Source organism: Vampirovibrio sp. (assembly GCF_041737375.1).
Classification (GTDB): Bacteria; Cyanobacteriota; Vampirovibrionia; order Vampirovibrionales; family Vampirovibrionaceae; genus Vampirovibrio.
The window spans coordinates 1-56,654 of the sequence record NZ_JBGSRV010000008.1; the positions used below are offsets into that span (position 1 = coordinate 1).

54 protein-coding genes (1 of these 54 running past the window's edge) are annotated in these 56,654 nt (G+C 50.8%); 30 read left to right on the plus strand and 24 right to left on the minus strand.

Going from position 1 to position 56,654, the window contains the following annotated elements; all coding sequences use genetic code 11:
* Positions 1–215 precede the first annotated feature (215 nt).
* On the plus strand, positions 216–1,211 hold the full coding sequence (locus ACEW81_RS03725) for a hypothetical protein (protein WP_373531626.1): 996 nt from the start codon (positions 216–218) through the stop codon (positions 1,209–1,211).
* Between the two features lie 176 nt (positions 1,212–1,387).
* Positions 1,388–2,149 (plus strand): SIMPL domain-containing protein, encoded by a 762-nt coding sequence (locus ACEW81_RS03730; RefSeq protein WP_373531627.1) that lies wholly within the window; start codon positions 1,388–1,390, stop codon positions 2,147–2,149.
* 57 nt (positions 2,150–2,206) lie between these two features.
* Here the strand turns inward: ACEW81_RS03730 and ACEW81_RS03735 are convergent, their stop codons facing one another.
* Positions 2,207–2,710, minus strand: a complete 504-nt coding sequence (locus ACEW81_RS03735) for a CBS domain-containing protein (RefSeq protein WP_373531628.1) — start codon at positions 2,708–2,710, stop codon at positions 2,207–2,209.
* Positions 2,711–3,385: 675 nt separating this feature from the next.
* Between ACEW81_RS03735 and ACEW81_RS03740 the strand changes: the two genes are divergently transcribed.
* Complete coding sequence (locus ACEW81_RS03740; RefSeq protein ID WP_373531629.1) at positions 3,386–4,759, plus strand: hypothetical protein; 1,374 nt, start codon at positions 3,386–3,388, stop codon at positions 4,757–4,759.
* Between the two features lie 32 nt (positions 4,760–4,791).
* Here the strand turns inward: ACEW81_RS03740 and ACEW81_RS03745 are convergent, their stop codons facing one another.
* The 8 genes from ACEW81_RS03745 to ACEW81_RS03780 all read right to left on the minus strand — a co-directional run bounded on the left by ACEW81_RS03745 (position 4,792) and on the right by ACEW81_RS03780 (position 12,926).
* The gene (locus tag ACEW81_RS03745) at positions 4,792–6,000 is read right to left on the minus strand and encodes an ABC transporter permease (protein ID WP_373531630.1); all 1,209 of its coding nucleotides are present in this window, start codon (positions 5,998–6,000) and stop codon (positions 4,792–4,794) included.
* Between the two features lie 2 nt (positions 6,001–6,002).
* A complete protein-coding gene (locus tag ACEW81_RS03750; protein ID WP_373531631.1) occupies positions 6,003–6,707 on the minus strand; it encodes an ABC transporter ATP-binding protein in 705 nt (234 codons plus the stop codon).
* On the minus strand, positions 6,704–8,104 hold the full coding sequence (locus ACEW81_RS03755) for an efflux RND transporter periplasmic adaptor subunit (protein ID WP_373531632.1): 1,401 nt from the start codon (positions 8,102–8,104) through the stop codon (positions 6,704–6,706). The genes ACEW81_RS03750 and ACEW81_RS03755 overlap by 4 nt, the downstream gene beginning before the upstream one ends.
* Complete coding sequence (locus tag ACEW81_RS03760; RefSeq protein WP_373531633.1) at positions 8,079–9,629, minus strand: TolC family protein; 1,551 nt, start codon at positions 9,627–9,629, stop codon at positions 8,079–8,081. Before ACEW81_RS03760 ends, ACEW81_RS03755 begins: the two co-directional genes overlap by 26 nt.
* A gap of 95 nt (positions 9,630–9,724) precedes the next feature.
* Positions 9,725–11,134 (minus strand): ArnT family glycosyltransferase, encoded by a 1,410-nt coding sequence (locus ACEW81_RS03765; protein ID WP_373531634.1) that lies wholly within the window; start codon positions 11,132–11,134, stop codon positions 9,725–9,727.
* A 2-nt stretch (positions 11,135–11,136) separates the two neighbouring features.
* Complete coding sequence (locus ACEW81_RS03770) at positions 11,137–11,310, minus strand: hypothetical protein (RefSeq protein WP_373531635.1); 174 nt, start codon at positions 11,308–11,310, stop codon at positions 11,137–11,139.
* A gap of 43 nt (positions 11,311–11,353) precedes the next feature.
* Positions 11,354–11,926 carry a glycosyltransferase family 2 protein gene (locus ACEW81_RS03775; protein ID WP_373531636.1) on the minus strand — a complete coding sequence of 191 codons (573 nt, stop codon included), beginning with the start codon at positions 11,924–11,926 and terminating at the stop codon, positions 11,354–11,356.
* Positions 11,927–12,068: 142 nt separating this feature from the next.
* Positions 12,069–12,926, minus strand: coding sequence for a HEAT repeat domain-containing protein (locus tag ACEW81_RS03780; RefSeq protein ID WP_373531637.1), 858 nt, complete (start codon positions 12,924–12,926; stop codon positions 12,069–12,071).
* Between the two features lie 677 nt (positions 12,927–13,603).
* Here ACEW81_RS03780 and ACEW81_RS03785 point away from each other — a divergent pair.
* The 5 genes from ACEW81_RS03785 to ACEW81_RS03805 all read left to right on the plus strand — a co-directional run bounded on the left by ACEW81_RS03785 (position 13,604) and on the right by ACEW81_RS03805 (position 18,513).
* Entirely contained in the window at positions 13,604–14,146 is a 543-nt protein-coding gene (locus tag ACEW81_RS03785) for a TlpA family protein disulfide reductase (RefSeq protein WP_373531638.1), read from the plus strand.
* A gap of 37 nt (positions 14,147–14,183) precedes the next feature.
* Positions 14,184–14,900, plus strand: coding sequence for a cytochrome c biogenesis CcdA family protein (locus ACEW81_RS03790; RefSeq protein ID WP_373531639.1), 717 nt, complete (start codon positions 14,184–14,186; stop codon positions 14,898–14,900).
* Between the two features lie 52 nt (positions 14,901–14,952).
* Positions 14,953–15,513: a 16S rRNA (guanine(966)-N(2))-methyltransferase RsmD gene (gene rsmD / locus ACEW81_RS03795; protein ID WP_373531640.1), complete on the plus strand. Its 561-nt coding sequence runs from the start codon at positions 14,953–14,955 to the stop codon at positions 15,511–15,513.
* A gap of 241 nt (positions 15,514–15,754) precedes the next feature.
* The gene (locus tag ACEW81_RS03800) at positions 15,755–17,128 is read left to right on the plus strand and encodes a phenylacetate--CoA ligase family protein (RefSeq protein ID WP_373531641.1); all 1,374 of its coding nucleotides are present in this window, start codon (positions 15,755–15,757) and stop codon (positions 17,126–17,128) included.
* A 41-nt stretch (positions 17,129–17,169) separates the two neighbouring features.
* Entirely contained in the window at positions 17,170–18,513 is a 1,344-nt protein-coding gene (locus tag ACEW81_RS03805) for a hypothetical protein (protein ID WP_373531642.1), read from the plus strand.
* A 17-nt stretch (positions 18,514–18,530) separates the two neighbouring features.
* On the opposite strand, the gene carA is transcribed toward ACEW81_RS03805, so the two are convergent.
* Entirely contained in the window at positions 18,531–19,694 is a 1,164-nt protein-coding gene (carA, locus tag ACEW81_RS03810) for a glutamine-hydrolyzing carbamoyl-phosphate synthase small subunit (protein ID WP_373531643.1), read from the minus strand.
* A 295-nt stretch (positions 19,695–19,989) separates the two neighbouring features.
* Between carA and carB the strand changes: the two genes are divergently transcribed.
* Positions 19,990–23,232, plus strand: coding sequence for a carbamoyl-phosphate synthase large subunit (carB, locus tag ACEW81_RS03815; RefSeq protein ID WP_373531644.1), 3,243 nt, complete (start codon positions 19,990–19,992; stop codon positions 23,230–23,232).
* A 55-nt stretch (positions 23,233–23,287) separates the two neighbouring features.
* Here the strand turns inward: carB and ACEW81_RS03820 are convergent, their stop codons facing one another.
* Complete coding sequence (locus ACEW81_RS03820; RefSeq protein ID WP_373531645.1) at positions 23,288–24,286, minus strand: hypothetical protein; 999 nt, start codon at positions 24,284–24,286, stop codon at positions 23,288–23,290.
* Between the two features lie 228 nt (positions 24,287–24,514).
* Here ACEW81_RS03820 and ACEW81_RS03825 point away from each other — a divergent pair, with 228 nt between their 5' ends.
* From ACEW81_RS03825 to ACEW81_RS03840, 4 genes are all read left to right on the plus strand, one after another.
* On the plus strand, positions 24,515–25,399 hold the full coding sequence (locus ACEW81_RS03825) for a glycosyltransferase family 2 protein (RefSeq protein ID WP_373531646.1): 885 nt from the start codon (positions 24,515–24,517) through the stop codon (positions 25,397–25,399).
* Between the two features lie 232 nt (positions 25,400–25,631).
* Positions 25,632–26,468, plus strand: coding sequence for an electron transfer flavoprotein subunit beta/FixA family protein (locus ACEW81_RS03830; protein ID WP_373531647.1), 837 nt, complete (start codon positions 25,632–25,634; stop codon positions 26,466–26,468).
* Complete coding sequence (locus tag ACEW81_RS03835; protein ID WP_373531648.1) at positions 26,465–27,679, plus strand: electron transfer flavoprotein subunit alpha/FixB family protein; 1,215 nt, start codon at positions 26,465–26,467, stop codon at positions 27,677–27,679. Before ACEW81_RS03830 ends, ACEW81_RS03835 begins: the two co-directional genes overlap by 4 nt.
* Positions 27,680–27,733: 54 nt before the next feature.
* On the plus strand, positions 27,734–29,467 hold the full coding sequence (locus ACEW81_RS03840) for a 4Fe-4S dicluster domain-containing protein (protein ID WP_373531649.1): 1,734 nt from the start codon (positions 27,734–27,736) through the stop codon (positions 29,465–29,467).
* Positions 29,468–29,556: 89 nt separating this feature from the next.
* Here the strand turns inward: ACEW81_RS03840 and ACEW81_RS03845 are convergent, their stop codons facing one another.
* From ACEW81_RS03845 to ACEW81_RS03865, 5 genes are all read right to left on the minus strand, one after another.
* Positions 29,557–30,348 carry a TPM domain-containing protein gene (locus tag ACEW81_RS03845; protein WP_373531650.1) on the minus strand — a complete coding sequence of 264 codons (792 nt, stop codon included), beginning with the start codon at positions 30,346–30,348 and terminating at the stop codon, positions 29,557–29,559.
* A 165-nt stretch (positions 30,349–30,513) separates the two neighbouring features.
* Entirely contained in the window at positions 30,514–31,119 is a 606-nt protein-coding gene (locus ACEW81_RS03850) for a LemA family protein (protein WP_373531651.1), read from the minus strand.
* A gap of 164 nt (positions 31,120–31,283) precedes the next feature.
* Positions 31,284–31,739, minus strand: coding sequence for a hypothetical protein (locus ACEW81_RS03855; protein ID WP_373531652.1), 456 nt, complete (start codon positions 31,737–31,739; stop codon positions 31,284–31,286).
* A gap of 231 nt (positions 31,740–31,970) precedes the next feature.
* Positions 31,971–32,387, minus strand: coding sequence for a CBS domain-containing protein (locus ACEW81_RS03860; RefSeq protein ID WP_373531653.1), 417 nt, complete (start codon positions 32,385–32,387; stop codon positions 31,971–31,973).
* An 88-nt stretch (positions 32,388–32,475) separates the two neighbouring features.
* Positions 32,476–33,396 (minus strand): SRPBCC family protein, encoded by a 921-nt coding sequence (locus tag ACEW81_RS03865; RefSeq protein WP_373531654.1) that lies wholly within the window; start codon positions 33,394–33,396, stop codon positions 32,476–32,478.
* A gap of 389 nt (positions 33,397–33,785) precedes the next feature.
* Between ACEW81_RS03865 and ACEW81_RS03870 the strand changes: the two genes are divergently transcribed.
* On the plus strand, positions 33,786–34,460 hold the full coding sequence (locus ACEW81_RS03870; RefSeq protein WP_373531655.1) for a MarC family NAAT transporter: 675 nt from the start codon (positions 33,786–33,788) through the stop codon (positions 34,458–34,460).
* Between the two features lie 41 nt (positions 34,461–34,501).
* Here the strand turns inward: ACEW81_RS03870 and ACEW81_RS03875 are convergent, their stop codons facing one another.
* From ACEW81_RS03875 to ACEW81_RS03890, 4 genes are all read right to left on the minus strand, one after another.
* On the minus strand, positions 34,502–35,164 hold the full coding sequence (locus ACEW81_RS03875; RefSeq protein WP_373531656.1) for a hypothetical protein: 663 nt from the start codon (positions 35,162–35,164) through the stop codon (positions 34,502–34,504).
* A 125-nt stretch (positions 35,165–35,289) separates the two neighbouring features.
* Entirely contained in the window at positions 35,290–37,212 is a 1,923-nt protein-coding gene (locus ACEW81_RS03880) for a hypothetical protein (RefSeq protein ID WP_373531657.1), read from the minus strand.
* A 462-nt stretch (positions 37,213–37,674) separates the two neighbouring features.
* Positions 37,675–38,496 carry a Dam family site-specific DNA-(adenine-N6)-methyltransferase gene (locus ACEW81_RS03885; RefSeq protein ID WP_373531658.1) on the minus strand — a complete coding sequence of 274 codons (822 nt, stop codon included), beginning with the start codon at positions 38,494–38,496 and terminating at the stop codon, positions 37,675–37,677.
* 869 nt (positions 38,497–39,365) lie between these two features.
* Positions 39,366–40,955, minus strand: a complete 1,590-nt coding sequence (locus ACEW81_RS03890; RefSeq protein ID WP_373531659.1) for an aldehyde dehydrogenase family protein — start codon at positions 40,953–40,955, stop codon at positions 39,366–39,368.
* A 187-nt stretch (positions 40,956–41,142) separates the two neighbouring features.
* Here ACEW81_RS03890 and ACEW81_RS03895 point away from each other — a divergent pair, with 187 nt between their 5' ends.
* From ACEW81_RS03895 to ACEW81_RS03915, 5 genes are all read left to right on the plus strand, one after another.
* Positions 41,143–41,550 (plus strand): hypothetical protein, encoded by a 408-nt coding sequence (locus tag ACEW81_RS03895; protein ID WP_373531660.1) that lies wholly within the window; start codon positions 41,143–41,145, stop codon positions 41,548–41,550.
* A gap of 174 nt (positions 41,551–41,724) precedes the next feature.
* Positions 41,725–42,270 carry a hypothetical protein gene (locus tag ACEW81_RS03900; protein WP_373531661.1) on the plus strand — a complete coding sequence of 182 codons (546 nt, stop codon included), beginning with the start codon at positions 41,725–41,727 and terminating at the stop codon, positions 42,268–42,270.
* A 264-nt stretch (positions 42,271–42,534) separates the two neighbouring features.
* Positions 42,535–43,002, plus strand: a complete 468-nt coding sequence (locus ACEW81_RS03905; RefSeq protein WP_373531662.1) for a type II secretion system protein — start codon at positions 42,535–42,537, stop codon at positions 43,000–43,002.
* A gap of 180 nt (positions 43,003–43,182) precedes the next feature.
* A complete protein-coding gene (locus tag ACEW81_RS03910) occupies positions 43,183–43,857 on the plus strand; it encodes a response regulator transcription factor (RefSeq protein WP_373531663.1) in 675 nt (224 codons plus the stop codon).
* Between the two features lie 231 nt (positions 43,858–44,088).
* The gene (locus ACEW81_RS03915) at positions 44,089–44,421 is read left to right on the plus strand and encodes a hypothetical protein (RefSeq protein WP_373531664.1); all 333 of its coding nucleotides are present in this window, start codon (positions 44,089–44,091) and stop codon (positions 44,419–44,421) included.
* Between the two features lie 37 nt (positions 44,422–44,458).
* On the opposite strand, the gene hemB is transcribed toward ACEW81_RS03915, so the two are convergent.
* Entirely contained in the window at positions 44,459–45,442 is a 984-nt protein-coding gene (hemB, locus tag ACEW81_RS03920; RefSeq protein WP_373531665.1) for a porphobilinogen synthase, read from the minus strand.
* Between the two features lie 338 nt (positions 45,443–45,780).
* On the opposite strand from hemB, the gene ACEW81_RS03925 reads away from it, so the two are divergent.
* The 6 genes from ACEW81_RS03925 to ACEW81_RS03950 all read left to right on the plus strand — a co-directional run bounded on the left by ACEW81_RS03925 (position 45,781) and on the right by ACEW81_RS03950 (position 49,570).
* On the plus strand, positions 45,781–46,008 hold the full coding sequence (locus ACEW81_RS03925) for a hypothetical protein (RefSeq protein ID WP_373531666.1): 228 nt from the start codon (positions 45,781–45,783) through the stop codon (positions 46,006–46,008).
* A 63-nt stretch (positions 46,009–46,071) separates the two neighbouring features.
* Positions 46,072–46,923 (plus strand): hypothetical protein, encoded by an 852-nt coding sequence (locus ACEW81_RS03930; RefSeq protein WP_373531667.1) that lies wholly within the window; start codon positions 46,072–46,074, stop codon positions 46,921–46,923.
* A 6-nt stretch (positions 46,924–46,929) separates the two neighbouring features.
* Complete coding sequence (locus tag ACEW81_RS03935; RefSeq protein WP_373531668.1) at positions 46,930–47,631, plus strand: non-canonical purine NTP pyrophosphatase; 702 nt, start codon at positions 46,930–46,932, stop codon at positions 47,629–47,631.
* A gap of 426 nt (positions 47,632–48,057) precedes the next feature.
* A complete protein-coding gene (locus ACEW81_RS03940) occupies positions 48,058–48,393 on the plus strand; it encodes a CxxC-x17-CxxC domain-containing protein (RefSeq protein ID WP_373531669.1) in 336 nt (111 codons plus the stop codon).
* A 32-nt stretch (positions 48,394–48,425) separates the two neighbouring features.
* Positions 48,426–48,620 (plus strand): hypothetical protein, encoded by a 195-nt coding sequence (locus tag ACEW81_RS03945; RefSeq protein WP_373531670.1) that lies wholly within the window; start codon positions 48,426–48,428, stop codon positions 48,618–48,620.
* Positions 48,621–48,664: 44 nt separating this feature from the next.
* A complete protein-coding gene (locus ACEW81_RS03950; RefSeq protein ID WP_373531671.1) occupies positions 48,665–49,570 on the plus strand; it encodes an acyl-CoA desaturase in 906 nt (301 codons plus the stop codon).
* A 161-nt stretch (positions 49,571–49,731) separates the two neighbouring features.
* Here ACEW81_RS03950 and ACEW81_RS03955 read toward each other — a convergent pair whose 3' ends face one another.
* Both ACEW81_RS03955 and ACEW81_RS03960 read right to left on the minus strand, forming a co-directional pair.
* Complete coding sequence (locus tag ACEW81_RS03955) at positions 49,732–50,064, minus strand: CxxC-x17-CxxC domain-containing protein (RefSeq protein WP_373531672.1); 333 nt, start codon at positions 50,062–50,064, stop codon at positions 49,732–49,734.
* A gap of 363 nt (positions 50,065–50,427) precedes the next feature.
* Positions 50,428–51,165 carry a M48 family metallopeptidase gene (locus tag ACEW81_RS03960; RefSeq protein ID WP_373531673.1) on the minus strand — a complete coding sequence of 246 codons (738 nt, stop codon included), beginning with the start codon at positions 51,163–51,165 and terminating at the stop codon, positions 50,428–50,430.
* 267 nt (positions 51,166–51,432) lie between these two features.
* On the opposite strand from ACEW81_RS03960, the gene ACEW81_RS03965 reads away from it, so the two are divergent.
* From ACEW81_RS03965 to ACEW81_RS03985, 5 genes are all read left to right on the plus strand, one after another.
* Entirely contained in the window at positions 51,433–51,801 is a 369-nt protein-coding gene (locus ACEW81_RS03965; protein WP_373531674.1) for a hypothetical protein, read from the plus strand.
* Between the two features lie 291 nt (positions 51,802–52,092).
* The gene (locus tag ACEW81_RS03970; RefSeq protein ID WP_373531675.1) at positions 52,093–52,446 is read left to right on the plus strand and encodes a hypothetical protein; all 354 of its coding nucleotides are present in this window, start codon (positions 52,093–52,095) and stop codon (positions 52,444–52,446) included.
* A 47-nt stretch (positions 52,447–52,493) separates the two neighbouring features.
* Positions 52,494–53,129 (plus strand): methyltransferase domain-containing protein, encoded by a 636-nt coding sequence (locus tag ACEW81_RS03975; protein ID WP_373531676.1) that lies wholly within the window; start codon positions 52,494–52,496, stop codon positions 53,127–53,129.
* A gap of 87 nt (positions 53,130–53,216) precedes the next feature.
* The gene (locus ACEW81_RS03980; RefSeq protein WP_373531677.1) at positions 53,217–53,945 is read left to right on the plus strand and encodes a tetratricopeptide repeat protein; all 729 of its coding nucleotides are present in this window, start codon (positions 53,217–53,219) and stop codon (positions 53,943–53,945) included.
* 141 nt (positions 53,946–54,086) lie between these two features.
* Positions 54,087–54,902: a tryptophan 2,3-dioxygenase family protein gene (locus tag ACEW81_RS03985; protein WP_373531678.1), complete on the plus strand. Its 816-nt coding sequence runs from the start codon at positions 54,087–54,089 to the stop codon at positions 54,900–54,902.
* A 69-nt stretch (positions 54,903–54,971) separates the two neighbouring features.
* Here the strand turns inward: ACEW81_RS03985 and ilvD are convergent, their stop codons facing one another.
* Positions 54,972–56,654 carry the 3' portion of a dihydroxy-acid dehydratase gene (gene ilvD / locus ACEW81_RS03990; RefSeq protein WP_373531679.1) on the minus strand. 27 nt of this gene lie beyond the right edge of the window, so only the last 1,683 of its 1,710 coding nucleotides appear in the window; the start codon falls outside the window, past its right edge; it ends in the stop codon at positions 54,972–54,974.

Here is a 56,654-nt window from a genome sequence, read left to right on the forward strand (position 1 = left end):
CTACACCAACGCCTACCCCAACCCCTACGCCAACGCCTACCCCAACACCGACCCCAACACCGACCCCAATACCGACCCCAACACCGACCCCAACCCCAACCCCAACCCCGAAACCACCTGTTGCGGCGAATGAGCATGCGCGATCTTTTGGGGACCCTCATATCAAAGATCCCGATGGCGGCCTATATCACTTTCATACACCAGGCATTTATAGCGTGCTTCACGATAAAGGGATTCACCTGAAATCCAAAATAACCGCTGGCGCAAACAAGATGGCTTATAACACGGAGGTTGGCTTGATCGTAGGCGGTAGAACGGTTCAGGTTAAGCCAGACGGTTCGGTACAAATTGGCTATAAAGACCCTAACATTGCGGGTGCCGATATTACGAGATTGAATGAAGGCCAGACCGTAATGCTGGATGACGGAGCCAGTGTAACCCGCACCAAAGGCAACATTGTGGTCCAGACCCAAGAGTATAAAATGCAGTTCACCCCTATGAAAGGGAGAATGAGCTATCTGGATATTGATGTTTGGTCCAAAGCGGGCGGCGTTTTAACGGATGGTGTAGCGCCAACCGGGATGCTCGGTGAGTTATTCGACGCAGACGATAAGCCGGAAACCAAGCTCAAAAAACCGGTTAACACGTATGTGTCTCCAACCCTTGTTTATCGAGAATCGACTACAGCAGCCTTGCCGGACAAGCTGCCAAGTCAAGGGAGCCCAAGCTACAAAATTATTGATCTGCTGTTGAAAGAAGTCAGCAAGGATGGCAACTACTCTGCCGCTGAGCTGACCCAGGTCGCCAATAGCCCCAGGGTCAAAGGCTCTGTTTACGCATCGGTTTTAACCTCTCTGGCTCAGGTCGCAGGTGAGTACAAGCAATCTGTGACATCCGCGCATTTAAAGGCCATTGCCAACAAGGTCGGTAACGATAACTTTTTGAGCGGCACGGAAGTCAAAAGTTTCCTGCCTGGCTTGGCGGGCTGGAAAAAGCCCACCACAACCCTGGCTCCTGCGCCGACTCCGGTTAAAACGCCAACCCCCGCCCCTGCGCCGACCCCGGTTAAAACACCAACGCCTACCCCTGCTCCTAAACCGTCCCCTACCCCCACCCCGGTTGGCGGTAACACTGGAGCTGTGCAAGGGATTCAGCAACTGTTCCAGCAGTTATTAACCCTGATTAGTCAGTTGTTTGGCGCCCAAAAATAAACAAAAAAAAGTAATCGAACCTGAACAGGAACTTTTAACCAAGTTCCTGTTCTTTGTTTTCATAAAGTAGCGCTTAAGAATAATCGGTGGCGCTATTGCCGTTGCGCTGAAAAACAGTTGAAATAATAGCAGACTAACCTATTTGTTGATGATTATGTTTGGAGAAACCAGAAACCATGATGATGAATCGTACCAACCGAATTTTATCCATTGCCACGCTGGCCTTGGCGTTTACACTGGCCGTAGGGATGTCTGTGGGCGTTTTTGCCGATGATGGGCCAAAACCGGGCATTATCAGCACTCAGGGGCATGGGGAAGTGAAGGTTCGCCCTGATTCCTTAAGCGTTGATATCCGGGTGGAAACCAAGAGCGATAAATTGCCCATGGCCCGCGCCGAAAATAACCGCAAAACCCAGGCCATTATCGCCGCCTTGAAAGGCTTGGCAATTCCTGGCATGAAAATGGAAACCCAGGGCTTAACGGTATATCCGCTTCAGCATTATGAAAAAGACAAGCTACCCAAGGTGATTGGCTATAATGTCAGCAATGGCTTAACGGTTACTGTAACCGGCGCTTCGCCCGATGCCTTGGGCGATTATGGCAGCCGAATTGTGGATACCGCTTTAAACAGTGGGGCCAATCATGTGGGCAGTCTCGGCTTTTTTCTGGATGACGCCACCCCGGCTCGCAATCAGGCCCTGGAACTGGCCGTTAAAGACGCTCGCCGCAACGCGGATGTGATGGCAAAAGCATCAGATATCACCCTTACCGGTGTTCATTCCTTGGAAGGCAGTCCCCAGTTTGGCGGATTTCCTCGCCCCATGCCCATGTACGCCATGAAATCCCGTGGCGCTGAGGCTGAAGCCGATGTATCCGCACCGGTGGAAACAGGAGAAACCACCATCACCAGCGATGTGACTGCCCGGTTCAAGTTTTAGACTTATATTCTTGTAAAAAGCCTGCAAGCCGCCTTTGTGAACAGGGGCGGCTTCTTGCTATAAAGACAAGGGCTGATCGCCGCCAGCGCTATGCTTGCTTTTGGCGCCCCGCCCCTCTCTTCTGGCCAGCGTGGTAGAGCCAAGTGTTCGTTGCTGGCCTTTTTGCTGCCCTTGAAAAGGCCCCTGCGCCCGCCCCCGTTTGCTGAGTCGTTCCAGATCCGTTTGCGTCACAATGCCAATGAGTTGATGGTGCTCGTCCACCACGGGCAGGGAGTGAAAATGGTTTCCGCTCATCAGGTTTACGGCTTTTTCCAGTAAGGTATTGGCTTGAACGGTGGTAACCGGTGCGGTCATGGCGTCTTTCACCAATAGCCGATCCGGGATTTCCTCTGCCTGATTGCCCCCTAAATCCGTATCCGACAGAATGCCTACAATCTGATCAAGATGAGTGACCACCAAATGATGAATCTGATGCCGCCACATCAATTCATTGGCCTCTGTGGCCGGTCGGTTCTGGTCAATGGTCAGTACCGGGGTCGACATGATGTCTTTAATATTCATAGGCTGTTTCCTTTTAGCTTGGCTGGTCAGGTGTTGTTCTACCGGTTTTTCCGAAGGGCTCTGCCACAAAGCAGGGGGCCAGAAGGCCAATGAGCAGAAGCATTTTAAGCGCCTATAGAAGATCATAGACCTTTCAGAGGAACCTTCAATTGTCTGGCTGCGCTATTTATGCCAGAAAATCGCGTGACCAGTTCAGGCTTTATCGGTTAGATGCTGCTTTTGGCAAGGAAAATTTCGCTTGAGCGGTGAGAAGGGTTTAATTTTTTAAAATTGAGAATTCTCATAATTTAACCGAGGCGCTTCCGCTAGAATATTAGCCCCTTAACATGACGTTAAGAAAATTAAAGCGGTATCAATCGATAACTATCGGCTCCAGTCCATTGAATAGGCGAATAGTCTATTACTGGGTATCTTTTTTACTGGACGATTTTTTTTCTTTGCGCTAGTATCCTACCTTGGTTTGCGACTCCCACATGGGTCCCTCGCGCCTGCTGATCGGCTTCCTCTGTTCACCTTTACCCCGATCAGTTTTCTCCACGTTTGGGGTCTGTCTTACTTACAAACCGTTGAACTTTAACACTGGGCTTGTTCTCAAAACCGGAACAAGCAATCAGAGAGTTCGAGTTGACCTGTCAGGTCAACACCAGGTCACTATGAATGTGCTGATCGGGATATATGCTCAGTTCTGTAATGCCAATGGAAAAGCCAAAGCCACCCATGCCACCCCGGCAGGTTCAATTTGGCACCGGCGAGGCGTTACTAACTCAAGCCCTTTCCCAGTTGGAAAAACGCCCGCTGGCTGAGCTGCTGCTGAAGGATGTGGCGGCCTTTAATATCCCCAAAATCGCTTTGTCCCGCACCTGGAAAGAGCGTTGGGATACGGCCACTCTGGAGCTTTCCAATTCCGGTATTACCCTGTTGTCTTCGCTGGTGTTGCCGCCATTGGTGCGCTACCCGGTGAGCAAACTGGCCGATCTTTCGGAATATAAAACCATGCAGTATCTGGGCGGGGAATTTAAAACGGTACTGCCCAAGCTGGCTGAAAAAAACTTAAAGCCGTTGCCAGCTCAAATGGCTCGCATGAGCGCTTCTTTTGGCTTCTTTTTTCCCTTTGCGGCGGCTTTTTGGGCGGCCCCTTTTGCCCGCAACTGGCTCACCATGAAACGCACCCACTCCACCAACTTTGAATCGATGATTGGTTTTGAGGGGATAGGACCTGATGGGGTCAAGGTCAACCGGCCCAAGCGAACTCTGGATGAGGAAATGGCCTATCAGCGCAACACCGCCCTTAAAATTTTAGGCGCCGGGGCAGGCTTGGGAGTAGCCTCCCTTGCCGGGTTTGGATTGATGGCCAAGCACCTTGGAAAAAGCATTGGCAAAAACCTCGAAAGTAAACTCCTGAAGCAACTTTCCACCGGGCAAGGCGAGAAAGCGTTTCAGCAATTTTTTAAAGCCTTTGATCTTAAAGGCAATCAGGTAAACGGCAGAACGGCCACTTTAATGTTTTGGGGCCTGCCCGCTTATTTGGGGTGGGTGCATGGGGCTCGTAGCGGAAATGAGCGGCGGGAACGGGTGGTGCAGTCGGCGAATGCCATTTTCTGGTTCTTTTTTGCCTCCCGGCTCACAACACCGCTTTGGCGCAAAGGCTATCAACAGCTCATTCAAGGCAATGCCCTGAATACCTGTAAAAAAGTGTTGGGCGGCGATACCAAAACGATCAATGCCAAGCTGCTCGATCTTTCCTACGAGGACATTTTAACCAAATTTAAGCACGATACCCCCGTACGCAAAAAATTGTTGGGCCTGAAAAATGCCAAGTTTGCCCTCAACGATTTGGGAATCCCCATTTCCACGTTGTCAGCGGTTCAGTTTTTCAACTTCAATCTCACTGAGAAAAAAATTAAAAACACGCAGAGCCAATCAAAGGCTCCGCAACTGGCACCAACGCCAACGCCAGTCGTCAGCCCATTGGCCCTGCCTGTTGCCAGCCAACCCTTTGCGGGTGGGCCTCAACCGGCAGCTTGGGGCGGTTATTCAAACTGGGGGTAAATTTTCTTAGCCCCTCATTCTGAAGCGCTTGCTTACTCGTAACGCAGGGCTTCTATCGGATTGAGACTGGCCGCTTTCTGGGCTGGGTAAAATCCAAAAAACACACCGACTCCGCCCGCGAATGAAAAGGCCAGAATCACGCTAAGCGGTTCAATAATGGCTGGAAACTGGGTGAATTGTCCAATCACCAGCGCTAAAACCACGCCCACCAACACCCCGATGAAGCCGCCAGTGCAGCTCAGTAAAATAGATTCCATTAAAAACTGAAGCAAAATATCCTGTTTTTTGGCCCCTATGGCTTTACGCACCCCAATTTCCCGAGTGCGCTCGGTGACTGTCACCAGCATAATATTCATAATGCCAATGCCGCCCACCAGCAGGGAAATACTGGCAATACCGCCCAGCAAAATGGTGAAAATGCGGCTGAAGTTAGAGGCCGTTTCAATGGTTTCCGCCTGATTGCGAATGTTAAAGGAGTCCTCTTCTCCCGGCTGGGTGCGGTGGTTTTGGCGCAGGATTTGGGTGGCCTGCTCCTGAGCGGCGTTAATATCTTGGCCGGGGGTAATTTGCAGATCAATTTCCCGCAAAAACTCAACCCCTAAAACCTGGGCCATGGCGGTGGTATATGGAATCAACACCTGATCATCCGGGTTGAACCAGCCTTGATCGCCCTTGGATTTTAAAATGCCCACCACTTTAAAGTTAACGCCATTCAATTTAATGGTTTTTTCCAGCGGATCGCTCTGTCCAAACAGGTTTTCCGCCGTTAGGGGGCCAATCACCGCCACACGGGCATGCGCTTCGGTTTCCGACTCTGTAAAGGACCGTCCTTTTTCCACCTCAAAGTTACGAATCTGAAAGTAGGTAATGGCAGTGCCGGTCATGGTGGATCGCACGTTTTGGCTGAAGTATTTGATTTGCACACTGCCACTTACCACCGGGGCAATCTGGCTGACGGCAGGCAGTCGTTTCATCAGCGATTCCGCATCCTGAAGGGTCAGGTTATCCTGATTCCCTTGAGCCACCCCCCGAAAGCCCTTTTGCCCCGGACGCACAATCAGCATATCGGTTCCCATGGCCTGTATTTGGGAAAGCACCTGCTTTTGAGCCCCGGTTCCCAAAGCCAGCATGGAAATAACCGCCCCCACCCCAATAATAATGCCCAACATGGACAGCAGCGTTCTTAATTTATTGGCGGAAAGGCTTTTCAGCGATACTTTCAGAATGGTCAAAAACAGCATGCTTACAAGGGTCCGTTTCCGGCAGGCTGAACGTTTTCAAGGAGGCGGTTGTCTTCAAGCAAGCGTCCGTCTTTCATTTTGATTTGGCGATGGCAGTAGGCGGCAATTTCCGGCTCATGGGTCACAATAATAATGGTGCGTCCCTGCCGGTTGAGTTCCGTGAATAGGTCCATCACCTCCAGCCCGGTTTGGCTGTCCAGATTTCCGGTGGGTTCATCGGCCAGAATAATGGCGGGGTTGTTGATAATGGCTCGGGCAATGGCCACCCGTTGTCGTTGTCCGCCCGAAAGCTGGTTGGGTTCATGATCCACCCGGCTGGCCAGCCCTACGGTGGTTAAGGCTTCTCGGGCTTTGGCTTGAGGGTTGGTTTCTCCAGCGTACATCAGGGGCAAGCCCACGTTTTCCAACGCGCTCATGCGGGGCAACAGGTTGAAGGTTTGAAACACAAAGCCAATGCGCTGGTTCCGAATGACGGCCAGCTCGTCTTCAGACAACTGGGCCACATCCTCTCCGGCCAAAAAATAGGCCCCTTCATCCGGTTTGTCCAGACAGCCCAGAATATTCATGAGCGTGGATTTTCCGCTGCCGGAAGAGCCGGTGAGGGCTACCATTTCTCCGGGTTGAATTTCTAAATCCACCCCATGCAGCACTTTTACCCGTTCTTCGCCAATCACATAAGATTTCTGGATGTTCTGGGTGCGAATCATCGGCGACCCCCACCGCCGCCCACGCTACGCATCATCATCATTTGGCCCCGGCGATTATTGCCGCTGGTTTCGCCAGTTTTGCGCCACTTGCTGCGTTCACTGCCCTGGGTGGACACAATGGCCTCCTGTTCGCTCAGGCCGTTGATGATTTCAGTGTCAGTGCCGTTGCTTAAGCCGGTTACGACCGGGCGGCGCTGAATCTCGCCGTCTTTGCCCAGCACTCGCACCATGCTTTCGCCGTTGCGCCCCAACGTAATGACTTCCGTGGGCACTTTCAGCGCCTGCTTTTTCTGGGCCACCAGAATTTCCACATTGGCGGTCATTTCCGGCATTAATAAGCGGCTATTGTCGCCTTGCACCTCAATTTTCACTTCAAAGGTAACCACATTGGTGGTAACAATGCCCTTGGGAGAAATACGCACCACTTTGCCGGAAAAGGTTTGGCCGGGAAAGGAATCGGCGGTGATATCCACGGTTTGTCCCACCTTTACTTGCCCAATGTCGCTTTCATCCACCGAGGCCAACACATAAATATGTGAGAGATCGGCCAGCGTCATAATGGCCGTTCCACCGCCCACGTTGCTAATGCCGGAGGATACAATCTGGCCAATCTGCCCCAGTCGGGTGGTGACCACTCCGGCGATGGGCGCGTAAATTCGGGTTTCTGAGAGGCGTTGCTGCGAGCTGGCCAAAGCCACTCGCTGGGCTTGTGCCTGGGCTGCGGCGTTTTCAACCTGTTCGGCTTGGGCGCCTAGCCCATAATTTTGGGTTTGCAGTTCTTGCAAGCGAATTTTGGCGTTTTGAAAATCGGTTTTGGCTTGGGCGACCGTGGTCAGGCCGGTTTCGTATTCCTCCTGGCTAATGTAGCGATTTTTAACCAGCACCGACAATCGATTGGCCTTGGTCTGGGCGTCAGTTTCCCGGGCCTGCGCCGCCTGAATATCCGCTTTGGCTCTGGCGATATCGGTTTGCAGGGTTTGGCGGGCCACTTGCAAGTTGACCCGGGTTTCAGCGGTTCGGCTGTCCAGTCCGGCCACGGACGCTTGCACCTGCTGAACGGCCCGGTTCTCGTCAATGGGGTCGAGCTGGGCCAGTAAAGCCCCTTGGGGTACATAATCGCTCACGTCATAAGGCAGTTTTAAAATTTTGCCACTGCCTTTGGCTTTGATTTCCACCTCAAAGTTAGGCACCACCTTGCCGGTGGCCGCTACTACCTTGCGAATGTCGCCCCGAGTGACGGGTTCTGTAACCACCGTGGGCTTTTCTGCTTTGGGGGTTAAAAAATAGGCACTGGCGCCCAGTATCAGGATCAGCAGGGCCACCCCGATGATGAGGGGCCAAAAGCTTCGGCGGGATACGGTTTTTGTCGCATCAGAGTTTGCTGGAGGTGTGGGCATTCGCGCTGCTTCCTTGCCATTGGATACCTTGTAAAATCGCTTCGGGGGTAATCAGGCCCATGGCCTGCACCAACTGGATTTGAGACTGATTGTAATTTAAAACGGCCTGCACCAGATTACTTTGGGCGCTGGCCAGATTGGTTTGGGCGGCCAATACATCCAGATTAATGCCATAGCCCGCTTTAAACCGGCCTGAGGCCAAATCGTAACTTTCCTGAGCGGAATCCACCGCTTGTCGGGCGGCCTCAATGGCGCTTTCATAGTTTTCACTGTTTAAAAAGGCAATGCTGACCTGGCTTTCAATGTTGCGAACCACCATTTGCTGGGCCAGCTTTTTTTGTTCAATCAACTGCTTTTTTTCCCGCATTTGCAAGGGAATTTGCAGGCCCATGTTTTGTAGCAGGTTGGCGGTTACCGAAATGCCGCCAGAGGTACTGCGTTGCAGGTTATCCAGCTCGCTGCCATTGGCTCGGGCCGAAGTTTGCAAGGTAATGGAGGGAATCAGATCCGACCGGGTCATTTTGTAATCATAATCCAGCGCTTTCAGTTCTTCTTCCACCACTTTTAAGGTGGGGTTGGTTTCAGAGGCCCGCTTTAAAAGCTGCTCCATGGAAACCACTTCCGCCACCAGCGCTTTTTGCTGGGCATCGGTGCCGCTGGGAATTAAATGAATGGTCGGCTCCAAGTTCAGGCGGTTAATCAGCCCTTGCTCGGCTTGTAAAATGGTGGCTTCTGCCTGAATGAGGGCGCTTTGCTGTTGGGCGTAAGTGGTTTTGGCCTGAGATAAATCCAGCGGAATGCCTTTGCCGATTTGCACTTTGGTTTGATTGATTTTTACTTGCTCCACCGCATTTTCCAGGTTGCGAAGAACCACCCCTTTTTGCTCGTAGGCGGCCAGCAGTTTGTAATACTCCTGAGCGGCCTGAGACAGCTGCTCCTGATAGGTTTCCTTCAGCGTAAAACTGGAGGAAAGCTGGCGCCGTTTGGCGGCCAGAATTTGATAAATATTGCGCCCCCCCGGATGAAGCGTCCATGAGGCGCTGAGCTGAACCTGAGTGAAAGACTGGCGGTTGGTGCGCCCGCCTCCACCTCCACCTCCACCACCCCCGCTGGTTCTTCCGCCAGCGCCATTGGCGGCGATAAAACCACCGGAAGAACCGGAGATAAAACCTTGTTGTCCCCCTTGCCGGTTTTGAGAGTAAGTGCCTGTGATGTTCGGCAATAAAGCGGCTTGTTGCTGGCGATACCGGCTTTGGAAAATTTCGGCGCCCTTTTGGCTTTGGGCAATCATCAGGTTTTGTTCCTGCACCAGTTTTAAAACCGCTGCCAGATCCACCGGATAATGGTTGGTTTTAAACACAGAGGCCCGCAGTTCAATCGGGCGAATTTCCACCCCCTTGGGCGAGGCTTCCCCCGCAATCTCCTGAGTGGCAGCGGAAACAGGCGCCTCCTGAGCGGTCGCCCACGGGGTAAAAGCGTTGAGGGTGAGCGCCAGTATCATGGCATGAGGGACAATCTTCAGCATGGATTCATTACTCAACGGATAGGTAAAAAGTTTCGCAGAGCCTTCAACCCTGTTAAAAAGGCTTGAACTCACTTCGAATGGGTTGGGATCTGAATCTAGTATAAAGGGGAATCGGATTTGGGGGATGGAAACAAGCGCTTCCAGAGATTGATAATGCTGAGCGCCGCAAACAACAGGGTAAAAGGAATAATCTGTAAAGCCCAGCGATCACTGGCCACGGCCATCAGATAGTGAAATCCAAGCCAAACCATTAAAAAACCGCCCAGTATTAACAGTCCTTCCTGACTGCGTTTATGGTTTCGCTTCCAGTCCACCACGGCCCATAAAGCGCCGGAAATTCCCAAAATCAAGGTCACTCTCCACAGTTGTTTGGAGATTTCCGCCAAGCGGGTCACGGTTTTTTCCGGCAGGTTCCGCAAGCGGGAGGAGCCCCATTGGGTATCCCGGATGCCGGTTTCCGAGGTGGTCCATAAAATATGACGAAGGCGCACCGGGCCTGCTAAAAAATAACGCAACGGGTTTTGGCCAATAATGGCCATGGCCCAGGCCTTGTCTTCATTCAGTTCGGCCATTCGTTTCTGGGGGCCTGTTTTGCCTGTAGTGGCTTTATCAATGCGTTCTCTTAAGCCCGGAATATTTTCAGGTTTGACCAACCGGCTTTCGGTTTCGTAATGCGTGGTGGCCACCAGCCAGATTTCTCCGCCCCAAAACAGTTGTGCTTTTCCAGTCAATAAATATTGATGATAGACCCACGAGGATAAGAGGAGGCTTGCTGTCACCCCAAATACGGCCAAGCCCTTTACATTGGCTTTCCAATCATCCCGGCGGAAAAATAGCACGGTAAGCACCGCCAGCATGCCAAAAACCAAGGCGGTTGATCGGGTTAAAACGGCGGTATAAAGCACCACTCCCAGACCTGCCCAGTGCAGCCAGTTTGGCAGTTTAGGTTGACGGGACTCCAGAATGAGCCAGCTGAGCAGGAGGTAAAAATAAAGGGTGGGCAGCTCAGAGGCAAATAAGGCGGAGTAGCTGATTAATTGAGGCTGAAACGCACTCAGTGCCAAGGCTATGAGGCCCACGCTCCGGCTAAACAGCCGCTGGCCCAGCAAGTAGATTAAAACCATGATCAGTCCGCTCAGCACCAGGTTTAAGGTCCACACTGGCCAATAAGCGCTGCCAAACACCGCTCTGCAAAATGCCAGCAATACAATAATGCCCGGATGCTTGTCGATGTTGTTGAAGGCGAAATCTCCACCCGCAATGGGTTCGGCGTGGTTCCAATAAACGGCGTAGTCACTGATGGGATCGGGTTGGGTTCCCACAATCCAGCTCAGCCTTAAAATCAACCCGATGAGTAAAAGCAGCCACGCCCACCGGCTTGGCTTGCCCAGCCGGAAAGATTGAACGGCTTGCCCGCCCAGTATTAACGATACGGCAAAGCCTGCCAGATAGAGAATGGCGGTGAATAGAATGCCTTCAAACCCGTTGAGCCAGAAATCGCCCATCGTTAACCCTGATCGTACGCGCCTGTCGCGCTACGCCGAACCAGATTTAAAGAGCGAACCACGGTGCGCGCAATCTTGATTTTGGAGGTGCTGACTTTTTGGTCGTAACGCAAAATCATGGGAACTTCGCAAAATAGGGCGCCCAGTTTGTTGAGCTTGATAATAATTTCGGCCATACAGGCAAAACCGGTTTCGGTGATAAATCGCTCTCCATATGTGTCAAACGCTTTTTGGAGAATGCTGGTGCGGTACAGTCTGAAGCCGCAGGTATAATCCTTGATGTTGAAAATGGGGGCGGTGGTTCGAAAAATCCAGCTGGAGCCATGACTGAGTAAAGTACGGAACCAGTCCAATCCAACCACTTGAGAGCCGTAGCGATATCGGGAGGCCACCACCACATTGAATCAATCCGGCCATCCGCTCAATCAGGTAAGGACTGTGGGTGCCATCGGAATCCATCACTACAATCATATCGTTCGCTTCCGCTCTGGCCAGTGCAATTGAAAAGCCGGTTTTAATGGCTTTCCCCAAGCCCTTATTGTAAGTATGTCGCACGATATCAAGGTGGGGAATCTGCGCCTCTTCCAACAATCGCATGGAATCATCGGTGCTTCCGTCATCCACCACAATGATTTGAAACGGGTAGCGCTGAATGGCCTGAGCAAACAAGGCGCTTAACCCACAAAGCGCCGCTCCCTCATTGTAAGCAGGCAACACCACAAGCAGCCGGGGAAGTTTTCCCGACTCGTTTTTTTCAGTGGTTGTGGCTGGCTGGAACGCGATGTTAGTCATTGAACTCTTATTTCAAATCAAAAAGAGGTTATGTGCAAGTGAATTAATAAAAATTGAATATAAAAAGCCCCCGCTGGTAAAAGAGGGGGCTTTTTAAGGGTTGTACTCTACGGTAACAATACGGGAGAGCCTTGATTTTGGCCTATTTCTGGGCAGCGGTCGCTTTTTTGTAGCTAGCGCCCGGTACTGTTTTCCAGTTGGCAGCCATAATCATTTTGTAGGCTTTTAATGCGGTATCTTCGATTTCGCCTAGCTCTTCAGCTTTCATAATCAGGTTACGCAGAGGCAGCAATGCTTTGGGATCTTTCAGCATTCCCAGAGCGGCGCCAGCGCCAGCACGAACCAGATCATTTTCAGCGTCGTTTTCCAGAACGTCAATCAGGTGAGATACAGCACGTTTGTCGCCCAGTTTGCCGAGAGATTGTACTGCGTAGATGCGAACGTTGACCCACTCATCAGTCAAAACACTAATCAGTGCGTCCACTGCGGAGGCATCACCCAGTTCGCCCAGGGCGCGGGTTGCATCGCAACGAACATTCACTTTTTCGTGTGAGAGACTTTCAATTAACGGCGTTACAGCGATGTCGCCAATCTCAATCAGGGCATCAGCGGCGGTCATGCAAACCTGGCTGTTGCTATCACTGAGGGCTTCCACCAATGGGAGAACGACTTCCACGCCACCGAGACGACCCAGGGCACGAGCGGCACGAACGCGAACATCCACGTTACGGTCTTCACGAAGAGACTCGATCAATGGAATGGTAGCGCTGATATCACCCAGTTCACCCAAAGCGCGGGCTGCGTAGAGACGAACGGAACCGTTCTTGTCGTTTTTGAGAACGTCGATTAGCGGCTCAACAGCTGCCATATCGCCCATTTCTCCCAACATGCGGGCCGCATTGTAGCGGGTTTTTTCGGAAGGACTGTTTTTCAGTTCTTCCAGAAGTTCGTCAAAAGATTTCACTGCTTTTTCTTTTTTGGTGCCGGTAGTAGTTGCCATTTGAAACAATTCCCTCCCGAAAATGTGACCGTTACATATAAACCTCCTCCCAGACAAGCCTTGACTGGCACTGTCTGCAACTAACTGTTTCTGATTGAGCCCTTTATTGATTTGACCCTTCAGCTGCTTAAAAAAGATTCAATCAGTTTTTGTGCTAGTTAGAGTGATAAATGTAACGTGATGTAAATGTTCGATAATTGTTCTATTGCTTCCGTAGATTCAGTATCTTACCACTTTTTGCGTGGTTTGACATGCGAATCCTTTCCGCCCTAAATTGTTACTATTTTCCACACCTCTCTTGACAATCCAAATGACTTGTAAATGGACCCCTTTTAGCTAACCATACTTTTTAATATATCTTAACTTGTTTATTTAATAAAATGGAATTAATGCAATTGAATCATATTGAGTTTTATGAATATAAATCTATTCTAACGGGTAATGGCTAAATATGTAAATAATAAAATATAAGAAACTTTCAAAAGGCGTAAACAGTCCAAGCTCAGCCCGATCTAAATAATTTTATTTTTTAAAAAACATTATTTGATCCCCTTAAAACAAGGTCTGGCGTCAATAGATTTCATGGCTGATTTTTTGCCCGCGTAATCGGTGTACTTGAGAAGCCACCTCTAATGCTCTAATATCAATCATGAAATCCCAATCAAGAGGTTTTCCCCATGTCTTCCCGTCTCTCCGCTCACCAAAGCAAAGTTCGCCTGATTGCCGTCTTTTTATTTACGGTGATGCTGGTCGTGGTCTTTCAGGTGAGCAAAGGGAGCTTTCAACGGGGGGAGGTGGCAGAAGCCAGTCATCAAACTCGCTTGAGCGATTCGTTTTTTATGGGCTTGCGTCGGGCCACACCTGCTGAAGTGAGAGCAGCCCTGCCTGAGGCAATGGGGAGGCCCGCCCTGATTGCTTTTACCTCTCGTTTTTGTCACGATTGTCAGCGAATGACGCCGGTTCTATCGGGCTTGATGCCCAAACACGCCAATGTGTATTACCGCAAAATTGATGTGCTGGAAGAACAAAAAAAGTACCCGGCCATTATGCGTACCTTTAAGCCGGTTTCTGTGCCGTTGCTGGTTTTTATTAGCCCCCAAGGCGAAATTCAGAATGTACTGTACAACTACCAAAAGCCAGAATCGCTTGCGGCGGCCCTGCGTCAACTGGAATCTCAGCCGGTAGCGGCTCCTCCTTCCTCAAAAAAGGTCAAAAAATAAGTCACACCCCACCCTGAAGATTTTTATCTGAATCCCCATGCCTGATTTACAGTCCACATTTTTGAGTTTGTTAAACAGCCATTCTTACATGGTGCTGGTTTTGGCTTTTGCGGGCGGGGTGATGAGTTCCCTGTTGCCCTGTACGGTGGGCATGTTGCCTGTGCTGGTGGGCTATGTGGGCGGCTACACGGAAACCAGTAAGCTGGCTATTTTAAGGCAGATCCTTTTGTTTATGACCGGCTTTGCCCTGGTAATGACCGCACTGGGCATTGTGGCCAGCCTGTTAGGCACCGCCATGGCCGCTTTGGTGGGTTCGGGCTGGTATTACTTTTTGGGAGGGCTGGCCATTGTCATGGGTCTGCAATTGCTGGAAGTCATTCAATTGCCCCTGCCTCAATTTGTGACCCGCTTGCCCGACAGCAGCTCCGGCCGGTGGCTAGCGCCTATTGCGCTAGGGGCAGCCTTTGGGGCTGCCTCTTCTCCGTGTGGTACGCCCTTTTTAACGGCTATTCTGGGCTTTATCAGCCGAGAGAAAAACTGGGCGCTGGGCGGGGCCAGCTTGTTCAGTTACGCTTTTGGGCAATCCATGTTGTTGTTGGTGGTGGGCTTGTTTACCGGCTTAATCAAGCAAATGGCTCTGTTTCGACAAGTGGGAACCGTTATTACCAAGTTAAGCGCTTTGGTGTTTATATTGGGCGGTGGCTTACTGATTGCGCAAGCCGCCGGTTGGCTGGATTTGTTTGCCTTCTTTTAAACTGTATTGTGACTGTAAATTGTATTGTGATTGACGCTTCAGGTTTTTAAAAATGATTCGAGTATCCAGTGGCAAGTATCGGGGGCGCAGTGTCGACTCTCCGCCTCGCAGCAAGCAAATTCGCCCAACCACGTCTTTGATGAGGGAAAGCCTGTTTAACAAGTTTCAGATGCAGTTGCCGGGGTGCCGGTTTCTGGATTTATTTGCCGGTTCAGGCATTATGAGCTTGGAGGCCTTAAGCCGAGGGGCTGCTTTTGTTTTGGCTATTGAAATGGATACTGATCAATGCCGGGTGATTCGTAAAAATTTCGCGCACATTGGGCTGACTGAAGCCGAAGTGAAGGTAGTGCCTTGCGATGCCCAAGGGCTGATGAAGAAACAGTGTCGCCAAGAGCCATTTGATTTTGTGTTTATGGACCCGCCCTATGGATTTAAAGCACTTCCCGAACTGGTTACGCTTTGTTATAACAATGGATGGTTAAAACCGGGTGGTGTTATTATTGTAGAGCACGGAACCCGAGACCCGGAACTGGTTGGATTTACCCGCAAATTATACGGAGATACCGCTATTTCCATCAAAGCGTTTGAGACTGGGACTTCCCACGATGCTTAAGCGAACCTTTTTATCCTCAACTGTTTCTGTCAATACTCTGCCCGACTAAATGAGCGACCCTACATGGATAATTGTAATTAGTAGAATGCTTCAGTTTAATTAAATAGTCTATTTTTTCAGCTTTATAGGCACTTTAGCATTGAAGGACGGCTCACGAATATATCGGCAAGAATCTCAGGTCAGTAAACGCTGTGTTTTGGCTGTTGAATAGCAGCAATAAAATAATAAGGAGCTTTTGGGTATGCCGTTGGATCTGGATCAACGCAAACTGTTTGGACTGGAGTACTGGGTTAAACATTGGTATCGCTACGGGTTGTGTTTCGATCGTTATTCCCGCCTTCTTCAACAAACAGCGGCTTTTTCGCCTCAGGCCCTTCAGGCTTTTCAAAACCAGCACCTAAAGCGTATGGTTGGTGCGGCCTATCGTGATATTCCTTACTATCGAGATTTGTTTTCGGATTTAAAGCTGAAGCCGGAAGCGATTCAAACCGCAGCCGATTTGACAAAACTGCCCTACCTCACCAAAGAATTGGTGGTGGCAAACTTTGATAAGCTGGTATCGGTCAAGAAGCGTAATTTTTTGTGCAAAGTGGCTAAAACCAGCGGCACTACCGGAAGTCCCGCCCAGTTTATTCGCAGTTTCAATTCCATTAACTTTGAGAATGCGGCCGTATGGCGGCAATGGAAAACAGGGGGCGATCAAGGCGGCAAGCGTCGCATTACCCTGCGTGGAGAAGTGGTTGTTCCCATGAGTCAGTCAAAACCGCCTTTCTGGCGGTTTAATCCGGCCAATCAGGAATTGCTGATGTGTGGCTTTCACTTGAATGAAAATACCTTTGAGGCCTACCTGCAAAAAATAATGGCCTTTCAGCCTCAAATTCTGTCTTCGTATCCTTCTAACGCTTATGCGCTGGCCAAATATTTTCGGCAGCATAAAATCAGTTATCGCTTTGATGCGGTGTTTACCTCTTCTGAAACCTTATCGCCTGGGGTCAGGCAATTTATTGAGGAAACCTTTCAAACCCGTGTGTACGATTGGTACGGGCAGGCCGAGCGGGTGGCGGCCATTGGCCATTGCCCCAAGGGGACTTACCACATTCAGGAAGATTACTCGCTGGTGGAGTTATCCCCCATGGGCCAGAATTTTGAAATTGTGGGGACGCACCTTTTTAACGAGGTAATGCCTTTGATTCGCTATAAAACCGGAGATTTGGTAAAGGCGAACCCCGAGCAGTCTTGTGACTGTGGTAGTCATTTTCGTACGGTGGCATCCATCGATGGGCGCTCTTGCGATTATATTTTGACCCCGGAAGGCTACCGGATTTCGGCGGCCAACCATATTTTTCATGGGGTGGAAAACGTGTTGGAAGGCCAGCTTTATCAGGACAACAGGGATTGCCTGATTATTAAAGTGGTGGCTGCTTCTGGTTTTACAGAGCATGATCGGGCTGAACTGATTCGCAATGCCCGAGAAAACACATCGGAACGCATGAAGATTGTGGTGGAAGAGGTTGACCATATTCGACGAGCGCCCAATGGCAAGTTTCAAAGCATCGTCAGCCGTTTGCCCCTAGACCACAACGGCCCCCCGGAAACATTGGCTTCTCCCGCCTGAAAAGATGTTTTCCTCATGGCTTAAGCCCATGAGGTAGTGTATTGCTTTCATATTTGGGCAACCTGAGCGATAGAACCGGGCAGGTTCGCTTGCTACACTCTGTAAAAACAGAGAGGAATCGTTTTATGGTGCTTGAAAAAGATCCTATTAACGTCAACCGCCCAGCCGGTGCTAAACCGGGCCAGCCTATGGCGTCAAAAAAAAAGCCAGCCCTCATTGCGTTGATTGTTATTTTATTATTACTGGTGGCCATTGAAACCGGAATTATTGTGGCCCAAAGTCAGGCCAATAAGCGCATTGAAGCTCAGTCTGAGCAAGCCTTGAGCCAGTTCTTGAAATCGGGCGAACAACCGGCCACCGGTAGCGGTACCGATTTGCTGATGCAAAACGTTCGCTTTTGCTGGTCCCGGCAAATTTGCATTAACACCCCTCGGCTTACCGCAACCGCTGTGCCGATGGGTCAGCAATCTCTGGTGAATTTTGATACGCTGAATGGCTTTATGGTTCGGGTTCGCAATGCCACGGTGCAAATTAGTCCACAAACCCTGCAAGGCATGTTTAACGAAAGCGTTTTCAACTATCCTGGCTCCAATTTACGGGATTTAACCGTGGGCATTCAGCAAGCTGGCCCCCAAAATTTAGTGCGGCTAAATGGTAGCCTGAAATATTTATTTCTGTGGATTCCATTTGAAATGGATACCCGCCTTTCTGTGGATCGCCCCACCAATACCTTGGTGATTGCCGTCAACAAGCTGAATGTGTTTGGGGTGATTCCGGCCACCTGGCTGATTGAATTCAAACCCTTTAACCTGCAAAAACTACTCACCCTGCCCGCCAATCGTCACCTTACGATTAGCGGGAATTTAATGCGAGTAAAGCCCTTTGGCTTGTTTCCGCCCCCTCGGGTGGATGGTCGTATTGCTGATATTACAGTAACCCCCCAGTTGATTAGCCTGCGCTTTGCAGGCACAGAACCCGATTTTCAAACCCTGCCTAGGCAATCCGGGCCTAACCGGGTTTATCTGGAAGGGGGCAGTACCCGGTTTGGCAAATTGGGAATGATTAATACCCAAATTCAGGTCATCGATCAAAATCCGGGCAACCTGTTTCAGCTTTCATTGCTGAACTACAAAGCGTTCTTGCCCCAAAGCGATGTCAAACTGTTAGCCGATGGTTCGGTTACCGTGGTTATGCCCGATCACCCCACCCCTGCGGGAGCGGCTTTAAAACCTCAGCCTTCCGCCTCGGCAGCGGGCCAAGCCACTCCTCAAAAAGTGGAATCTGCCCAGCAGGCCGGAAAAGAAACCCCCAAGGCCGGTGAAAATAAGTTGAAAGCGAAAATCAATCAAGCAAAAAACAAAGTAAAAGACGTGTTGGGATTATAAGCCGATGGTTTTTGCTTTTAGGCTGGTAAATAGGCGCTTTCCACGGCAGTTCGCATAAAGCGCTCAAAAATATAGTTTGCATCATGCGGGCCGGGGCTGGCTTCCGGGTGAAATTGCACACTCATGACCGGGGCGTGAAGATGGCGGAAGCCCTCGATGGATTGATCGTTCAGGTTAATGTGGGTTACGGCCAGCCGGTCAGTGGGAAACTGGTCAAATTCTACGCAATAGCCGTGATTTTGACTGGTGATAAACACCTTATCCAGCTCCAGATCTTTAACCGGGTGATTACCGCCATGGTGGCCAAATCGCATTTTGGAAACCTTGGCCCCGCAGGCAATGCCCAAAATTTGATGCCCCAGACAGATGCCGAAGGTGGGCACCCCACTTTCCACCAATTGCTGGGCGGTTTTCACGGCCTCATGCAACACGGCAGGATCACCGGGGCCATTGGACAGTAAAACTCCCAGCGGCTGATGGCTCATGATTTGCTCAAAATTACTGTGGGCGGGCAATACCACCAGTTCTTCCACATACTGTTGCAGGTAGTGCAAAATACTGGCCTTAATGCCATAGTCCATCACCACCAGTGTTTGAACCCGCAGCGCACACACGGGAGATTCCGTTTTAATCACATAGGGTGCCGGGGTAGTCACCTGGCTAATCATATCCAGTTCATCAAACCCCGGTTGGGCTTGAACCTGTTTTAAAAAGTCCGCATTGGAAAGGGCCTGAGTGGTAATGCCCGCCTTCATGCTGCCCTTTTCCCGGATTTTTCGGGTAATGGCCCGAGTATCCACCCCTTCAATGCCCACAATCTGGTTTTTTACCAAAAACTCCTGCAGGGAAAACTCGGAGCGCCAAGAGCTGGTGAATGGGCTTAATCGGCTTACCACAAAGCCAATGGCGTTAATCCGGGCGGATTCAAAATCCCCGGAGTTGATGCCATAGTTGCCAATTTCGGGGTGGGTCATCAGCACAATTTGTCCCCGGTAGCTGGGATCGGTGAGGATTTCCTGATAACCGGTGGCAGAGGTATTAAAAACCAGCTCCCCAAAGGTGGTGCCAGAAACACCAATGCACTGGCCCTCGTAAACACTGCCATCTTCCAGCATTAAGCGGGCGGATACGGTGGTAGGGGTCGCAGGGGGCTGAGAGGATGAGTTGGCAAGCTCTGACATGGGAACCTCACACAGACGGATTGACTGAAAAATCGGAACGGGTTTGACGCTACAAACCCTGAGCTGGTGAAAAAGCTTACAGTAACCGAATAGCAGCGCTGGCTTCGGTGACAAAGTATTACAAATTGCTTGTGGAACATTATTACAGGAAGATAGAATTTGACCAACTGAGTGGCGGGAATCGCTGGATAAATTTGTTACGGTGCTGGTGAAGCATTCCATCCACTCTGGACTGACTGCAGTCACTCAAGCATGCCCCTTATTTTACGCACCCAAGTCTGGAGAGCTTTTTCCCATGCCGCAAAGAACTGACCTGAAAAAAATCCTGATTATTGGCGCTGGTCCCATCATCATTGGTCAGGCTTGCGAGTTTGATTATTCAGGATCACAAGCCTGCCGTGCCCTCAAGCAGGCGGGGTATCAGGTCATTCTGGTTAATTCCAACCCGGCTACCATCATGACCGATCCAGACATGGCCGATCAAACCTACATTGAACCCATTACCCCAGAAATGGTGGCCGCTATTATCGAGAAAGAACGTCCCTGCGCTATTTTGCCCACCATGGGTGGCCAAACGGCCTTAAACACCGCTTACGCCTTATATAACGATGGCACCCTGGATCAATACGGCGTGGAACTGATTGGGGCGAATTTCAAGGCCATTCATACCGCCGAGGACCGGGAAGCGTTCAAGCAACTGGTAGAAACCATCGGGTTGGAAGTGTTGGCCTCTCATACCGTTCATTCGGTGGAAGACGCTATGGTAAAGGGCAAAACGCTGGGCTTTCCGCTGATTATCCGAACCGGCTTTACGCTGGGTGGCTCCGGGGGGGCGGTGGTTTATGATGAATCCGGCTTGCGAAAGGCGGCGGAAAAGGGCATTCAGGCTTCCCCGGTTAAACAGTTGCTGTTGGAAGAAAGCGCCCTGGGCTGGAAAGAATATGAATTTGAGCTGATGCGCGATAGCCGGGATAACGTGGTGATTGTGTGTAGCGTGGAAAATGTGGACCCCATGGGGGTTCATACCGGCGACAGCATTACGGTGGCCCCGGCCCAAACACTCTCCGATAAGGAGTACCATACCCTTCGAAACGCTTCTATCGATATTATCCGGGCCGTGGGAGTGGATGCGGGCGGTTGTAATATTCAGTTTGCCGTTCACCCGGAAACAGGCCGGGTGGTGGTGATTGAAATGAACCCACGGGTTTCCAGAAGCTCAGCGCTGGTGAGTAAGGCCACGGGCATTCCCATTGCCAAAATATCCGCCAAGTTGGCCATTGGCTTAACCCTGGATGAAATTACCAACGACATTACCCAAACCACCCCGGCCAGCTTTGAACCGGCGCTGGATTATGTGGTCACCAAAATTCCCCGCTTTTCCTTTGAAAAATTCCCCGGCTCTCAAACCGATCTGTCTCCCCAAATGAAATCGGTGGGCGAAGTGATGGCCATTGGCCGCACCTTTCAGGAATCGGTGCAAAAGGCGCTGCGCAGTCTGGAAATTGGACTGGAAGGCTTTACCTTTGAGCCAGAACCGGAAAGCCACAGTCTGGATGAATTGAAAGATCTTTTAAAACGTCCTGAAGAGCGCCGCATTCGCTGGATTTATCATGCCCTGCGCCAGCAAATGCCCATTGCGGAAATTGCCCGCATTACGGGTTGGGACCCCTGGTTTCTGGAAAATTTCCGGGAATTGGTGGACACCGAGCGCCTGATTCAGCAGCACAAAGGGGCCGCCTTGCCGGAAGCTTTGTTGAAAAAAGCCGCTCGACAAGGCTTCTCGGCCAGCCAGATTCAGTCGGTTTTGCCCAGAATTTCCCCGGCTTTGGGCCAGCAACTGGCGGCGCTGCGCACCCAGCCCGTGTTTAATGCCGTGGATACTTGCGCCGGGGAGTTTGAAGCATTTACCCCCTATTATTACTCCACCAGCCATAGCACCGAAAACGAAGCCAAGGCGGGTGACCCCCACAAAAAACGGGTGGTTATTATTGGCGGAGGCCCCAACCGCATTGGGCAGGGCATTGAGTTTGATTATTGCTGTGTTCACTCGGCCATGGCCTTGCAATCGCTGGGTTATGAGGCCATTATGGTGAACTCCAACCCGGAAACCGTTTCTACCGACTATGACATTAGCGATCGGCTGTACTTTGAGCCGCTCACACCGGATACAGTGTTGAATATCCTCAACCAGGAAAAACCGTTGGGCGTGATTGCCCAACTGGGCGGCCAAACCCCCTTAAAGTTGGCCAAACCCATGGAAGATGCGGGCTATCATTTGCTGGGCACCAGCGTGGACAGCATTGATTTGGCCGAGGATCGCCAACGCTTTGGCCAGGTGTTGGCCCAGTTGAACTTGCGTTCGCCGGAATCGGGAACCGCACGCTCGGTGGCGGATGCGCTGGCCATCAGCCGCCGCATTGGTTATCCGTTGATTGCCCGTCCCAGTTATATTTTGGGTGGTCGGGCCATGCAAATTTTTTACAGTGAAGAGCGGCTGGTGCGCTACCTGAATGAGGTGGTGCATGTGGAGCCGGATTATCCGGTGCTGGTGGAGCGCTTTTTGGAAGAGGCCATGGAGGTGGATGTAGACGCTGTCTCTGATGGCTCGGAAACCCTGGTGGCTGCCGTACTGCAACACATTGAGCATGCCGGTGTGCATAGTGGCGATAGCGCTTGTGTGTGGCCCTCTCAAACCATTTCTACCCCAATGCTGGACGAAATTGAGGAAACCACCCACCGGCTGGCGGTGGCCCTTAAAATTCGGGGCTTGCTGAATATTCAGTTCGCTCTGAAAGACGGCCAGTTGTATGTATTGGAAGTAAACCCCAGAGCCAGCCGAACGGTGCCGTTTGTGTGCAAGGCCACCGGCATTCCGCTGATTCAGATGGCCACCCGCTTGATGCTGGGCGAGCCGTTGTCCGCTGTGAAAAACTTGTTGCCCAAGGTGCAGCCCACGCATGTTGCGGTGAAGGTGCCGGTATTTCCCTTTAACAAGTTCAAGGGCAGCGATCCCAAGTTGGGGCCGGAAATGAAAAGCACCGGCGAGGTGATGGGCATTGATGACACCTTTGCCATTGCCTTTGCTAAAGCCCAGTTGGCGGCCAACAACAAGTTGCCGCTGTCGGGCAGTGTGTTTATTAGCGTTAATAATAGCGATAAAGCCAAAACCCTGCCGGTGGCTCAGCACTTGTGCCAGTTGGGCTTTCAGCTGACCGCCACGGCAGGCACCGCCCAGTTTTTCCGGGATGCCGGGCTATCGGTTGAAACGCTGAAGAAAAAGCATGAAGGCTCTCCCAATGTGGAAGAGTTAATCCAGCAAGGCGCCATTAGCCTGATTATTAACACCCCCATTGGGGAAGAAGCCATGCTGGATGATTCTTATATCCGCAAGGCGGCGCTGGAATTTCAGGTGCCATTAGTCACCACCATTGGCGGGGCTAAGGCTTTGGCGGAAGGCATTGAATCCCGGCAACAATCCCGGTTTGGGGTGCGTAGCCTGCAATCTTATTTAAGCGAGCTAAACCCGGTGATGGCTTAACGGGTTTATGGCTGCTGCCAATTATCCAGCCTGCCACTTGCCCCACTAAAAGCGTCTAGTGCAGGGTGCTGGGTAAGGGCTGAAGTTCTTGAAGCATGGTTTTAACCTCAATCCACGGTTTGATTCGCTCGATTTCAAGCGTTAGCTTGTGGAGCTGTTGTTCCATATTTTGGTAGGCGGTTTCGTAGCTGGTCAGGTTACGATCCAAAACGGCCACTACTTTTTTGAGCGCTATAATCCGTGATTTTTGATCCTGAAGTTCACGCCTCATGAGGGCTTCAACTCCTGGCCGCAGGGCGTTTCCGCTTTCTGGCTGCTCGGTGAGTTGCTTGTTCAGCCGTTTGTAGCGAGAGCTTGCTGCTTTCAGGGTTTCCCGGTGATCAAATTTTAAAGCCTTGAGCCGGGCCTTCTCATTCCACAAGCGTACTTCCTGATGAATAAGCTGCTTTTCGATCTCCTGAAAGGTCAGGTGTTTTTCGGAGAGGGCAGGCAACGACAACCTGTCGTAATCAACCCCCTTCTGCGCTCTCAACAGCGCTTTGGATTTGGAGAGCAGTTCTTCGTAAGTTGTTATTATGGGTTGTGGTAGAACCATCGCACTGGGGCTAGGCTCAGGTGGCGCTTCATGCACCGGCGCAACCGGCTCTTGCGTTGGTGTGGATGCCGTAGTTGGTTCCCCTACCGGTTTGGCCGGGCCCGTTTCGGGTGGTTGGCTTGGCCGTGTGGGAGGCGCTGGCATGGGTGGGGCGCTAGGGGTGGGCGGTGTTGACGGGGTGGGCGGGGCGGGCTTGGGCGGCTCTTTTTTAGGGGCTTGCAAAAAACTGTTTAATTTTTTCAGCCATTGAACAATGCGCTTTCCCAATGCTGTTTCAGAAAAACGGGTAAACCACTGGTGAATTTTCCCAAAGAGCAAGCTAAACGGATTGGTGATTTGTGTTTTTGCGTTGCCAAACACGGGGGTGGATAAAGCCCGCAAATTGCCTGCCCCCGGTGAGCCCGCTTTTCTGGCCGGTGCTATAACATGATTCAAAATGACTGCTTGAGCAATGTTCATAGGCCATCCATAGGGTGAGTTCATTGGTTCAGAAAGTGTGAGCGTTATCTGTAAAAGAATGCTGAAGCCCATAACGTGCCTTTCAGCAGAGGCGTTTAATATTTTGTCACATTTGAAACGACTCTTTTGAAACCACCCTCAGCACTTGCCGGGTCAGGCATTGGAAAAGGCACGGGTTTGCCCTACACTAAAAGCCCAATCCGTAGGGTTTTTGGGAGGCCATTCCAGATGATGTCCTTGCAGCCTGTTGTGTCTTTTCTGGTTTATTGCGCCAACGAGGGGCGTTATCTTCAGCAATGCGTCTGTTCAATTCTGGATCAGAACTTTATCGACTTTGAGATTCTGATTCTGGATGACGCCTCCACCGATGAGACACCCCGCATCACGCAGGCGCTGAGCTTGGCCGATTCTCGGGTTCGTTATCTGCCCCAGTCTCAGTCGGTGGGCAAGCTGGCCAGTTATAATCATGGGCTGGAGCAAGCCAAAGGGGAGCTGCTGTGGTTGATTTCGGCTTCTGATGCGCTTAGCGCCACTCAGGTGCTTCAGGATTATGTCACCCAATTTGTATTGGCCCATCAACTGGGCCTGATTTTTTGCCGGGTGCAATGCATTGATGCCAATGGCGTTCCCTATGAAAAATATATGCCACCTAAAAAAAATGGTGGTCTGCCTGCCCGCTCTCTTTTTTATCCTGCCCGCAGTCTTTTTTCTGAACTGCTGAAAGAAAATTTGATGCCTTCATCTGGTGTTATTTTGCGAAAAAGCTGCTTTGAGCGAACCGGTCTGTTTGACACCAGATTGGGAGGGGCGGCCCTGTGGCATCAGTGGGCCATGGTCTCGCTGGACTGGGTGACTTATTTTGATGCGGTGCCCCAGGTTTATCAACGTTTGCCCATGTCGCAGGCGGGCCAAATTCAGTCGTTGGCGGTGGATGGACAAAGCCGCATCGATCATTATGAAAAACTGGAAGCCTTTTTAAAAACCCGTGATTACCCAGTGCCTCTACGTCGAAGAACCCGGTTGTTTCGATTGCAGCTGAAGCGAAAATTGGGTTTGCCCCTCAGTGTGCCGGAAAAACTCATCCGACTGGTTCGATTTTTCACGTTGCGCTAGGTGTTCTGGTTTTACAAAAGCCCGTTCAGGCGACTTTGAGAATAGAAATTGACTCAATCCGCTTTCATTGGTAGGCTATAGTTGATCCCCGGTTTTTAGCGCTTGTCTGGCAATTCCGGTTGGTGGAGTCGAGGTTCCGAGTTAGGTTTGAGCTGAATATAAAGCCTGCGTTTAGCGGTTTTTAGGCTTCAAAACGATAAGTACATTTAAGTAGCAGGGCGTTGTTTTAGTCATGATGTCTCATATCAATAATATTTTTGTCCTGATCAAGCAGGTTCCCGATCAATCCGCCAAGGCCGGTATTAACCCGGATGGCACCATTGACCGGGCCAAGGCCAAGCGCATGCTGAATCCGTTTGATCGTTACGCTTTGCAGGCGGCCTTGCACACCAAAGCGCTTTATGGCGGCAAGGTGACTGCCATTTCCATGGGGCCGCCGCTGGCTGGTGAAATTTTACTGGAGGCCATTGAGCATGGGGCCGATATGGGTTATTTACTGTCCGATCGCCGGTTGGCCGCTTCCGATACCCTGGCCACCGCTTACGCTTTGCATAAAGTGATTTTGCACTTGGGTGTGCCGGATTTAATGTTTTGCGGCTTGCAAACCACCGATGGGGATACCGCTCAGGTGGGTCCGCAAATTGCTGAACGTTTGGACTTGCCGCAAACCAGTTATTGCGAAGATTTTCGGGTTGAAGGCGATCGGGTGATTGCCCGCCGGGTGATCGAGGGCGGTTATCAGTGGGTCAAAATGGCCATGCCAGCCATGTTAACTGTTGCCAATTCTTATCACCCGCTGGAGTACAAGCATATCCGTGGGGCTCGCCGTGTTCAGCAGTTACTGCGCGATGAAGAAGCTAAAAACGCGGTTATTAAAATTGTTACGCTGGATGATGTGGGCGCCGATCCGGTGCTGTGTGGCTTAAAAGGCTCCCCAACCATTGTGGCCAAAACAGACAAGGTGTCTGAAATTGGCGGCAGTTGTAAAGTGCATCAGGGAGAGCCTATTGAGCATATGGTGCGTGACGTGTTGCAGACCACCAATCTCAAGGAATTTGCCAAGTTATGAGTCCAGATGAACCCAAAAGTGAAAATTCATACATCGCCCCCAAGGAATCCGAGGCTTCCGCTTCACCGGCTGCGGATCATGAGGCCCCGGCCCAAAAGCCTGAGCCAGAGCCGCTGCGGGAAATTATAACTCCTTCTAACAAAGAAGTGATTGTGATTGCTGAGCAGGTAGATGGGCAAATTCAGCCGGTTACTTTGGAGCTATTGGGCGCCGGTCGTGATTTGGCCAACAAGCTGGGCGGAAAACTGTCCTGTATTTTGTTGGGCCATCAGGTACGGGATTTGGCAACCACCTTAATTCACTACGGGGCGGAAATTGTTTATGTGGCCGATGACCCTCAATTGCAGGGCTATCGCACCTTGCCCTTTAAACGGGTGATTACCGATTTATTAAAAACGTTTAATCCCCCGCCGCATATTTTGCTGTTGGGTTCCACCACCACCGGACGGGATTTGGCCCCCCGCATTGCCGCCTTTTTTAAAACCGGGTTAACCGCCGATTGCACCGAGCTGGATATTGGCCCCTATGAGCATACCAACAAGGCCGATCCAGACAAAGTGGGCTTGTATCCCGGTTGTTTATACGCCATTCGGCCCAGTTTTGGAGAAAGTTTAAAGGCCCGTATTTTAGGCCCCTGGAACAACCCGCAAATGGCCACCACCCGGCCTGGGGTTATGCTTCCCCTGGCCATGGATGAGAGCCGCACCGGAGAGATTCGCGATATTCCGGTCAATCTGTTGCCTGAAGATTTCCGGCTGGAATTGATGGAGATTGTGCGTGAAGTGCAATCGGGCGTTAATATTGCTGATGCGGATGTGGTGGTAGCCGGTGGTTATGGCATGGGTGGGGCGGAAGGCTTTAACCTGTTGCAGGAACTGGCCGCCTGCTTTGAGAATTCCGCTGTGGGTGCCTCTCGAAAAGTGGTGGATGCGGGCTGGATTCCGTATCAGCACCAAATTGGGCAAACCGGTAAAACGGTGCGTCCTAAAATTTATATTGCCTGTGGCATTTCCGGGGCCATTCAGCACCGGGTGGGCATGAACAAGGCCGGATTGATTATCGCAATCAACAAGGACCCGGAGGCCCCCATTTTTCAGGTGGCCCATCAGGGAATTGTGGGCGATGCTTATCAGGTACTGCCGGAGTTGATTCGGCAGTTAAAGGCATCCAAATCCGCCGGGGCCAGTAGCGCTGAAAAGTCGCTGGTTTAGGCTGTAAAAAGGCAATGAACACTGTTTTAACAAGTAATGGGAGGCACGGCCTCTGTGGCTGAACGAATTGAGTATGATGTATTACTGGTTGGCGGCAGTCCGTCTAACCTAGCATTGGCCCACCATTTGGTGGATTTGGCCAAGCAAAGCGGCGTGTCCTTCACCATGGCCATTTTGGAAAAGGGCAAGGAGTTTGGCGCGCACATTTTAAGCGGCGCGGTTTCCAAGCCCCATGTCATTCAAAAATTGTTCCCGGATTATCAGGAAAACGGCTTTCCTTATGAAGCGGTTTGCAGCCAAAGCGGGTTTTCGGTGTTGGCTAACAAAAGCAAGTGGGATGTTCCTGCCGCTTTGCTGCCAGCGGGCTTGAAAAAAGAAGGCTATCTGGTTTTAACCCTGAGCCATGTGGTTTATTGGATGGCCAATAAGCTGAAAGAAAAATTGGCGGATACCCCCAATGTGGTGATGGATTTTTTCCCCGGTTTTTCGGCCCACGAAATTGTTTATGATGGCGATAAAGTAGTGGGTGTTCAGGTGGTGGAAAAAGCCTCCGGGGATACCAACGAAGACAATATTTACGGCAAGGTCACTTGCTTTGGAGACAAGGGTTTTGTGTCCCGTGACATTATTTCCCGCTTTCACTTGCGGGATACCCCTCAAATTTGGTCGGTGGGGGTAAAGGAAGTTTGGGAACTGCCTGAAGGCAAAGATTACATGGGCCAAGTGTGGCATACCATGGGCTTTCCTTTGGTGGATGGCAGTTTTGGGGGCGGCTTTATCTATGGCATGAAAGATCGCAAGCTGACCATTGGTATGGTCATTTCGCTGGATTCGCCCAACCCCAATATCAACCCGCAGCAAAAATTGCAGGATTATAAAAAGCACCCATGGGTTCAATCGCTGATTAAAGACGGCAAAATGCTGAAATACGGGGCGGCTCTGCTGCCAGAGGGTGGCTATTACAGCTTGCCCAAAAAATTCGCGGTGGATGGCGCCATTTTGCTGGGAGACGCCTTAGGCGTGCTGGACATCAGTCAGTTGTCCGGTGTGGATAAATCCATGGAATGCGGCTGGCAAGCGGCAGAAGTGTTGCATGAGGCGCTCCAGTCCGGGAATTTCTCTGAAACGCATTTGGCCACCTATCAGCAGCGGGTAATGGATTCTTTTGTGGGTCAAAATTTATACGAAGGTCGTTATTTCCGAAAAGCATGGCAGGAAAACCCGCGCTTGCTGGGCAACTATTTGCCCAAAGTGATGGAAGGAGTGGATGCCGGAAACCCTTATTGGGGTCTGGTTTCGGTGGGGCTAACCCATAACCCGGTTACGGCGGTAATGGATGCCCTTCGCCTGAAAAATTTGATGGACGGCAAAACCGATATGGGGCCGGTAAAGTACGAGGAAGATTACAAGCACATTGTGCCTAATTTTAAAGTCCCCCGTACCATTACCACCCAGGGCTTTGTGAAGGATACGGTCTACTCTCGGGCCGATGCCGTTTTTTACGCCGGAACCAAATATCACGAAGAAAACAGACACATTGATGAGTTTAATTCTGATGTTTGCATAAAATGTATTTCTACTTATGATGCGCTGGGCAAGGAAACACCTTGCGTTTCTGATTGCACGGCGGAAGTGCATCGGGTGGATGAAAGGTCCGGCTTGCGTCATCACGGCATGTCCCTTGAAAATTGTGTGCAATGCCGCACTTGTGAGATCGTTTGCCCGGAAGTGAATTTGAAGGTACGCCCTACGGAAGAAGGCTCCGGGCCTGATTTTATGGGACTGTAGTTAAGAAAAAAGAATCATCATTTTTTAAAGTCGGGCTGTTGGCTCGACTTTAAAAATAGGCGGAGCATTACGACGGATTTTTCTAAAACTTATCGGCCTGCGCCGCCCCCACCACTGGAGTCTCCGCCCCCGCCAAAGCCGCCACCAAATCCACCGCCCCCGCCGCCAAAGCCGCCGCCCAGCCCACCGCCGTAGAAACCACCTCCCAAAAAACCGCCCCGTTTGCTTCTGCGATTCACGAACATAAACAGTAGAAACATGACAATCAAAATGGACATCCACAGGCCATCTTCATCTTTGGGTGGGGTGTTGTAGTGAGCCGTTAATTTTTTATCGCCCGCTAAAATTTTAGCAATGGCCAGGGTGGCACGGGTAATGCCGCCGGAATAATCTCCCTCGGCAAAGGCGGGCAGGGCCAGTTCATCCAGAATTCTGCCAATCACCGCATCAGGTAACTTTTCTTCCAGCGCGTAGCCGGTGCCGATAAAAATGCGGTTTCCCGATAAATGCTCTCTTAGCCGTTTGGCGTTCACCAGTACCAGTAAGCCGTCTTTTTTCTTGTAATGCTGAATATCCCAGCCGTTCATAATTTGGGGGGCAAAGGCGGAAAGCTCCTGATCGGTATCCGGCAGTATCACCACCGCAATTTGGGCGATACCGGCCTGATCCAGCGTTTGCAACTGCTCCTGAAGGGTGCTGCGATGAGCCGGTTGCAACAAGTTGGCGTAATCGTTCACATAAATAGTCAGCCCGGTGGGTTTGGGAGGCACCTGATTGATGGGCGGTTGGTTGTTGGCGGTTTCTTCATCCTCCTCCTCCGGGCCCGCTACCACCACGGCTTGGTGAGGAGGGGGGGAGGGGGTGGTGGTTTCTTGAGCCATGGCCACAGCATTGAATAGGCAAAATGGCGCAAGGTTTAGGCTGAAACTCGTCAACGCCAGAACTATAAGAGCGAAACGCCATTTCTTTTGAAAATTGAGTGCCATAAAATCAGTACCATCCATTGAATCCCGATTCAAAAAGTCGCTCTGAAAGAGGGGGTAGGGTTAAAACGCCACTTTGGGCAAGGCTTTTTCGCTGGCGGTGGCTTCAAAAGGCACCTTGCGCTCAAAGCCGGAAATACCGGCCACAATATTACCGGGGAAGCTTCTGACTGAAACGTTGTAGGTTTTTACGGCATCGTTATAAGCCAAACGGGCCACGTTAATCCGGTTTTCCGTGCCAGTTAACTCATCTTGCAAGCGTATAAAGTTCTGGTCGGCTTTCAGTTGGGGATAATTTTCGGCAATGGCCAGCAAGCGGCCCAGCGAAGCGTTAAAGGCCCCATTGGCGGCGGCGGCTTCTTGAGGGTTGGTATTCACATCGGCGTTCAGCAAGCGGCTTCGGGCTGAAGCGATGTTGTTATAAACTTCCTGCTCGTGCTTGGCGTAACCCTTGACGGTTGCCACCAGATTGGGCACCAAATCGGCCCGGCGTTTTAATTGGGATTCCACGTTGGAAGCCCGCAGTTCCAGTTCCGCATCCTGATTGACCAATCCGTTATAACTGCCTGTAAACCACAGTCCGGCCACAATAATGACGCCGACAAGAGCAAGCAGAATCACTGCCGTTGAACCTAACCCATTGTTGCGGTTGCGCTTGAATAAGGACATGGATTGTTGAACCTTTCTGGATGATTTTTCTGCTTTATTTTTTTGCACGATTTCATGAGCTTGTTGTGGGCTATTGTAACACGGGCACGGCAGAGGCTTGGGGTGGGATGCACCCAGGCTTTCTGGAAGGTGTGGCCCTTCATCACGGATGAGGCCTGGAGGCGTTATTTTTTTTCAGGCAGCAGGTGGGCATTCACATGAACGTCAATGGCTTGCCAGTAAGCTTTTATGGTTTCCAGCGTGGTGCTTTCCGCTGGAGTCAGCCTGTTTTGCAGTTGAGTTACCTGAATGCGATCGCTTTGTAGGGCCTGTAAGTGCTGCTGAACTTCCTGCTTTTTGTTCGTGGGGCTGTGGGCCAAGTCCTCACTCAGCCGGTTGATGCCTTGATCCAGCTTACGCAGGGTGACGGCCATATTGGCTGACAGCCGTTTTTTTTCCTGCTGCATAAATGCGGCGGTGGTAATCAACGCCTTTGTGGATTGAGCGGTGACCTGTTGGAAGGTAATGTCGGTTTTCTCAGACGTTTTCAAGCTGGACTGTTGAACGGGTGCAGGGACTAATAGGTTGAAAAAGAAATAAATGGCGGCACCTATCCCTAAAAATTGAATCATCGCTTTCATAAGCATCTCCCGGAAAATCAGGAACAGCCTTGGTTTTACGGATACCTGATTTTATCAGACGGTTGCCCGAGTTTCGCAATTGCTCTATTGCCTATGGCCCTATTGAAGGGCCTCTGTTATGGGGGGATCGCTTTTTATAGTTCCCAAGCAAAAAACTCCCGCTGATTCCCACTGATTGATGGGATAGCGGGAGATTCCTGCCGGGGTGAGACACGAGCAGGGGGGCGCGGTTTATTGCACCACCGCTTCCACCAGCTCGCTTACTCTTTCTTTGACCTCGCTTTTGGCTAAATCCCCTTCGCTAATAATGCCCACCAGACATTGCTCTTCGTCCACCACCGGAATACGGCGAATTTGCTCTTTTTCCATGCGCGCAATCACCGTTTCAATGGGGTCGGTTTGCTCGCAGGTCACAATGGGGGTGGTCATGATTTCGCTCACCGGGGTGTCTTCAGGATCCAGATAGTCCAGTACGGTTTTCAGGCAAATATCACGATCGGTGATGATGCCCACGCAATGATCCATTGCGTCCACCACCGGTACCACCCCGCAATCTTCCCGGTTCATGACCCGAACAACATCCATAATGGTATTTTCTTCCCGACATACTGAGGGGTTTGAGGTCATTACATCTTTTGCCAGACACATGATAGAAGTCCCTCCGACGGTTGCGCTCTGTGGGGTGAAAGAAATTTTGTAAAATGACGTTGATTCTGTAATGGAATTTTGGCCAACTTTACGGTTCCCGTTGGCTCTCTGCTTTCGGCTCTTTCGATTCCGCCATCGATTTCAGTGTTTCTTCCCGAGGGCCTCGCCCAATGTCAATTTCTTCGTCAATGCCTTCGGTGTAACTCTCTATATCTTCTTGCTCCGTATCCAGACTTTCTGTAAAAACGTCCTCTTGATTAGGCGTGTCGCCAAAATCTTGCATGTCTCTTAAGTCTTCACTGTATAGGGCGCCTTCCTCCGACAGGTAGGGCGTTTCTGAGGCTTGCAACGTTTGCAGCGTCTGTGTTGCTTCCAGATGTTCTTCCGCTTCTCCCAGAATCACAGCGTCACTGACGTCGTTATCAAGCCCATAAGGACCCTCATAGCCTGTTTCTTCTGTTTCGCTCAATGCCGGGCTTGTTTCTTCTGTTTCGTTGAAGGCATTGGAGGCTACCGCTCCCGATACCACAAACTGCTCTGGTTCAAGCGTTTTGCCAACATGCGCTTTTTCAGTAGGAACATTGGTGCCTTCCACTAGATGTTTGAAGTTTTGCAGCTCTTCCTCTACCATTTTTTGAGGGTTCAGAACCAGTTTGGCCACGGTTTCCCCTAATGGCCCGGCGGGTGCCTGATACTGCAAATCACAACGTAGCAATGTTCTTTGATTATCCAATTCCTCAAAGCGAATACGTCCTTCGGCGCTGATTTGAGACTCTTCCACGGTGTGCCAGGTAATCAGTCGATTGGGATCATCGCGATCAATGGTGGCATCCCACGCCACATCAGAGCCGAGTGGGCCAGCCACCACCCAGTGCCATCGTTTTTCTTCCAATGGCTCCACCGCTTTTATATGGGTCATAAAGTGCGGAAATTGCTCGAAATGGTGCCATGTTTCATAACAAGCGTGAGCGGGCGCGTCAATTTCAACGGTACTTTGAAAGCGGTCCATGGTCATTTCCCCCATTGATTCATGAGGCTTTGTGTTCACCAAGCCCAATAAGGTCCGTTACAGGCACCTGTCAGTTAAAAAACACTGACGAGCAGGTAGTGGAAAAATGAATGGATACATTGGGGTGATGAATAAAGCGGTTCCTGGGCCGAAAGATCCAAATTTACTATCAGGAATGGAGGCTTTCTGCCTGTCATAACCATATCAAAGGGTGTGGTGGCGAGCAATTCCCCACCTGTCTAAAATACAAGCCGGGTTTGCGGTTTCAGGCTGAAGTATCTCAAGGCAATTTTGGGAGATCGGTTGTTTTCATGAAGAAGCATAAACCCGCTTGCGTTTAGGCTTTATTTTCGTTGTGGCCCCCTGAATTTTGTTATAGGTTAAGCATTATGCATTTTCCGCTCACCATTAATTTTCATGACCTGATTATGTTCTTTGTAGGAACATTTATTTCCCTGTTTTCTATTGTGGATCCGCTCATGGCGGCCCCCTTGTTTGTGACCCTCACCGACGGCCAAAGCTCGGAGAAACGAAATCAGGTGGCTCGCAGGGCTTCTTTGTTTGCTTTCGCTATTTTGGGCATCTTTTTTATCACGGGTAGCCTGATCCTGAATTTTTTCCAGATTTCCATTGACGCCTTACGCATTGCGGGTGGGCTGATGATTTTAACTTCCGCCTACGGCATGTTAAACAAGGAAGACAGCCTGGATGAGGTGGAGGAAAAAGAGGCCAAAAAGAAGGCCAACAAGCATGATGATATTGCTTTTTCACCCTTGGCCATGCCCATTCTCAGTGGTCCGGGCGCGATTGCGGTTATCATCGGAATGACCGCCAACGCGGGTGGCTCTGTTTTCAAATATCTGGTCATCTTGCTGGCCATTATGGCGGTCTGCTTTAGCAGTTACATCACCATGCGGGTTTCAGAAACCATTATGAACCGCATGGGACCTACCATCGTGAAGGCGTTTACCCGCATTATGGGCTTTATTCTGCTGTGCGTTGGGGTTCAGTTTTTGGTGAACGGTATTTCCCCGCTTTTATTTACGGCTTTGCACGGAAAATAAAAGCGTTTGGGAAGCGCTTTTACAGTTACAGGGCGCTTGTTTTAAACGTCCAGATAATCAACAGGTATAAAAATGTTGTCAGGCTCTTGGGCTTGAGGGGCCAGTCTCAATGTGAGCGCTTTTAGTTTTTCAGCCTGCACGCTTTCCGCAATATCTGCCGGGCTTAGCGTGTAGTGAGGAAAACTTTCCAGCTTGCGGAAGGGGAAATCTTTTAAAACCACTTGCCGGGAACGATAGGGCGATGGGGGTGGTGTGTGGGGCTGCGGTGAATTTTTTTTGGGGCGCAGTTTTTGAGAAAGCGGGTTACTTTTGGGTGGGTGCGTTTTTGAGGCTTGTGTTCCCGGTGGGTAAGGGTTTTCGGGTTGGGTTTTTGGGGTATGGAGTTTGTTAACCAGCGCTTGCAGCCATGGCCGTTGCAGTGCCTTTTGGCTCAGGGCGTGAATCCCTTCTTTTGAGTCCTGCAAAAATTGCTGGGTAGGCTTCGTCCATCCAGCGATACTTTGGGAGATGCTTTTGGATTGTGTGGTTTGAATTGGAGGGTCTGCCCCCATGGCCCAAGGCGGGGACACGGGTTCACCACCGGGTGAGGGGTTGTAAAAGCCTGAATAGGGTGCGCTGTTCGAGGGCGTTTGCGCCATTGGCAGAGGCATGGATTGCGCTTTTTGCGAGGCCCACTGACCTGCCTGATGAAAGAGTTCCAGCATGGAGAAACAAAATATCCGAACCCTACCAATACAGGCCCGATTGTAACCCACAGATGCTTTGCAAAATAGAGCGCTTGCCAAACAGCACGAAAGCCGTTTTTGGTTTAGCTCAGGCGTTTTTAGGATTACAAGGTGCTGGGATCAAAATAGTTGGTGCGCCCGTGGCTTTTTTTCTGCTGGCCATCGTAGTTGCTTATAATCGAGCTTTCCATGCTTTTCATCTGTTTGCTGGCCGGGTTATCAATAATTTGAGAGGGGGACAGCGAAAAAGAAGGCATTGCTTTGGGCTGAATGCCCGCTGGGGCTTGAGGCACAAAGCCCGGTGGCTGCAATGGGTTTTGAGGAGAGTTCACACTGGCCTTTGACATTGGGTTAGGGGCCATGCCGCCTGCTGGCTGCATGCCGGGAGGGGTGATGATGCCTTGCGGTGCCTGGGCGGGTTGCTTGCCTTTGCCATCCAAGCTGTCCTTGCTGGGTTTGCCAAAAATCAGGTGCGCTATTTTTTCGCCCCCAAACTGGAAGGCGGAACCAATGGCGAACATGGCAATCAGCTCAGTGGCCAAGCCCCCCATGGTTAGTCGGGCAAAAAAGCCGCCAATACCTTTGCCGAAAACAGTCCCCATGCCTTTGGCAAAACGACTGCCTTCGCCACCCAGCAGTTTTTGGACGCCTTTGCCAAAGCGTTCCCCAAAAATGGGTATCCGGCTTCCAACCGCATTGTCAAACGGGCGCATCGTGCCAAATTTACCCAGTAATTTATGAAAGGCGGTTGAACTGTTTAACCATTTACGCCCCAGTTCCCAACCCACAAAATTGGCAATGCCGGTGCCGAAAAAATCGTGGAAGAAGGTTCTGGTTTTTTCCCCTTCTTTGGCATTTTTGGCCTTTTGGAGGGACATGCCGAAAAGAAAACCGCCAGCCATCAGAGGGCCTAGCAGGCTGGCATTGAAAATACTTTTAGAGCCCAGGCTTAGCGTATCCCCGTTAAAAATACGCTGGATGTATTGCCCACTGAGGGCCATCATTCGGCCTAGCGGGCCAACATTGCCTTCTGCCAGCTTGGCGGTGAGTTTGGCCTGAGCCTCATAGGCAGGCTTGTAATGGCCTTTCAGCCCTCGAATTCTTTCTTTGAGCCCCCGCAGTTTCTGTAAAATCTGTTTTTCATCGGGAGAGAGCGGGTGGGTGGCGTTTTCCAAATAGTGCAGCTGGGCACGGGCCTGATTTAAAGTGGTTTCAAAATTTAAATTGTGAGGGTTTTTTAGCCATTGGGCATCTTTTTGAGCAAAGTTGAAAAATGGGGTATCTGCCTTGAGCCGTCGTTTTTCTTTGCCTCTCAGGATTTCCTGATAAGCATCGGAATTGGCGGGTAAGTCTTTGATTCTCTGCTTAAAGTTTTTATCAACGTGCTGGTTGTAGGCTTTAATAATATCCAGCTTTTTGGCCTGCAAATACTGTTGTTCATACGCTTTTTTCAGGTTGTCATTAAAGCGGTTAGGAAATTTTTCCATCATCGCTTCAATATGGCGTTTCTCCATGTCAGAAACCGAATTCTGCGCGTACTTTTGCCATTGGAGCTTGGCAGGATCTTTAGAGAGGTTCACGGGGACGCTGGAGGCGGTGGTTAACAGGCCTTCCTTTAACCACGGATGTTTGCCACCCAGTTTTTGGTAACGGGCGCCAGCCCAGTCCGTCAGTTTTCGAACACCCGGAACGTTGTCCAGCCATTTTGCGACGGCGGGAATGGGGCCATTGTACTGTTGGCCCATTAGAGCTGAAAAGCCATAAGCGGTACCCAACCCGGCCACCATGCCAATCCCCATTTCCTTGGGGCCTGGAAAAATATTCAGTAAATCTCCCCCGTTGGGGTCTGCCACCTGTTGTTGCGCTTGGGCCATCATGCGGGGATCAACCCCTCCTTGGGCCATGGCGGCTGCCTGTAGCGGGTTCATTCCAACAGGCCCATCTGGCGAGGGTTGCTGAGGGGGCATCAGCCCGTTTAATGCTGGCGGGAATGCTCCCTTTTGAAACTGGGGAAATGGTTGGCCCATGCTAAATCGTCCCTATTGGTGTCGCCTTTGCCTGCAGATGTATCCGTGACATCTTGAATTACAGGCATAAAAACAGGCAATGGGTATTTTGTGTTACTCAAAGTCTCCATTCTGTTTCTTATCTTAGCTCGAACAATCAGCAACACAAAATGCCTGTTGAGCAGGTTCTTTTAACAGGCTCTACACCCGTGAAAGGAGAAACGGCCCTTTATCTACATTGTTTGAAGGTGGGCGGCAGGCCCGAATTTTTGTAGAATCAAGGCCATACTCGTAAACTTGCGGGTGGTTCAAGAATAGTAAACAAACATAATTGTGGATTTCTGATTTGATTTAAAACGGGCGCAATTCAATGGCGTCCGTTTCTTTTTGGTTCGTGCCGTCAATAATAGCCCCGTGGGCGCAGCCCAATAGATTTGCCGTAATCACAGACAATGCGTTCAAACGGATAGGCTGTTGCCGGAACTAGCCCGCCAAAATTTCCTCATCCCCAAACAGGGCCAGCATTTCATTGGCCTGTCCACGGGCATCGCCTTTGCAGCTAATGAAGCGGCGCACCTGGAAGGATACAATTTTAGCGGATTCGTAAGCGGTTTGGGTAAAGGTGGTGTCGTGGTTTGAAATTACCACGTGGACGCCTTTTTTAGACAAGCTTTTTGCCAGCTCAGCCAGGGTTTGCTGTTCCTTAATGCCAAAACCGCCGCTGCTGTAGCTGGTAAAGTTGGCGGTTTCTGTCAGGGGCACATAGGGCGGATCGCAATAAATGACATCGCCGGGTTGCGCCATTTCCATGGTTTCCACAAACCCTTGCTTTAACAGGGTGACACCCTGAATTTTGCGGTGAAACTGGGCCATTTCCTCAGCGGGAAAGTAGGGCTTGGTATAACGGCCAAAAGGAACGTTGAACTCGCCTTTGTTGTTGTATCGGCAGAGTCCGTTGTAACCGTGGCGGTTGAAATAGAGGAACAAGGCGGCTCTTAGTCTTGCATCGGTGAGGCTGTTAAACATTTTACGGAACTGGTAGTAAGTGTCTGAATCATTCATTTCTTTGGCAAAAAAGGTGTTGCAGTAGCCAATAAACCGCTCACCATCCTTTTGCAGGTAATGGTACAGGGTCATCAGGTCCTCGTTCACGTCGCTGAGGATGGCGCTGTCAAAGTCGGTATTCAAAAAAACAGCCGCGGAGCCTGCGAATGGCTCAATCAATCGGTTTCCGGCTGGCAAAACAGCCTTGATTCTGTCGATAATGGCAAATTTGTTGCCTGCCCATTTTAGGAACGGTTTCATGATTTCTCCACTAACCTTTACCTTTCTTAACTCATCATAATATTCTTTTACAATTTCGGGAAGCCCACCCAGCAAAGTTTTTTCAAGATCCTCTCCCTGTAGGAGCCTTTTAAGCAAAGCCCTTTCTCTGATCGGGTTCTGGATCTACACGCTCTGAAAAGCCTTGCGGGATCAGGATTTGGATCGATCCTGTTAACATGCGCTTTGGTTTTCAGGGTGTAGGGGTGTAAAAAAGCGGTTTGCCCGCTGATTTTTGAGGTGAGTTTAAAAAAAATGGGGACCTTTTTGGGTTTTAATTCAAATTTTAATAAATAAGTTGTTTTGTGCTGATAGCTTTATTTGGTTTTTGGGTTGGAGAGAATAGAACACTTTAATATTTTTGTTACAGGGGGTTTACTTTAAATCCTGAGCGAGGACAATTAAACCTATTAGAACTGACTTGGGTTTTAGTATTTAATTGAATGGTCGGGTTTCATGGGTTTGGTTTCATAGCTTTTAAATAAGTGGGCAATCCATTTCTCTCGATCTATTTAAAGGGCTTTGCAAACGGCCAATTAGGGGTTTTACATTTACATTCTCTTTGCTTAGAAGCCTTTCCTGGTTTGGAGGGTGCTTTCATCAAGCTGAAAAAATTAAATTAAAAAGACTACAAAAAAGGTGATGAACATAGGTTTCCGAAAGGAAACCTTTTTTTTGAACTAAAGTCCGAAAGGAAACCTTTTTTTGAACATAAATCCGAAAGAAGCCTTTTTTGAGCTAAACGTCTCAAAGGAACTCTTTTTAGACAAAAATCCAGCAGTAAGCCAGCTGTTGATGAAAGCAGGGAGGGCAAGCATTGCTTGGCTCCGAGGGATGCCATGATGTTTGCTTTAAAATTTGGTGGCGGATCGATGGGTCCAAAAGGGCCACCACCGTTTGGGGTGCCATAGGGCGTTTTGTCTGCCAGCCAAGGCTAAAACGGTTTTAGCCCGGTCTTTCGTTGATTGAGCGGGCTTTCCAAAATGCCAAAGGGGCTTGCTCATAAAGGGGATGCCATACATCAAATTCTCGCTGAGGACTTGCAGGCGGCTCAAATCGGTTAAGGCGGCTGCCCCGTGGCTAACGCCGGAGCCACTGTGTTTCCAGCCGCCCCAAGGGGCGCAGGGCAGGGCGTAATTGGTGGGCCCAACATCATTAATCACCACCGTGCCGCAATGCAGCAGGCTGGCCACTTGCCGGGCCTGAGAAGGGGGGCCAAAAACGCTGGCGGTTAACCCAAAGGGGGTATCATTGGCCATGCGCACGGCCTGCTCAATGGTGTCATAAGGGATGACGGGCAATACCGGGCCGAAGCACTCTTCGTTCAAAATACGGGCGCTGGGCGGCACTTGGGTAAATAGGGTGGGGGCGTAGAAAAAGCCGGGGCCTGGCAAGTGATGTCCTCCCTGCAGTAGCTGAGCGCCTTGCTGTATGGCGTTTTGCACTTGCTCGTGAATTAGAGTGCGCTGGGCCTCGTTAATGAGGGGGCCTACCTGAGGGTCTGGCTGATCGGGCGAACCAACCCGCAAGCGCTGCATTTTGCTTGCCAGTAGTTTCAGGAAGGCGGCTTCATGTCGGGCAGGCACCAACAGGCGCTTGACGGCGGCACAGGTTTGGCCCGCGTTAATAAAGCGCCCCCACAGTGCATAGCTGGCCGCTTTGTCTAAATCACAGTCTTCCAGAATGATCATGGCGTCACTGCCGCCTAACTCCAGGCTGCACCACAAATCTCGTTCTGCCGCCTGTTGAGCGATTAACTGCCCGGTGCGCCGACTGCCCGTAAAAATAACCCCGTCAATCGGCTGGGCCAGTAACTGAGCGCCGGTGGCGCCATCGCCTATCACTATTTGAGCGATTTCCGGGTCAAGGCCCGAGGCGCTCAGGGCGTCTCGAACCACTGCAATCAGGGCTTTTCCACACTCAGGGGTGAGTTCGCTGGGCTTTAAAACAACGCTGTTTCCGGCCATCAGGGCGGCGGCAATACCGCTGCAGGCAATGGCTACCGGAAAATTCCAGGGGGCGATAATGGCGATGACTCCTCGCGGATGCCAGGTTTGATGGTGCAGTCGTGCGGTGACCAGTGAGAGGAGATCGGGTTGAATTAAGCTGGGCCGCAAGCGTTGAGGGCCAATTTCGGCATAGTAGCTCAGTACATTCAGGGCGGTTGCGATATCGGCTTCCAGAGAATCTCCGAGGGGTTTGCCCGTTTCCCGGCTAATTATTTCGGCCAGCTTATGGGCCTGTTGATACAGCCGGTTGCGCATGGCTTTTAAGCCATGGGCCCGTTTTTTAAGGGATATTTTCTGCCACTGGCCTTGCGCCAGCCGAGCCCGAAGCACGGCGGCCTCCACTTCGGCTTCCGAGGCCACGGGATAGTCGGCGATTAGTTGGCCTGTGGCGGGATTCAATTTACGGATATGACGGTCGGCAAGGGTTGGCATTAGCGGAATTCCCATTCATTGATTTCTTCCTATTATAACGATGAGGATCTTGAGTTGCTTTGGGAACGAAAGTCTTTACCCTGATCAATAACACACCGCAGTTGGGTTCAAAAAATTTCAATTGAAGTTTAGGGATTTCTGGTCGAAGGAGTGGATATCCCGATATTTCTGAACGTGGAGGATAGCCATGAGTTTTGGCAAGGCCGTTAAAATATTTCAACTTCAAATCCTGAAACAGTCCGGTGTGAACGTAACGCCGCAGCAGTTAGGCCTTAAATCCGACCCCATTGCGGACTTGCAGGCGCAAAACCTGGCCGGTGGTTCTTTTAGAAATGTGCTGGGTGGCTTAACCCCGCCCACGCCTCCCACCCCACCCGCTGATTTGACGGACAGCGCCGCGCAAACCCAGTATCAACAGGATTTGCTGGCTTATAACAATAATTTTCAAAGCTACAATCAACGCATGATGCAGTTGATGTTGCAGCAATTCCAGACCATGCAGCAATCTTTAGTAGCCATGCAAAGAAACAATACCAATAACTCATCCACCACGGATAATAGTGATACGGGTGCTGTGGGCGGGATATTGGGTTAGGCCCTGAGGCGTGTTGATTGCAATGGCAATGCATGATTTGAGCTGAGCAGTTGATATGGGAGCAAGGGTGGCATATCCCTTGTAAGGTGAGCTTTTGTTTTTGGGTATGGGCGTGTGAATTGAAAATACGGAGTAATGAGGACAATGACTGTTAAAAAATGGAGCGCAGGATTGATGGCGCCAGTTAAATTTTTGGCTCTGGTTGTTTCGCTGGGTGTTTGGGTGGGCGGTTCTACGGCCTGCGCTTTTGCGTTGGAAAGTTTGCCCAACGTCGATCCTGCTGCTGCTTCAACCCCTTCAAATTTTTCCCGTGAGTTTTCCCCTCCTTCTCTGGCCGGATTGCGTTCCTTTGATGTCTTCGGGTTGGAGAAAGCCAGTTTTTCGGCTTTCCGGGAGAACGTGCCACCCGAAATTACGGAATACGCTCGGGCTGCCTTGCAGGCCGATACCCGGTTTGAGTACAGTTCTCCGGGCCAGGGCGTTTTAAAATTTGAATGCGTTGATTTCAAGTGTAACCGGATTCGGGCCGAAGTGACCCATGGGGTTGATGGTCCGGTGCTTTGGCAAACCGCTAGGGTGTATCGGCATTGCCCTTTGATTCGGTTCAGCTTTCAGCCAGACAGCAAGAAATTTGCTTATCGCATGGTCGAGCAATTGGGTCGTGATTATCAAAACGCTTTAAAAGCCAGTCGGGTCAAAATTGAAATTGAAAATCAGTAAGTTTGTCATTAACAGACTGAAGCCGTGTCGGGCCACCCTTGCAAAGTCGGGGTGGCCCCTCATTTTAGTTAGAAAATTCAGTGCCGCTTCTGAAAACTCAAATCGGTTAAGTAGGGCATTTTGAGCGTTTAAAACTCCGGTATAATAAAGGTAAAATGTATCTCTCAGCCATGCTGGCTTCAAATCAGTATGGATGCTGGATAAACGGTTTTAGAAACGCCCGTTTGATAATGCCTGAAGCAGGAAGAGAGTTTGTAGTTTTTCATGAAGCCCAGCGTTCCCAACTATTTGGCCCCCTTTGGTATTAATTTGGTTGAAACGGTTTTGGTCATCGCCGTGATTGCGGTGTTATCCATTTTTGCCATGGTTTCGTTTGGCGGCTCAAACGAAGAGCGGGATGCCGAGATGGTGATCACCGCTCAGGCCACCTTGCAATCGGTGGTGACTCAGGGGGCTACCCGGCTGGATATGAAGCCTGCGGAGTTCAAAGACGATCATTATGAGATGGTGTTGACCGCCGCACGGGCCAGTATTGGCCAAAAATACAGTCACAAGGGCGATGCGCGGTTGATTCGGAATGATTCCCGGTTTTTGCTCAACATTCCTTCCACCGGTCGCTCGGCTGAATTTCAGGTGGACCCCAATGGGACAGTGCGATTGGTGAGCATCGGTAAATTTTCGCCCGATAAATACAAAATTGACCCGGCCACTGGCATTTTATATAAGCCTTGAGCTTTCCGGGCTGAAGTGTTTCAGCAGGTCAAAAAGCCTGTTTGGCGCTATTTTTTTGAGCGTAGCGCTACGATTCATTGTTGAGCCCAAGTTAAGCCCAGGTTGAGCTCAAGAAAACGGCCCTTGAAAGCGGATGTAATATACAATAAAGATAGAGTCAGCAGATAGAGACGAGCGTTGATGAAAACACGGGTTTTAATCGTGGAAGATCACCAGATGACCTTGGTGGGTCTGAAAATGCTATTAGAAAAAAACGAAGGCATTGAGGTGGTGGGGGAAGCGGGCAATGGACTGGAAGCCGTTTCCAAGGCCGATACCGTGCAGCCGGATGTGATTCTGATGGATATTGGGCTTCCTGAAATGGATGGCGTAGAGGCCACTCAGCGTATTAAAAAAGCGCACCCCGGCACCCGAATTATCATGCTGACCTCCAAGGATAATGAGCAAGATGTGTTTGCGGCCCTTTCCGCCGGGGCGGATGCTTACTGCATGAAAGGGATTTCGATCGATGCCCTGACCGCGGCCATTGAAGCGGTTAAAGAAGGGACTGCCTGGTTAGATCCCGCTGTAGCCCGCATGGTGTTGGGCCGTTTTCAGGGTGGTCCACCCGGATTGCCCTCGGGTAATGCGTCCACCGCTTCCGATTCTTCGACCGCCTCGGATTGCCCTTTGACGGCTCGTGAAATGGAAGTGCTGCGGCTGATTGTGGACGGTCTGTCCAACCCGGAAATCGCTGAAGCCTTAACCATCACCAAGGCCACTGCCAAGGCGCATGTCCATAGTATTTTGCAAAAATTGTGCGTGGATGATCGAACTCAAGCCGCTGTGTTGGCCATGCGTCAAGGTTATGTTTAATCTGGCTGACTGCCCCTGATAAGCCAGCTCAAAGTTGCTATAAGCTTTGGTGCTTGAGCATGGGTGTTTGACCTGAAAATTACCAAACCGGGGAATAGGCGAGCCTGAGGCATCGTTTTACACTGGAATTCGCACCCAGACCGGGTTGCTAAAATTCTGGACTGAATCATCGGTTGGTTAATTTATCGTGCCTAAAGGGCTGTTTATGCTCCCAAAGAGCGGGGAAGATTCATGCGTTCACGTTCAAGAACCGCAAGAAGTTTGCGTCGCAGGAGTCTGGCCGGGTATTACCTGCCAGACTCTGTGGATTGGAAGCGTTTGGTGGATAAATTGTCCATGCACCTTTGCTCGGCAAGCGAGTGGCAGGCTTATGACAAACAGCGACGCGAACAGGCTCGTCAGGCTCAGCAAAAGCCGTTAAAAGGGGCCACCATTTATGTTTTCCCAATCTGGTGCAAGTACAGGCAGCAGGCCCGAAAAATAGCTTGTTTACAAAGTTTTGCGCCTGTATTGCGTTATTTGCCGCTACCGGTTTCCAGTTTTTTAGGGCGCATGTTTTTTTGAGCCATTTTGAAAAAAAACGCAGTGCTGGCCTGGGTTTTCAGGTGCTTTCCGACAGCCAGCGTGCGGCATCCATGGCGTGGTAGGAAATAATCAAATCGGCCCCGGCTCGTTTAATGCCGGTTAACAGCTCCAGCACAGTGGCACGTTCATCGAGCCAGCCGTTGGCGGCAGCCGCTTTAACCATGCTGTATTCCCCGGACACATTGTAGGCCGCCACGGGCAGGTTGGTCATTTTTCGAACCTGACAAATAATATCCAGATAAGGCAGCGCGGGTTTGACCATGACAATGTCGGCGCCTTCCTGAATGTCTAAAGCCACCTCTTCCAGGGCTTCTCTAGCGTTTCGGGGGTCCATTTGGTAGCCCTTGCGATCGCCGGTAGCGGGGGTGGATTCGGCGGCATCCCGGAAAGGCCCGTATAAAGCGCTGGCATACTTGGCGGAATAGGCCATAATGGGCGTATCGTCATAGCCCGCGTCATCTAAAGAATCTCTGATGTACCCAACCCGGCCATCCATCATGTCTGAGGGGGCAATGATATCCGCTCCGGCTTCCGCCTGGGCCACGGCGGCGCGGGCTAACAGTTCTAAAGAAGGGTCATTCAGTACCCGACCATCCAGCAATACGCCACAATGCCCGTGACTGGTGTATTCACAGAGGCAGGTGTCGGCAATTACAATCAGGTCCTTGCCAAATTGTCGCTTGAGCTCACGAATGCCCCGTTGGGCCACGCCTTGCTCAAACCATGCCCCGGAGCCTTCCTGATCTTTTTCGGCTGGAACGCCAAAAACCAGTACGGATCGAATGCCTGCTTCCAGTGCTTTTCCGGCTTCAATCACCGCGTTATCCACGGAATTTTGAAAGACACCGGGCATAGAGTTAACCGGAATCCGGCTATGTCGCTCGTCATTGATAAACAGGGGGTAGATAAAATCTTGCGGGCGCAGGTGGGTTTCCGCTACCGCTTCACGGAGGAGGTTGGTTTTGCGAAGTCTTCTCTTTCGGATGATCGGAAAATTCATTCGGGTGGGGGGTTCCATCATTGCGTAGGAATGGGTAAATTAAAGGGTAGAGGGTATAGAAATCTTAACAGAATATTTCTTTTAGACCACTATCACTCTGCAGAAACAGCCGCTATAATCATAAATAGAACCACTTAAGAAATGAATGGTTTTCCTTTGTTTTTCGGTGAGTGTTTTTTAATCCATTTGATTGTTCATTTTTAATGCCATTGTTCGATCCGGAAATTCGCGCTAATGTCCATTGTACGGGCCATCATCACCTCCATTCATCTTTAAAACAATATTAGCTGGCAATGCTATCCATCACATTTTTAATAAAGAAAGGCTTGGCTAGGCACATGAAGTCTTTGAAAGACTACGGCAATCATTTTTTAGACGGAATTCTGGATCTGAAAATTTCGCCATTAGAGATTACCCTTATTGCCGCCCTTGCCTTGATGTGCCTGATGAGCGCCATTGATTACAACCGGGAAGGCGAGATGCAGGGTCTACAGCAATTGCATGTGGCCAGACAACAAGCCCAGCAGGAATTGATGGCTTTGCGCTCACCCATTCAGCCCAACTAGCCTGAACCGTACGCTTCAGGCTATAATAGCCTCTGTTGTGAAGCAGGAAGCAGGATTGAAATCGTGCTTGAGGCCGGTCGTTTATTAGAGTCTTGCCGGTTTGCTATGCAATCGGGTGGCAATCAGCTGGGGTTTGCGCTGCGTAATTTCTTAAACTGGCAGCCTTTGCCCTTTGTAGAGGTGGCGGGCTCCTCTCTGGAGTTGACCTTGAGGCATCCAGAGTCCTTATCCAAAGCCCGTGGACTGTTGGGGGAATACGATTTGTCTTCTTTCCAGCAGCGGGCCAGCAGCCAAAGGGTGCTGGAGGCCCTGACCTATCTGGAATGGCTGGATGCTTTTTATCAGGCCCTGCCACAGGCGTTTAGGGGCTTGAGTCAATCAGGCTGCCTGAATTGGCTGGATGTGGGGGCTAAGAACTGGGCTTATGTGGATGCGCTGGATGCGTTTTCTCGCAAGCAATTTCAGGGCGCTTATCGTTTGGATGGTGTGGAACTGGATGCCCACAGGCGCTATCAGGATTTCACCACCCGCAGTCAGGCTGCCAACGCGTATATACAGCCCTTGCCCCATGCTCAGTATCACGAGATGGATGTTTTGCATTGGCGGCGCACGGCGCATATCGTCAGTCATTTTTTGCCATTTGTATTGAAGAATCCGCATTTGGCCTGGGGGCTTCCTTTGCATTATTTTCAGCCTCACCTGTTATTGCTGCATGTGTTGGGGTTACTGGAACCCGGTGGGGTTTTGCTGGTGGTCAATCAGGGGGAATGGGAGGCGGAAGCCCAGCAACGTCTCTGGGAGCAAGCGGCTGAGCATTATGCGCTGGAAATTTACCCTTTGGGCGTTTTGCCCACCTCGTTTGTGACTTATCGTTATCCCCGTTACGGTTGGATTTGTGTGAAGCAGGAGTTCTAAGCCCGGATGTCTGAGACAATCATTACGCTCGCCACCCGCAATGAGGGGAAGCGTCTGGAACTGGAGCAATGGTTGAGTCTGCAAAACTCGCCCATTCGTCTGCAACTCAACCACACGGTGGGCGATATTGAGGAGACAGGGAGCAGTTTTCTGGAGAATGCCCTCATTAAAGCGCAAAGCACCCCGCCGGTGGTGTCCGGGGGGTGGGTGCTGGCTGAGGATTCGGGCCTGGTGGTAGATGCCCTGGATGGTTTTTATGGGCTTAGCCCCTTTCCAGGCTTGCATTCCAACCGCTGGCTTACTCCCGAAATTCGGGAAACGCTTCTGGGGCAGTCGTTCCCCAATCGGGGGCCATTGGATCGGGTAACGGAAGCAGGCATCACCAATAGTGATCTGTGTTACGGGCTACTTCAGCTGATGCAAGGACAATCCAACCGGCAGGCCCGTTACTGTTGCGGCATGGTGCTGTGGCACCCGGATTCACAACAACGCATAGAATTTCTGGAAAGCGTTGAGTTATGGATGATTGATACGGAACCCAGAGGGCTGAACGGCTTTGGCTATGACCCGATTATGGTTCCTCTTAATGCGGCAGGACGTCCGGCTAGTCAAACGGTGGCCGAGTTGAGTCCAGAATCTAAAAACTTGATGAGCCATCGAGGCAAGGCCTTTCACAAGATTTTGAGCGAATGGTTGAAAGCGTTTTAGTTTACAAATCGTAATAATGACACCGGGCATTGCTAGAGGATCCAATATCGCCCAATGTGGGGTGGGCTGGGCAACAGCGCCCGTTGATTTCATCGCTACAAAGCCACTGCCGGGAAAATACTTTCTTTTGGATAGTGGGCTGTAGGGATGATTATATTTTTTCTTAAATCGGGGGCAAATGGTTTGACAGCGGCTTCAGGTCTGTGGATTGGCTCTGCTGTTATTGAACTTGCTGATTTTAAAAACTTGAACATTCCCCCGGGAAGGGGCATAATATTCGTGAGCTCAGGTTCGAAATACGATTTAGGCTTTTTTATTCGCCTTTATCCGAGGTCCGCCAAGGTTTTTTAGAATCCGGATAATTCGAATTAAAGCTTATACTTCGTTACAATCCTTTCAATCAATAGTAAAGAGGCGTTATTCCTAATGGACAAAGATATTTCTTGTAAAGCTTGCGGCACTTCCTTCGTTTTCACTCAGGAAGAGCAAGATTTTTATCAATCTAAAGGTTTTTCCGAACCTGGGAAGTGCAAACCTTGCCGTGATGCAGCCAAACAAGCCCGTGGCGGCGGTGGCGGCGGCAGTCGTGGTGGTTACGGTGGTGGCGGCGGCTTCGGCGGCGGCGCTCCTCGTGAAATGTTTGACGCAGTTTGCGCCGGTTGTGGTGTGCAGACTCAGGTACCTTTTCAGCCCAACGGCTCCAAGCCTGTTTACTGCCGCGAGTGCTTCCAGGCTTCTCGCACAAACAACTACTCTTACTAAACCGTCGAAGAAAAGGTTAAAGGTGACGCCAAATGGCAAAAAACAACCAGAAGAAAGAGAAAGCGCTGCGTAATCTTGAGAACGCTCGCAAATACCGTAAAAAGAGTACCGATAAGCGTCGCCGCTTTGCTGGTCCTCGTCCTGCTGCCCCTGGTACAGGCACTCAGCCTGCGGTTGCTTTTCAAACAGCGCCACAGCCTGTTTCCTCTCCAAATCCTGAAGCCTAGTAACATATTCGTTTGTTTTACGTTCAAGCGTAAGGATTTTTTGAATGTCCCTGCTACCTCAACGGGTTAAACAATCGCACCTTCGGGTACACATGCTGGTTGCCCTGGTTGTTGTTCATGGTTTGGCTCTGGCCGCTCCATTTACATTTACCTGGCCTGGATTTGTTTCCTTTGTGGTGATGATGTTTGCAACAGGATGTCTCGGTATTACGCTCTGCTACCATCGGTTGTTGAGTCACCGTAGCTTCAAAACCCATAAAATCGTGAAATATTTTCTGATGCTATGCGGAACGCTTTCTCTGGAAGGCGATCCCGCATGGTGGGTTGCTACACACCGATTACATCATCGGGAATCCGACCAGGAGATGGATCCGCACAGTCCTCGTGTTAGTTTTGCCTGGGCACACATGCTTTGGCTGCTGTACGATGACGGTCGCTCCAGAGATCCGGTTTTATTGGCCCGTTTTATCCCGGATTTGGTGAATGATCCCTGGGCAAAATTTCTGGAAAAGTTCTTCCTGCCGATTAATCTGGGCTTTATCGCCTTGTTGTTCGGCCTCGGCTACTGGATGGGTGGTTTGAAAACCGCCATTTCCATGGCTGTTTGGGGCGGGTTTTTCCGAATTGCCTGGGTGTGGCATATCACTTGGTTCGTTAATTCAGTAACTCACGTTTTGGGGTACCGGAATTACGAAACCAAAGATGATAGCCGCAACATCTGGTGGGTGGCCTTACTTTCTTTCGGGGAAGGATGGCACAACAACCACCACGCCAATCCCAGTGCTGCCAAAAGTGGTCATCGCTGGTGGGAATTTGACCTGACCTACGGTGTGATTAAAGTAATGCAATTCACCGGCTTGGCCTGGAAAATTCATCCGGTTGTGGAATCTCGAGAGCCCGGTATTGTTCAAAACCTATCAAACAAGCAGCCACAGGTTGCGGAAGTTTAATCAGGTAACGAGCGCTACTGCTGGAAATCCATAAAGCTTTTACCCCTTGTTTCCTTCGGGAAGCAGGGGGTATTTCTTATTGGCTGTGCAATGTTTAAAAATCAATAAAAAAGAGACGAAGATCGCGCTTCGTCTCTTTTTGCTTATTAAAGCGGCTGCCCTTAATAAAAGGAGCGGCTGGCCTGAAAGCATTCTTTGCAGTAAACGGGCTTGGAGCCGTTGGGTTTGAAAGGCACCTGAGTCTGCACACCGCATCCAGCGCATACCGCGTCAAACATTTCACGGGGAGCACCGCCGCCGCCGAAGCCGCCGCCGCCACCGTAACCACCACGACTGCCGCCGCCACCGCCGCCACGGGCTTGTTTGGCTGCGTCACGGCAAGGTTTGCACTTTTTAGGCTCCTGAAAGCCTTTGGTGAAGTAGAACTCTTGCTCTTCGCCAGTAAAGGTAAAGTCTGTACCGCAAGTTGTACAGACGATTTGTTTGTCTTCCATTGGATATGGCCTCATTAAGAATTGATTGTACCGGGGAGTTTTCTTGAACGAGGCCTGGTCTGTAAGACTGAGAAACCTATCCGCAGAAACTCTCAAATGTATTATGGAATCATTTTTGGCAACTTTCAAGCCCTGTTTTTTGCGTCAAAAAGACTGGAAAGCATTGCGTGGAAACCTTTGCGCCGAACTCTTCCAGTCTTGACACTGGCCTGTCCTTGCTGGTTCACATCACTCAAAAATTCAGAGCTTGCCGCTATGCGCTTACCCCTCTTTTTGCCGTGAAAAACTCGGGCATCGCAAAACAGTACCCGAAGAGGTTGACGCATCAGGGCTTGCTGGACTTGTTTGGGCTTTGATGTGGGGCTATTGCAAAGTCAGTTTGTGTTTCTTGACCAGTGCTTCAATGCGATCCCGGCTAATGGGGTGGGATAACAAAAATCCGGGTTTGCCGTTAGAAGGTGCATTGGCTTCCAGAATGTCAAAAACCTGCAGGGCTGCCTGGGGATTGTAGCCAGCCTTCACCATTAGTTGCACGCCCAAATCATCGGCCTGATATTCATAGCCTCTAGAAGATTTTAAATCCACCAGATTGATGCCCAAGCGGCTGGCCATTGCCACCATGCTGTTTTCCCCCACTTGACGACTTAAAAAGAAGTCCAGCAGAGACAGCCCGGTGCGGCGGGCCTGGGTTTTGCCAATATGAGACAGTAAAATATGCGCCAATTCGTGGGAAATCACAAAGGCCCGCTCATCGTTGGTTTTCAATTTGTTCAGCAATCCATCGGTGAGAATCAGGTTTTTGCCATCGGTCGCTGCGTTCAGGGTATCAGAACGCTCAATTTTCAAGGCGGGAGAAGCTTCGGCTGGCACTTGGTTGGCCGCCTCTAATCGATCCAGAATGGCCTGAGGGGTGCTTAATGCGTTGGATGTCTGGATTTGTCCCTGAATTTGGGCCACTGGCACCGGCGTAAATCCGCTCACCCCTGTGGTCTGCCCATAAGAAGAAGGCATGATTTGGGTGTACTGTTCCAGGGCTTGGGCAGGCCCTGCCAGATAGAGCAATTGGGTTATTAACAATAGGGAAAAGGCCATTTTTTGCATAAGTCAGCTTCCTGGCGAATGATCCACCAATAATACAAGAGATTTAACAACAGAGACGTTCTCAGCGGAGGGGTTCCGTCACCTAACGGCAGAATTTCGGCCTCTGTTCTTTCATTGTAATTGACTTTGGATGTTCTCCCAAGAAAAGCAGGCCCCACAATGGCTGAACTTGCCGCCCAGTGGCGTTGGCTGTTATGCTGAAAAAGGGCTGTTTGGCAGGGTCTTAGCCAGAGCCGGGTTCGGTAAGCTAACGGGCAGGTTTTCATCATGCGAGAATCGCTTGATTCAAAATTGAGTGGAACTTCCAAGCCCTTAAAAGGTCCATCTGCTTCTGAGCTTATTCTCGCTCAGCTGGAAGAACGGGGATTGGGCTTGGGGTCTTTGAAAACCGACTGGCAGGTGGTTTTGTGGCGGGTTAAAGTGAAACGAGGGGGCCTTAAATTGAAGCTGCACCCGTTGGGGCCAGTGGATGAAGCGGCCTTACACCTTGCCTTGCAGCAGGCCTTGGGTGGAGATATCAAGCTCAGTCTAAAGTTCAGTGAGATGTCCACCTGTTGTGGCAGTCAGTGTGAAGGCTGTTTGCTGGGTAATCCTGACTTGAAGGTCCAATGGCTGGCCCCGCTATTAGAGCCTTGAGCCATGCCGGATTTCATCGAAGCAGGAGGCTCTTTTGGGTTATTTGGCAAAGTTATTTTTGTAAAAAGAAATGTCGATACCTCTGGTTTGGCCTTGCCGCCTTTTTAATGTTTGTTGTATTTTAATATTCTAAATCAGTGTGCTCAATTTGCTGGCTGATTGGTTCAAGTGGTTCCTATCGTCTGGGTTTTTAAAATGTTGAAGTTCAATACAGCTGCACAGGCTTCGTTGAAGTCTGGTAATCAGCGCTCCATTGGCGCCCCCCTTTTGTGCTCAGCAAAGAGCGCTCCGTTGGCTGTTTCTTTCGCAGATCCTACGTCTGCTCATAGCCCGGTTCGCTTTCAGGCCAATGTAAATCAGAATCAGGCAAAGCCAGAAGTGCGGCCTGTGGTCAAAAAGCTATTTGGTAACCCGTCTAAAAATATGATGTGGAGCCTGGGCTATAGTATCGGCGGCGTTTTGTTACTGCCCTTGCCGGCGGCGGCCACCAGCGCTTTTTGTCTGGCTGGCGTTCACTTGCTATCGGCCTCTTATCAATTTCTGACTCGAAAAACAGATCCGCCCTCATCCGCAGGGAGTTCTCCCCCATTGGCCAGTCAGGGAACGCCAGCGGCTGCTCAGAAATCCCTTTCGGTGGTGGGTTGATTCCGTTATCTTAAAGAGAGAACAGGCAGCATAGGGAACCATGGCGGATGCAAAACGTTGATTTCTGGGAAAACCTTTATGTGGCAGAGAACACCCCTTGGGATCTGGCCGGGCCATCTCCCCATTTTGTGGCGCTGCTCCATCAAAAGCCGGATTTTTTAAAGCCGGGAACCATGGCGGTGACTGGCTCCGGTCGTGGGCATGATGCTGCCCTTTTCGGACAAGCTGGATTTGAGGTCACCGGGTTTGATTACGCCCCGGCCGCGGTAAAGTTAGCCGCTCAGCTTTATGGCGGTTTGGCCCGTTTTGAAATGGCGGATATTTTTGAGCTGCCAAGTAGCTCTGGCTCTAATGCTTTGGTGTTTGATTATGTGCTGGAGCATACCTGCTTTTGCGCCATTCCAGTGGAGCGGCGCACGGATTATGTCAAAACGGTGTGTCATATCCTGAAGCCCGGTGGTTATTTAATAGGCGTTTTTTGGGAGCATGATCAAGCGGATGGCCCACCCTTTAGCACCACTGAGGCCCATTTGCGTCAATTTTTCGAGGCTGATTTCGAGTGGATTTCTCAGGAGGAAAAAGCCCCTGTTGCGGGCAGATCCGGTGTGGAACGATTGGTTGTTCTCCGTCGAAAAATGGATGTTTGCGCATCAAAATCACCCATGAACCCCGAAATTCAATAAAATAAGAAAGCAGCGTGTCCGTCCATTTTGAGATCAGGATAACCTGCCGTTATTCAACCGGATTTGAGAGTATTGGGAGAAATGCACATGCGGAAATTTCGGGTTCACTCAAGCGATTGGCTCACCTTGGCTTGTGTGGCTTTTTCAATCAGTTTGTCCGGTTGTACGCTTTTAGAAAAATTACCGTTCCCGGCCAAGTCACCTGCCAGTGATGAAACACCTGCCCTTTCCACCTCCGGAAAGGCCGATCCCGCCTCGCTGAAAAAGCTTTTGGATTCGGGGAACGCAAAAGCCAAGGCTGGCCAGTGGGCGGCGGCAACCGATGACTTTAAACAAATACTGGCAGCGGATGCCCGGAATATACAGGCCCATGTGCAACTGGGCTGGGCCTACGCCGAGCAAAAGCAGTGGGAAGAGGCCAAGGGCCACTTAATCAGCGCCGTGGCGCTGGACCCTAATAACGCGGGCGCCCATGCCAACCTGGCCTGGGTTTACGCCGAAACCCAACGCTGGCAAGATGCCCAGGAGCAGGCCAAAAAGGCCATTGATCTGGATCCTAAAAACTCTTATCCCCATGCCACCTTGGCTTGGGCTTATCAATCTTCTGGACAGCATGATTTGGCAATTGCCGAATATGAAAAATCCTTGGAGCTGAATCCCGCTTTGGAGAACTCCCGGCTGGCGCTGGGTATTGAGTATTGCAATAAAGGCAACCCGGTTCGGGCCAAAGCCCAGTTGGAAAAGCTGAAAAAGCAAGGCTCTGACCGCTCCACCGATTTGCAGGCCCGCATTGACAAAGGGTGCGCCGCTCGATAGTCACTTCTTCTCCCAAGTCCTTGGACTCTCCTGTCTCTGGCGGGCTTTAATTTTGCTCTGGCATGCGCCTCTGCTTGGAAGCGGCTGCTTTTTGCTGGATAATAATACGGTCAAGCCATTGAGTCAGGGAAGAGATCGTTCGTGAGTGAGTCTTCAAACCATGGGTTTCAAGCCGGTTCAACCGGTTCGGATGAGGGGAAACCGCATCCCGATGTAACGGGTCGCTATTATATACCCGGCTTTCCCATTGGGGAAGGCAAAACCGATTATGAAAAATATTTGCGAACCGTGGAACTGCTTAGTTTGCAGAAATCGGCGGCGGAATCGGTTAGTCCTGAAGAATTGCTGTTTCAGGTCACTCATCAGGCCTCGGAACTGTGGATGAAGTTGATGCTTCGGGAATTGAATGAGGCCATAGCGTTTATGGCTGCCGACAACCTGTGGATGGCCCTGCGGTCTTTGCGGCTGGTTCACGATTGTCAGCGGGTTTTGGTGATGCAGGTGGACTTGATCGGCAGTCATATCAGCATTGTGGAATATGGCAAAATTCGCACCGCCCTGGGGCAGGGCAGTGGGATGGAGTCTCCCGGTTTTAACTGGTTGCTGGAAATGGCCCCTAAATTGGGAGAGGCTCTGGATCAGCTCCTGATTCGTCGCCAGATTACCATTCGAGAAATTTACACCCAGTATCAGCAACACATGGAGCTGCACACCTTGTGCGAGGCGCTGATGGATTACGATGACCTGTTTCACAAATGGCGCGCCCACCATATGGCGCTGGTGGCCCGCACCATTGGCACCGATTCCAATTCTTTGAAAGGGCTGGCCACCCAGGTGTTGCAAAAAGGGGTAAAAATCCGCTTTTTCCCTGAATTACTGGAAATTCGCAGCATTTTAACCAACGAAAGCGGCGTGGCTTACGGCGGGCAGCCCTTGGGATCTGAAGGCACCCCTTAGCTGCGCTTTTTTATGCTTTTTCAAGCCAAACAAAGCGTTGGAAGGGGGTGAGCGCTGAGGCTGGATGCTCTAAACGCTTGCCAAAGTCGCTTGGGGAAGGCCGGGATGGGTGACAGCCCCGGTGGCTGCGGAGCCAACCAATTGGGCGTACTTCCACAAAACACCCTTGCCGTAATTGATTTCAGGCGCTTTCCACTGGCTTTTACGGGCCGCCAGCTCGGTTTCAGACAGTTCCACCGACAACACACCGGCTTCCGCGTCCACCGAAATCATATCGCCATTTTGTAGCAGGGCAATGGTGCCGCCCACAAAGGCTTCCGGGCCAACGTGGCCTACGCACAGGCCACGGGTGCCACCACTGAACCGGCCATCCGTAATCAAGGCCACATCCTGGCCCAAATCCTGACCATACAGGGCCGCCGTTACCGATAGCATTTCCCGCATGCCGGGCCCTCCCTTGGGGCCTTCATAGCGAATCACCACCGTATCGCCCGCCACAATTTCCTGGCGTTGAATGGCGGCAAAGGCGGCTTCTTCCCCATCAAACACTTTGGCTGGGCCACGGTGAATCCGTCGGCTTAACCCGGCCACTTTCACGACCGCCCCTTCCGATGCCAAATTGCCGTACAGGATTTTAAGCCCGCCGGTAGGACTGATGGGGCAAGTGCCAGGGTAAACCACGTCCTGATCGGTAGGAAGCACCACGTCCTTCAGGTTTTCGGCCATGGTTTTACCCGTCACGGTCAAGCAGTCTCCATGCAGTAGGCCAGCATCCAGTAAGGCTTTTAGCAGTACCGGAATCCCCCCGATGCGGAACAGGTCATTCATTACGTACTTGCCACCGGGCTTTAAATCGGCCAGGGTGGGGGTTTCGTTGAAAATTTGATCAATCAGGCTAAGCGGCAAGGCCACCCCCAGCTCATGGGCCAATGCCGGAAGGTGCAGACAGGCGTTGGTAGAGCCGCCGGTGGCCGCCACCACCCGAATGGCGTTTTCAAAGGCTTTGCGGGTCATAATGTCTCGGGGGAGAATATTCTCTTGCAGCAGGTGCATAATGGCTTCTCCACACTGCATATTAACCGCCACCCGACCGGGGTCCAGCGCCGGGTAGCCGTTGCTGCCGGGTAAGGCCATGCCCATGGCTTCCGCCACACAGGCCATGGTGTTGGCGGTAAACTGACCACCGCAAGAGCCAGCGCCGGGGCAGGCCGCGCATTCAATGTCATATAGTTCTTTTTCCGTAATTTTTCCAGCGGTAAAAGCGCCGACGGCTTCATACACATCCACAATGGTTAAATCTTTATCACCCAGACGACCCGGCATAATGGTGCCGCCATATAAAAACAGGGAAGGCACATTCAGGCGGGCCATGCTCATTAAAATACCGGGCAGGGATTTATCACATCCGGCAATGCCCACCAAGGCATCGTACTGATGGGCATGCATCACCAGCTCAATGGAATCGGCAATCACTTCCCGGCTGACCAGGGAGGCTTTCATGCCCTCATGGCCCATGGCAATGCCATCGCTGACCGAAATGGTATTAAACTCACGGGAAATCCCACCCTTCGCATCTACCGCTTTTTTGACATGAGCGGCCTGATCCCGAAGGGTAATATTGCAGGGGGTCACTTCGTTCCAGGTGGTGGCAATGCCCACCAGCGGTTTGCTAAAGTCTTCGTCCTGAAGGCCCATGGCCCGGTAAAAGGCCCGGTGCGGGGCGCGGGCAGGTCCATCCATTACATGGCGGCT

Coding starts and splice junctions, on each gene's coding strand:
- carA (WP_373531643.1), bottom strand. CDS start 19,694: ATGTCAGAGCTTGCCAACTCATCCTCTCAGCCCCCTGCGACCCCTACC.
- ACEW81_RS03905 (WP_373531662.1), top strand. CDS start 42,535: ATGAAGCCCAGCGTTCCCAACTATTTGGCCCCCTTTGGTATTAATTTG.
- ACEW81_RS03785 (WP_373531638.1), top strand. CDS start 13,604: ATGTCTTCCCGTCTCTCCGCTCACCAAAGCAAAGTTCGCCTGATTGCC.
- ACEW81_RS03855 (WP_373531652.1), bottom strand. CDS start 31,739: ATGAAAGCGATGATTCAATTTTTAGGGATAGGTGCCGCCATTTATTTC.
- ACEW81_RS03835 (WP_373531648.1), top strand. CDS start 26,465: ATGAGTCCAGATGAACCCAAAAGTGAAAATTCATACATCGCCCCCAAG.
- ACEW81_RS03820 (WP_373531645.1), bottom strand. CDS start 24,286: ATGAACATTGCTCAAGCAGTCATTTTGAATCATGTTATAGCACCGGCC.
- ACEW81_RS03910 (WP_373531663.1), top strand. CDS start 43,183: ATGAAAACACGGGTTTTAATCGTGGAAGATCACCAGATGACCTTGGTG.
- ACEW81_RS03940 (WP_373531669.1), top strand. CDS start 48,058: ATGGACAAAGATATTTCTTGTAAAGCTTGCGGCACTTCCTTCGTTTTC.
- rsmD (WP_373531640.1), top strand. CDS start 14,953: ATGATTCGAGTATCCAGTGGCAAGTATCGGGGGCGCAGTGTCGACTCT.
- ACEW81_RS03770 (WP_373531635.1), bottom strand. CDS start 11,310: ATGGCCGAAATTATTATCAAGCTCAACAAACTGGGCGCCCTATTTTGC.
- ACEW81_RS03845 (WP_373531650.1), bottom strand. CDS start 30,348: ATGGCTCAAGAAACCACCACCCCCTCCCCCCCTCCTCACCAAGCCGTG.
- ACEW81_RS03825 (WP_373531646.1), top strand. CDS start 24,515: ATGATGTCCTTGCAGCCTGTTGTGTCTTTTCTGGTTTATTGCGCCAAC.
- ACEW81_RS03850 (WP_373531651.1), bottom strand. CDS start 31,119: ATGTCCTTATTCAAGCGCAACCGCAACAATGGGTTAGGTTCAACGGCA.
- ACEW81_RS03935 (WP_373531668.1), top strand. CDS start 46,930: ATGTCTGAGACAATCATTACGCTCGCCACCCGCAATGAGGGGAAGCGT.
- ACEW81_RS03730 (WP_373531627.1), top strand. CDS start 1,388: ATGATGATGAATCGTACCAACCGAATTTTATCCATTGCCACGCTGGCC.
- ACEW81_RS03775 (WP_373531636.1), bottom strand. CDS start 11,926: ATGACTAACATCGCGTTCCAGCCAGCCACAACCACTGAAAAAAACGAG.
- ACEW81_RS03945 (WP_373531670.1), top strand. CDS start 48,426: ATGGCAAAAAACAACCAGAAGAAAGAGAAAGCGCTGCGTAATCTTGAG.
- ACEW81_RS03755 (WP_373531632.1), bottom strand. CDS start 8,104: ATGCCCACACCTCCAGCAAACTCTGATGCGACAAAAACCGTATCCCGC.
- hemB (WP_373531665.1), bottom strand. CDS start 45,442: ATGAATTTTCCGATCATCCGAAAGAGAAGACTTCGCAAAACCAACCTC.
- ACEW81_RS03925 (WP_373531666.1), top strand. CDS start 45,781: ATGAAGTCTTTGAAAGACTACGGCAATCATTTTTTAGACGGAATTCTG.
- ACEW81_RS03890 (WP_373531659.1), bottom strand. CDS start 40,955: ATGCCAACCCTTGCCGACCGTCATATCCGTAAATTGAATCCCGCCACA.
- ACEW81_RS03740 (WP_373531629.1), top strand. CDS start 3,386: ATGCTCAGTTCTGTAATGCCAATGGAAAAGCCAAAGCCACCCATGCCA.
- ACEW81_RS03950 (WP_373531671.1), top strand. CDS start 48,665: ATGTCCCTGCTACCTCAACGGGTTAAACAATCGCACCTTCGGGTACAC.
- ACEW81_RS03960 (WP_373531673.1), bottom strand. CDS start 51,165: ATGCAAAAAATGGCCTTTTCCCTATTGTTAATAACCCAATTGCTCTAT.
- ACEW81_RS03955 (WP_373531672.1), bottom strand. CDS start 50,064: ATGGAAGACAAACAAATCGTCTGTACAACTTGCGGTACAGACTTTACC.
- ACEW81_RS03900 (WP_373531661.1), top strand. CDS start 41,725: ATGGCGCCAGTTAAATTTTTGGCTCTGGTTGTTTCGCTGGGTGTTTGG.
- ACEW81_RS03895 (WP_373531660.1), top strand. CDS start 41,143: ATGAGTTTTGGCAAGGCCGTTAAAATATTTCAACTTCAAATCCTGAAA.
- ACEW81_RS03885 (WP_373531658.1), bottom strand. CDS start 38,496: ATGAAACCGTTCCTAAAATGGGCAGGCAACAAATTTGCCATTATCGAC.
- ACEW81_RS03875 (WP_373531656.1), bottom strand. CDS start 35,164: ATGCTGGAACTCTTTCATCAGGCAGGTCAGTGGGCCTCGCAAAAAGCG.
- ACEW81_RS03975 (WP_373531676.1), top strand. CDS start 52,494: ATGCAAAACGTTGATTTCTGGGAAAACCTTTATGTGGCAGAGAACACC.
- ACEW81_RS03750 (WP_373531631.1), bottom strand. CDS start 6,707: ATGATTCGCACCCAGAACATCCAGAAATCTTATGTGATTGGCGAAGAA.
- ACEW81_RS03865 (WP_373531654.1), bottom strand. CDS start 33,396: ATGGACCGCTTTCAAAGTACCGTTGAAATTGACGCGCCCGCTCACGCT.
- ACEW81_RS03915 (WP_373531664.1), top strand. CDS start 44,089: ATGCGTTCACGTTCAAGAACCGCAAGAAGTTTGCGTCGCAGGAGTCTG.
- ACEW81_RS03790 (WP_373531639.1), top strand. CDS start 14,184: ATGCCTGATTTACAGTCCACATTTTTGAGTTTGTTAAACAGCCATTCT.
- ACEW81_RS03860 (WP_373531653.1), bottom strand. CDS start 32,387: ATGTGTCTGGCAAAAGATGTAATGACCTCAAACCCCTCAGTATGTCGG.
- ACEW81_RS03880 (WP_373531657.1), bottom strand. CDS start 37,212: ATGGGCCAACCATTTCCCCAGTTTCAAAAGGGAGCATTCCCGCCAGCA.
- ACEW81_RS03760 (WP_373531633.1), bottom strand. CDS start 9,629: ATGCTGAAGATTGTCCCTCATGCCATGATACTGGCGCTCACCCTCAAC.
- ACEW81_RS03830 (WP_373531647.1), top strand. CDS start 25,632: ATGATGTCTCATATCAATAATATTTTTGTCCTGATCAAGCAGGTTCCC.
- ACEW81_RS03735 (WP_373531628.1), bottom strand. CDS start 2,710: ATGAATATTAAAGACATCATGTCGACCCCGGTACTGACCATTGACCAG.
- ACEW81_RS03765 (WP_373531634.1), bottom strand. CDS start 11,134: ATGGGCGATTTCTGGCTCAACGGGTTTGAAGGCATTCTATTCACCGCC.
- ACEW81_RS03980 (WP_373531677.1), top strand. CDS start 53,217: ATGCGGAAATTTCGGGTTCACTCAAGCGATTGGCTCACCTTGGCTTGT.
- ACEW81_RS03965 (WP_373531674.1), top strand. CDS start 51,433: ATGCGAGAATCGCTTGATTCAAAATTGAGTGGAACTTCCAAGCCCTTA.
- ACEW81_RS03800 (WP_373531641.1), top strand. CDS start 15,755: ATGCCGTTGGATCTGGATCAACGCAAACTGTTTGGACTGGAGTACTGG.
- carB (WP_373531644.1), top strand. CDS start 19,990: ATGCCGCAAAGAACTGACCTGAAAAAAATCCTGATTATTGGCGCTGGT.
- ACEW81_RS03745 (WP_373531630.1), bottom strand. CDS start 6,000: ATGCTGTTTTTGACCATTCTGAAAGTATCGCTGAAAAGCCTTTCCGCC.
- ACEW81_RS03780 (WP_373531637.1), bottom strand. CDS start 12,926: ATGGCAACTACTACCGGCACCAAAAAAGAAAAAGCAGTGAAATCTTTT.
- ACEW81_RS03870 (WP_373531655.1), top strand. CDS start 33,786: ATGCATTTTCCGCTCACCATTAATTTTCATGACCTGATTATGTTCTTT.